Below are 57,040 nucleotides of genomic sequence, written 5' to 3' on the forward strand. Positions count from 1 at the left end.
CCCAGCGGGTTGAAGCCGGCCGAGAGCGGGTTGATGTTGGTGTCGTCGAGCAGGATGTTCGGCGTGGTGTAGCTGAAGTTGATGCCCACACCGAGTGACCAGGGGAAGCCGATCTGGTAGCCGAGCTCCAGGGTGCCCGCGAAGTCGGCGGCGCCGGGGCCTTCGACGTGGTACTTGGCGCGACCGGAGTGGAACCACTCCCGGGTCAGGCGGTTGCGGTCCAGGGGGAACACGCCGTTGAGGAATGTGTCCCACTGCTGGACTGTCAGGGTGCGATCCTGGCCGTCGACCAGGCTCAGCTCATTGTCCAGACCTGCGTGCGCGGTACCGGTGCTCACGAACAGAGTGGCGAAGGCACCAGCCATCGCCACCACCAACGCGGTCAGCACCCGACTCAATGCCTTCATCTTGTCTTCCTGTCTCCGGTCGTAGTTGGCTCGTGACGGTAGGTCGCGAGCGGGTCTCAATTAGGATTCGGTGAGATCTCCCTCAGAGTTACAGCACCGTACACCTCTGCTGTCCCTTCTGCACCACGTACGGTGGATTTTGTGCGGCTGCTCCTCATCGCAGATACCCACGTCCCCAAACGCGCCCGTGATCTCCCCGTTCCGGTCTGGGATGCGGTGGATCAAGCAGACGTCGTCGTGCATGCCGGCGACTGGGTGGAGCCCGCTTTGCTCGACACCTTGAGCGCGCGCGCCCGCCTGCTCGTGGGGTGCTGGGGCAACAACGACGGCGCGGAATTGCGGCGGCGTCTCCCGGAGCGTGCGGACGTGACGCTGGAGGGGTTGCGGTTCACTGTCGTGCACGAGACCGGAGCCGCGACCGGCCGGGAGGCCCGGATGGCCAAGGCCTATGCGGACACCGATGTGCTGGTGTTCGGCCACAGCCACATTCCGTGGGACACGACGACGAAAACCGGTCTGCGCCTGCTGAATCCGGGATCGCCGACCGACCGGCGCCGCCAGCCGTTCTGTACCTACATGACGGCCGACGTGGTGGGCGGCGTGCTCTCCGGCGTCACTCTGCACGAGCTCTGACATCCCACCGCTGGCCCCGGGCAGGCGCACGTGACATCGCGGTCATCGGCGCTGCCGCGCGATAGGGCGTCTCCGTTCACATAGGTACATGAGTAGGTCGGTTTTCAAACTTGTATTGACAAGTCTGGTGATGTGGCCCACAGTGTCCGTATGGGAAATCAGCAGAGCTACGACGTCGTCGTCGTCGGCGCCGGCATCGTGGGCCTGGCGCACGCGTATCACGCCCACGAACGCGGCCTGAGCGTCGCTGTTGTCGATCACGCCGAGGGCGTGGTCGGCGCATCGGTGCAGAACTTCGGCCACGCCTGCATCACTGCGCAGTCCGGTGTTGCGCTGGACTATGCGCGGCAGGGCCGCAGCCACTGGCTCGACCTGTCCCGGAAGGCCGGTTTCTGGTCGGCGCAGGCCGGCACCTACTGTGTGGCGCGCCACGAAGACGAGTTGGCGGTGATGCACGAATTCGCCCCAACCCGCGCCGCGGACGAGGTCATGCTGCTCGATCGCGAGCAGATCCTGCGCCGCATCCCGGTGGCCAAAGCGGGCGTGACCGGCGGCATGTACTTGCCCAACGACCTGCAGGTCGACCCGCGCACGGCAGCCCCTTCGATCGCCCGGTGGCTCGCCGGCCAGGGCGTCGACTTCTATTGGCGCACGGCGGCAACAGGTTTCGATCACGGCGTCGTGATGACGTCGCGCGGCCCGATCGCCGCCGGTACCACGTTCATCACCGTCAACTACGACATCGACCGGCTCTTCCCCGGACTCGCCGAGCGCGATGGACTGCTGCGGTGCCGGCTGCACATGCTGCGCGCCCGCCTGCCGCTCGCCTCCGCTCTGCCCGCGCCGCTGTTCACCGGCTGGTCGTTGTTGCGCTACTCCGGATTCGAGAATCTGCCCAGCACTCAGGCTGTTGCCGACCGGTTGCGTTCCGAGTACCCCGGCTACATCGCCATCGACCTGCACCAGATGTACACCCCGCAGCCCGACGGGTCGCTGCTGATCGGTGACACCCACTACCGCGATGTGTCCGCCCCGGCATTCCAGTCCGAGGAGGGTTTCACCGCACTGGTCGACGAAGCTCGAAAACTGTTCGGCGTCAACGATATCGACATCAGCGAACGCTGGCAGGGCGTGTACTGCTCGGCCCCCTGTCAGGAATTTCTCATCGAGGAGCCCATCGAGGGTACCCACGTCGTGACCGTCACCACCGGCATCGGCATGACCACCAGCATGGGCCTCGCGCACAGCAGCGTCGAGAACGCATTCGTCCGCGACACTGCCGTCGCAACCGCCTGATTGAACCTAAACCGAAGGGAAACATCATGACCTCCAACACAAGTCAGCCGATCAGCCTCGTCGTCTTCGACATGGCAGGCACCACGGTCGAAGACACCGGCCTGGTCCAGCAGTCGTTCATGGCCGCCGACAGCCATGCCGGACTGTCGAAGACCGACGCCGACCGCGAGGAGATGCTGCGCTACGTCTCCGACACCATGGGCCAGTCCAAGATCGTGGTGTTCCGACACCTCGCGCGCGGCAACGAAGAACAGGCTCAAGCCGCGAACAAGGAGTTCGAACGCTGCTACGCGCAGCTGGTGGCCGAGGGCAACTGCAGCCCGATCCCAGGAGCCGAAGAGGTCATCAGCTCACTGCGGTCCCGTGGCATCAAGACCGCGCTCACAACGGGATTCGCCCGCGAGACCCAGTCGGCCATCATCGACACGCTCGGCTGGCAGAACCTCGCCGACGTCGTCCTGTGCCCGGAGCCCGGCGTGCGTGGCCGGCCGTACCCCGATATGCCGCTGACCGCGCTGATGCGCACCGAAACCGACTCGGTGTCTTCGATGATCGTCCTCGGTGACACCTCGTCCGACGTCATCAGCGGCCTGCGCGCCGGTGCGCGGGCTTCGATCGGTGTGCTGACCGGTGCGCATGACACCGCCCAGCTGTCGGCCGCCGGTGCCACCCACATCCTCGGCAGCGTCGCCGAACTCCCCACCCTGGTGGCTTCCCTCAGCTGACACCCAACCACCTTCCTGCGGCGGCCGGTTCGAGGCCGAGCCTCCCGGCCGCCGCGTCACCGCTCTGACGTTCTCGCTCGAGAAACCAGTCACTGGCATCTGATTCGGCCCTTTGGCGCTCTGCCCCGGCCCCGCCAGTTCACCGTCTGCTCACGCCCACCAGAGGTGCATTGTCATGTCCCACGTCACCACATCCAGGCCCCCGAACATCGCCCCGCTCTACAAGCGCTGGCGTATCCAGATCTTCGCCGTCACGTGGATCGCATACGCCGGCTTCTACTTCACCCGCCAAGCATTTTCGGTCGCCAAGCTCGGCATCCTCGAAGATCCGATCCTGAGCACCACCCTGACCAAGAGCACGCTGGCCAACCTCGACGCCGCCTATCTGACCGCCTACGCGGCCGGGCAATTCGTCTGGGGTCAGGTCTCCGACCGGTTCGGCCCGCGCGTGGTACTCCTTGGCGGACTGGCCATCTCGGCCATCGCGACTGTCTTCATGGGCCTGCTGCCGGCTCTCGTCTTCCTCCTGCCGTTGATGATCGTGCAGGGGCTCGCCCAGTCGACCGGCTGGTCCGGCACCCTCAAGAACATGGCCCAGTTCTTCTCCATCGGGGAACGCGGCAAGATCCTCGGCGTCTGGAGCACCAACTACGCGTTCGGCGGCCTGGTCGCCGCACCGTTCCTGGGCTGGGTCGCCTACGACGTGTTCGGTAGCTGGCGGGCCGCGTTCTTCGGTGGCGCCGTGGTTGTGGCCGCAGTTTTCGTGCTGATGCTGCTGTTCCAGCGCAACGACCCCGCGGATGTGGGACTGCCGCCCATCGAGGAGTACCGGGCGGCCGCGGACGCTGAAGAAGGTGTCGAGCTCGACGACTCGCCCGAGGCAGAAGCCGTTGCCGAGCCCACCCCGTCGTGGCGTGAATCCCTGGTTGCCGTGCTCCGCGACCCCATGGTGAGAACCCTTGGTATGTCGTACTTCCTGCTGAAGCCGGCCCGCTACGCGATCCTGCTGTGGGGTCCGGTGATCGTCGCCGAACAGCTGGCCGACGGCGACAAGTTCCAAGCCGTCACGGTCCCGATCGCGTTCGGCGTCGCGGGCGTCATCGCCCCAATCATGTTCGGCCGGATGTCGGACCGCATGTTCAAGGCCCGCCGCGTACCGGTGTCCGTCATCAGCCTGGCGATCCTGGTGGTGGTGCTCGCGCTGTTCGCACCGCTGACCGCGACCGGCAATGTGTGGATCATGGTGGCGGTGCTGAGCGTGATCGGGCTGAGCGTCTACGGTGCGGACGCCATGATCTCGTGCGTCGCGGCAGTCGATTTCGGAACGTCCAAGCATGCCGGGACCGCCGCCGGGCTGATCAACTGCTGCGGGTCGGTCGGAGCGATCCTCGGCGGCCTGCTGCCCGGATACCTCAGCACCTCGATGCTGTTCTACGGGTTCGCCGGGGCGGCGTTCATCGCGATGCTGCTGCTGCTCCCGCACTGGAACCGGATGCCCGCCGCCGACTAGCGGCACCGAAACCGAGGCCGTGGCTGCGAATCTGAGGGGTTCTGCTGCCACGGCTTCGGCGTATGTCTACATCCGCGGGTCGATGGTCTTGGCGTTGACGATGCTGAACGCGACCAGTTCGGGGCGGTAGCGGTCGTCGGCATATTCGAACACCCGGCCGTTCTGGTCCCGTGAGGTGCGGCGCTCACGCAGCAGCGGACTGCCTGCACCGATGCCGAGGTTCTCCGCGTCGACATCGGAAGCCGCGACCGCGTCGAGGATGTGCTCCATCGAATCGAAGTAGACGCCGCGGCCGGCCAGATAATCGGTCATCGAGCCGGAGTCGGTGTCGAAATCGAACAGCAGCGAGCCCACGGAGTCGATGAAGGTGCTGCGCTCGATCATCGCCGGCTCGCCGTCGAGCAGCCGGACGCGCAGCACGTCGACCACGAAGTCGGTCGGGGCCAGATCCAACGCGACCTGGGCCGGTTCGGAAGCGCGTCGCCGCGCGACCTCGACAGTGCGGCTGCCCGGGGTACGGCCGTTGCGCTGCGCCCACTGGGTGAACGGGGTGAACGTGTCGAGGGTCTGGGTGGCGTCGTGGCTGCGTACCACTGCGGGCTTCCCTTGCGAAAGCCTGATCAGCCCTTCGTTTTTCAATGTCGCCAAGGCTTGGCGTACCGGACCGCGGGACACCCCGAACTCGGTGCACAGCGCGCTCTCGGTGGGCAGGGACTCACCGATCAGGTAGTCGCGCCGGATGATCCGCTGGCGCAGCTCGCTCGCGACATGGGTGTGGCGGGGCAGCGAATCGGAAGAAGCCATCGAGGCCACCCTCTCTGACAGTTGTCAAGACAAGCATGCCAATAGTAATCAGCAAGTTCACATGCCCGGCACGGCCACGGATGGCAGGCTCGTCGACATGGAGCAGAAGCCGCCCACCACCGTCATCGAATCCGCGCACAAGGCCAGCTTCGACCGCCTGCCTTTCCACGACACCCGAGATTTCGCCGACGCCGACCGCGGGTTCATCGCGGCCCTGCAACCCTGCGTCGTCACGGCCGCCGACGGTCGGGTGGTGTGGGACAACGACTCCTACGGGTTCCTCGACGCCGACGCACCGGACACCGTGCATCCCAGCCTGTGGCGGCAAAGCCAATTGTGCGTCAAACAGGGGCTCTACGAGGTGGTCGAAGGCATCTACCAGATCCGCGGGTTGGACCTGTCGAACATCAGCTTCGTCGAGGGCGACACCGGCGTCATCGTCATCGACCCACTCATCTCCACCGAGACCGCCGCGGCCGCGCTCGCGCTGTACCGGGCCCACCGCGGAAATCGTCCGGTCAGCGCGGTCATATACACCCACAGCCACGTCGACCATTTCGGCGGCGTGCTCGGCGTGACGACCCAGGCCGACGTCGACGCAGGCAAGGTGGCGATCATCGCCCCCGAGCATTTCACCGAGCACGCCGTGCAGGAGAACGTCTACGCCGGAACCGCAATGGCGCGCCGCGCGGCCTACATGTACGGCCTGGCGCTGGCCCGCGGACCCCAGGGCCAGGTCGGGTGTGGCCTTGGCCAAGCCGGATCGACCGGCGAGGTGGCGCTCATCGTGCCGACCGTCGACATCGCCGAAACCGGCGAAACCCACACCATCGACGGGATCGAGATCGAGTTCCAGATGGCGCCCGGCACCGAGGCGCCCGCCGAGATGCACTTCTACTTCCCGAAGTTCCGGGCGTTGTGCATGGCCGAGAACGCCACGCACAACCTGCACAACCTTTTGACGCTGCGCGGCGCGCTGGTCCGCGACCCGCACGGTTGGTCCGGCTACCTGACCGAGGCCATCGACACGTTCGCCGACCGCACCGACGTGGTGTTCGCGTCGCATCACTGGCCGACCTGGGGCCGTGACAACATCGTGGAATTCCTGTCGCTGCAGCGTGATCTCTACGCCTACCTGCACGACCAGACCCTGCGGCTGCTCAACCAGGGCTACACCGGCATCGAGATCGCCGAGCAGTTCCAGATGCCGCCCGCGCTGGAGGCGGCATGGAACACGCACGGCTACTACGGTTCGGTGAACCACAACGTCAAAGCGGTCTACCAGCGCTACATGGGCTGGTTCGACGGCAACCCGGGCCGCTTGTGGCCGCATCCGCCGGAGGCCCTCGCGCCACGCTACGTCGAAGCCATCGGCGGCATCGACCGGGTCGTCGAGCTGGCCCGGACGTCCTTCGACGCCGGCGATTACCGTTGGGCGGCAACATTGCTGGACCACGCCATCTTCACCGACGAGCATCACGCCGGGGCCCGCGAACTGTACGCCGACACCCTCGAACAACTGGCGTACGGCGCGGAGAACGCCACCTGGCGCAACTTCTTCCTGTCCGGTGCCACCGAACTGCGCGACGGAAAATTCGGCACACCGACCCAGACCGCGTCGCCGACGATGTTGGCGCAGCTGACACCCGAGCAGATGTTCGACACCTTCGCGATCAACGTCAACGGCCCCCGCGCCTGGGACCTCGACATCGCCGTCGACATCACGTTCACCGACACGGCGGACAACTACCGGCTCACGCTCCGCAACGGAGTTCTGGTCCACCGCAAGGTGACTGCCGACTCCGCGACGGCCCAGGCCACCGTCACATTGGCGAACAAGTTGCGGCTCTTGACCTTTGCGGCCGGAGACTCGGCATCGCCGGGGCTGGAGATCACCGGCGATGCCACTGCGCTGTCGTCACTCATCGCGGTGCTGGACCGGCCCGACCCCGACTTCGACATCATCACGCCCTAGGGCAGACCACCGTCGGCACGCAGGATCGAGCCGGTGGTGAAACTGGCCGCATCCGACATCAAAAACAGTGCGGCCCCGACAATTTCGCGGGGATCGCCGGCGCGCTGCAGGGCCAGATGCCCGAACGGCTCGCCGGCCATGTCCCATGCCTTGCTGACGTCGGTCAGGAACGGTCCTGCCATCAGGGTGTTGACGCGCACCGTGGGTCCATAGGCTTTCGCCAGTCCCTCGGTCAGGGCGTTGAGCCCGGCCTTGGCCGCGGCGTACGGAAGCATGTACTGGTCCGGACGCAGCGATCCGGACGAGCTGACGTTGATGATCGAGCCGCCACCGGCGGCGACCATGCGCTCACCGACCAACGCCGACAACCGGAACGGGCCCTTGAGGTTGAGGTTGACCACCGCGTCGAACAGCTTCTCCGTCACCGAGGACAGTGACTCGTACAGCGGTGACATGCCGGCATTGTTGACCAGCACGTCGAGCCTGCCGAACCGGTCGTAGACCGCGTCGACGAGGCCGTCGAGCTCATCCCACCTGCCGACGTGGACCTGGTAGGGAAACACGCTGCGGCCCGTCTCGGCGGTGATCTCCTCTGCGGTGGCCACACAGGACTGCAGATTGCGGCTGGCGATCACCACGTCGGCACCGCAGCGGGCCGCGCCGAACGCGATCTCGCGGCCCAGGCCGCGGCTGCCACCCGTGACGAGCACCACCCGATCGGTGAGGTCGAACAGTTCGTCGGCATATCCCATGCGGCCATATGGTGTCACGGTGCAACTGCTTCTGGTCCGTCATGCGCTGCCTTTGCGCAGCGAGCCTGGTCAAGGGTCCGATCCGCATCTGTCGGAGGCCGGTGTCGAGCAGGCCAACCGGCTGCCCGCGGCGCTGGCCCGCTTCCCGATTTCCCGGCTGGTGAGCAGCCCGCAGCTACGTGCGGTGCAGACCGCCGAGCCGGTCGCCGCAGCGCTCGGCCTGACGGTCGACGTCGATGATCGGCTCGCCGAGTACGACCGGGAGCTGTCGCACTACGTGCCGATCGAAGAGATCGCCAAGGAGAACCCGGAGGAACTGGCCAGGCTGGCCAGCGGGCATCTTCCGAGCAGCGTCGACGAGGAAGCCTTCTCCGCGCGCATCGCTGCCGCCGTCGCGGACCTGGTGGCCGCAGGTGATCACGACCAGACCGTGGCCGTGTTCAGCCACGGCGGGGTGATCAACGTGCTGCTGCACCAGATCCTGGGCACCGAGCGGTTGCTGTCCTTCCATGTCGACTACGCGTCGGTGACGCGGCTGTTGTCGTCGCGCAGCGGCAAGCTGGCGGTGGCGTCGGTCAACGGAACCGAACACGTATGGGATCTCCTCCCTAGAAATGTGCGGTGGTAAACAATTCCCGTGACATCTCTGGAAGGTCTCGACCTGGATGCCCTGGATCGCCACCTGCGTGCCGAGGGCATCGCCCGCACCGGTGAGCTGCGCGCCGAGCTGATCGCCGGCGGCCGGTCCAATCTCACCTTTCTGATCGCCGACGACGAGTCGAAATGGGTGCTGCGGCGGCCGCCGCTGCACGGGTTGACCCCGTCGGCGCACGACATGGCGCGCGAATACCGGGTGGTCGCCGCATTGGCCGACACGGCCGTGCCGGTGGCCCGCGCGGTGACGATGAGCAACGACGATTCGGTGCTCGGCGCGCCGTTCCAGATGGTCGAGCATGTCGAGGGACTCGTCGTGCGCAGCGCAACCGAGCTGGCCGCGCTCGGCGACGAAGCAGTGGTCAGCGGCAGCGTCGACGCCCTGATCCGGGTTCTGGCCGAACTGCACGCCGTGGATCCGGATGCGGTCGGGCTCGGCGATTTCGGCAAGCCCGCGGGTTATCTGGAACGCCAGGTGCGGCGGTGGGGTTCGCAGTGGGACCTGGTCCGGCTGCCCGACGATCCGCGCGATGCCGACGTCAAGCGGCTGCATCAAGCGTTGGCGGATTCGATTCCGGCGCAGAGCCGCAACTCGATCGTGCACGGCGATTACCGCATCGACAACACCATCCTGGATGCCCATGACCCGACGAATGTCCTCGCGGTACTGGACTGGGAGCTTTCGACGCTGGGCGACCCGTTGTCGGACGCGGCGCTGATGTGCGTGTACCGCGATCCCATGTTCAATCTGATCCTGAGCATGGAAGCCGCGTGGAGCTCGCCGCAGATGCCGTCAGCCGACGAGCTGGCGAACCGCTATTCGGTGCAGTCCGGCCAGGACCTGGCGCACTGGGACTTCTACATGGCGCTGGCCTATTTCAAGGCGGCGATCATCGCGGCGGGTATCGACTTCCGCCACCGCCAGGGCTCGGCAGCGGAAGGCAGCTCGAGTGTCGGCGCGGCCGTGGCCCCGGCGATCGCGTCGGGGCTCGCCGCACTGCGCTGATCCTCAGCTGCGCAGCGCAGCCTTCAGATTCTTTTTCGCGGTACGGCGCAGCTGGAAGATCCGGGCGGTGCCCGCGGCCACCGTCAGCAGGCCGCCGCCGACCGCGGCGCCGAGGATGGCCACGCCCTTGGGCAGCGACCACCGCCACCCGAGGAAGGCCAGATCCACCGGATCGGTGTTCTGCGCGATAAAAATCAGCAGGACGATGAGTATCAGGAAACCCACGATCAGCGCCGACCAGAGCGCGCCGGCCCGGGTGAACTTGGGGGCCGTCGGTGGTTGCGCTTTGGACGCCGCAGGCGGTTGTGACGTGGGCACATCCGGTGCCGGCTTGTCCGCGGACGGCTTCGGGGCCGTAGGCGCGGGCTTCGGTTCCGGCTGATCGGGCGATGCAGGCAGATCGCTGGTCATGTTTGTATCTTTGCCCGGATCGGCGGCAAAGCAAACAACCGGACGGTAAAGACCGGCAGCATGTCGGCCCTGCGGTTAGGGTCAGGAAAGCCGGCCGAGGTCATCGGATTCGGCTGCAGCCGTCGGAAGGACGTTCGCATGCAGCATCGGACCCTGGCAGTGCTCGCCGTTCTGCTCGCGCTGATGGTGTCGGTGTTCACGGCGTGCGGCAGCGCGAATCCGCTGGGCGGCGGACAGATATCCGGTGATCTCAAGTCGATCGTGGTCGGTTCGGCGGATTTCCCGGAATCGAAGATCATCGCCGAGATCTACGCCCAGGCACTGGAAGCCAACGGCTTTCAGGTCGGCAGGCAGTTCGGTATCGGCAGCCGGGAAACGTATGTGCCTGCGGTACAGGATCACTCGATCGATCTGATCCCGGAGTACACCGGCAACCTGCTGCAGTACTTCGACAAGAACACCACCGCCACCACATCCGACGCGGTGTTGATCGGTCTGCTCAAGGCCCTGCCCGGGGATCTGTCGATCCTGTACCCGTCGCCCGCGGAGGACAAGGACACCCTGGCCGTCACCGCCGAGACCGCGGCACGCTGGAACCTCAAGACCATCGCCGACCTGGCCGCCCATTCGGCTGAGGTGAAAGTGGGTGCCCCGTCGGAGTTTCAGACGCGGCAGACCGGGCTGGTGGGGCTGAAGGAGAAATACGGATTGGACGTCGCGCCCGCCAATTTCGTCGCGATCAGTGACGGCGGCGGCCCTGCCACCGTGCAGGCCCTGACCAACGGATCCATCACGGCCGCCAATATCTTCAGCACGTCACCTGCCATCGGCGAACACCACCTGGTGGTCCTCGAAGACCCGAAGAACACGTTCCTGGCCGCCAATGTCGTACCGCTGGTGGCCTCGCAGAAGATGTCCGATGAGCTCAAGACCGTGCTCGACGCCGTATCGGCGAAGCTCACCACCGAAGCGCTCATCGCGCTGAACACCGCCGTCGAGGGCAACAAGGGCGTCGATCCCGACGAAGCGGCGGGAAAGTGGATCAGGGACAACGGATTCGACAAGCCGGTGAAGGGCAGGTGAAAAAGTGATCACGTTCACCAACGTCACCAAGAAATATCCGGACGGCACGGTGGCTGTCGATGACCTCACCCTCGATGTTCCCGAGGGCACGCTGGCCGCGTTCGTCGGGCCATCGGGCTGCGGAAAGACCACCTCGATGCGGATGATCAACCGCATGATCGAGCCCACGTCAGGCACTCTCACCGTCAACGGTGAGGATGTCACGAAGGTCGATCCGGTGAAACTGCGCCTCGGCATCGGCTATGTGATCCAGAGCGCGGGGCTGATGCCGCATCAGCGGGTCGTCGACAATGTGGCCACCGTGCCCGTGCTCAAGGGCGAATCCCGCCGCGCCGCACGCAAAGCCGCCCTCGGGGTGCTCGAAAGGGTGGGTCTGGATCCCAAGCTCGCCAACCGCTACCCGGCCCAGCTGTCCGGTGGCCAGCAGCAGCGTGTCGGAGTCGCCAGGGCGCTTGCCGCGGACCCGCCCATCCTGCTGATGGACGAGCCGTTCAGTGCCGTCGACCCTGTGGTGCGCGAGGAGTTGCAGTCCGAAATCCTGCGGTTGCAAAGCGAATTGCGCAAGACCATCGTCTTCGTCACGCACGACATCGACGAGGCGGTCAAGCTCGGCGACAAGGTGGCGGTGTTCGGCCGCGGCGGGGTGCTGCAGCAATACGCCGACCCAGCGTTCGTATTGTCCAATCCCGCCAACGAATTGGTGTCGGGATTCGTCGGCGCCGACAGGGGCTACCGCGGGCTGCAGTTCTTCAAGGCGACCGGGCTGCCACTGCACGATATCCGCCAAGTCGCCGAGGCCGATATCGACGCGCTGCAACTGGCCCCGGGCGAGTGGGCGTTGGTGCTGCGGGCCGACGGTAAGCCGTTCGCCTGGATCAACGCCGAGGGTGTCGAGGTGCACCGCAAGGGAAGCACGCTGTATGACAGCAGCGTCGGCGGCGGCTCGTTCTTCCGGCCCGACGGCAGCCTGCGGCTCGCGCTCGACGCTGCGCTGTCCTCGCCGTCGGGGCTCGGGGTGGCCGTCGACGACGACGGTCGCCTGCTCGGCGGTATCCAGGCCGACGACGTGTTGGAGGCCCTCAAGACGCAGCGCCGCGTGCCGAAGGTCGGGTAGCGCTGTGATGTACCTCTTGACCCATCTCGACAAGGCGTGGGCGCTCACCGTGATCCACCTGCGCCTGTCGCTGGTGCCGATCGTGCTCGGGTTGTTGATCGCGGTGCCGTTGGGCGCGCTCGTGCAGCGGACCACCACGGTGCGACGGTTCATCACCGTCGTCGCCAGCATCATCTTCACCATTCCGTCGCTGGCGCTGTTCGTGGTGCTGCCGCTGATCATCCCCACCCGCATCCTCGACGAAGCCAATGTCATTGTGGCGCTGACTCTTTACACCACCGCGCTGTTGGTGCGGGCGGTGCCCGAGGCGCTCGATGCCGTCCCGGCGGCGGTGCTGGACGCGGCAACCGCGGTCGGCTACCGCCCCTGGGTCAGGGTCGTCAAAGTCGAACTGCCACTGGCGATCCCAGTTCTCATCGCGAGTCTTCGGGTCGTCGCGGTGACCAACATCTCGATGGTGTCGGTGGGCTCGGTGATCGGTATCGGCGGGCTGGGCACGTGGTTCACCGAGGGGTATCAAGCCAACAAGAGCAGCCAGATCGTCGCCGGGATCATCGCGATCTTCGTGCTGGCCGTCGTCATCGACACCCTGATCATGTTGCTGGGCAAGGCCATCACGCCCTGGAACCGCCGAGCCCGCACCGCCGGCGCCAAGGCGGCCGCATGAACTTCCTGCAGCAGGCGCTGACCTTCATCTTCACCGCGGCAAACTGGAGCGGACCCGCGGGGCTCACCGCCCGCATCGTCGAACACCTGCAGTACACCGCCATCGCGGTGGTGTTCTCGGTGCTCGTCGCGGTTCCGATCGGTCTGCTGATCGGGCACACCGGCCGCGGCACCTTCCTGGTGGTCACCGGGGTGAACGCCCTGCGCGCCCTGCCGACCCTCGGCGTGCTGCTGCTCGGCGTGCTGCTGTGGGGGCTCGGTCTGGTGCCGCCGACGGTGGCCCTGATGCTGCTGGGCATACCGCCGCTGCTGGCGGGGACCTACTCAGGAATCGCCAATGTCGATCCCGCCGTGGTGGATGCCGCGCGGTCGATGGGCATGACGGAACGCCGGGTGCTGTTGCGGGTCGAGGTGCCCAACGCGATGCCGCTGATCCTGGGCGGGCTGCGCACCGCGACGCTTCAGGTCGTCGCGACGGCCACGGTCGCGGCCTACGCCAGTCTCGGCGGGCTGGGCCGGTACCTCATCGACGGGATCAAGGTGCGGCAGTTCCACATCGCCCTTGTGGGTGCGCTCATGGTCACCGCGCTGGCGTTGATCCTCGATGCGGCGCTGGCGTTTGCCGTGTGGTTGTCGGTGCCCGGTACCGGCCGGATGCGTCGCTGGGGCGGCGGCGCGGGGGAGATGCCTCAGCCATTGCTCGACGACGAGGTGGCGCTCGAATCGCGATCCACAGCACCGCGCGGGAGTTCGGGACTCGCCCACGAAGGCGGTAGTCCGTCGCATACGGTAGAAGGGTGAGTGAAGCCGAACGCACAGACGAGCAGTCCGTCGAGCCGGCATCCGCCTGGCCGGCCGTGCTGACGTGGCGAGCACACGACGTACCCCGGATGGAGTGGGTGCGGGTGCAGCTGACGGGCAAACGCATCAAGGCCAATGGGCGAATAGTGGCTGCTGCCACCGCGTCTCACCCCGCGTTCGCGGCGTCATACGATCTGGTGACCGACGAGACGGGTGCGACGAAGCGACTCTCCCTCACCGTCACCCTCGCAGAACGCGAGCGCCAGCTCTCCATCGCACGCGACGAAGAGAACATGTGGCTGGTCCAGGACCACAACCAGACCAAGCGGTCGAGCTATGACGGCGCACTCGACGTCGATGTGATCTTCAGCCCATTCTTCAACGCGCTGCCGATCCGGCGCACCGGCCTGCATCTGACGAACGAGTCGGTGACGCTGCCGGTGGTCTATGTCCGGCTGCCCGAGCTGTCGGTGGAATCCGCGAACATCACCTACACCGGCACGCCGACGGGCATCGAACTGCTCTCGCCGGTGTCCGAGACCACCATCACCGTCGACTCGGACGGATTCATCATCGACTACCCAGGACTGGCAGAGCGGATCTGATCACGCCGCCTGCACGGCCCGCTGCGGCCAGTTCGTCGCGCCAGTTCTCGGCGCCGACGACGGTGGTGACGATTTCCGGTCGGCTGAAACTGTCGTAGCGCATCCGGGCCGCATGGCCGCTCTCGACGAGGTCGGCCAGCGAGCCCGTGGCGGCCAGGCTGTCGCGGGCCTGCGTGAGCACCTTGATGCCGTGCTCGAGGGCAGGCAGCAGCTGTCCGGCATTCGCCTCGCACATGGCCCGCACCAGATCCGGTGCGGTGGCCGCGACGCGGGTGCCGTCCCGGAACGAGCCTGCGGCCAGTGCGAAGGCGAGCGGTATTTCACCGGCGTTGAGCGCCAGTGTTTCGGCGAACAGATGCGGCAGGTGTGAGATGGCAGCGGCCGCCGCGTCGTGCTCCTCGGAGCAAGCCGGGACCACCACCGCGTGACAGTCCAGCGCCAGCCTGCTGACCTGCGCCCACACCTCGGCGTCGACGTGGCTGTCGACGCTGACCACCCAGGGCGCGCCGACGAACAACGCCGCGTTACCCGCCGCCCATCCGGAGTGCGCAGTGCCTGCCATGGGATGCCCGCCGACGAACCGGTCCAACAAACCGAACTTCTGAACCTGCTGCAGCACAGCACCTTTGACGCTGATCACATCGGTCAGTGGGCACTCCGGTGCGTTGTCTCGGACGTGGGCCAGCATGATCGGCAACGCAGGCATGGGCACCGCGAGCACGATCAGGGCGTTGCTCTTGGCGGCGCGGTGCAGGGTCGCGTCGAGATTCTCGCTGGCGTCATATCCGTCGAACCGGGCCTCCTGGACCACGTCGACCGAGCGGTTGTAGCCGAACACCTCGCGGCCCGCGGCCGCAGCCGCCCGCATCAGCGAGCCGCCGATAAGTCCGAGTCCCACCACGCATACGGGTGTGTTTGTCACCTACCCAGATTGGCACACCCTCAGGCAGAGGTGGACGGTGATGCCTGGTCAAAATCGCTGGTCGGCGACTACCGTAGGCGCACATGGGAGCACAGCGCGCGCCGGCGGACCTGCCAGACGGGTTCGGCGTGGCCGTCGTCCGTGAGGAGGGCAAATGGAGGTGTGCGCCGATGCGTTCGGCCTCACTGAACAGTCTGTCCGCCGCAGAGACTGAATTGCGGGAACTGCGCAGCTCGGGGTGTGTTTTCGGGCTGCTGGACATCGACGACGAGTTCTTCGTCATCGTGCGTCCGGCGCCCGCGGGTACGCGCCTGCTGCTCTCGGACGCCACTGCTGCGCTCGACTACGACATCGCCGCTGAGGTGCTCGAGACGCTCGACGCCGACATCGACCCCGACGATCTCGACGACGCCGACCCCTTCGAAGAGGGCGACCTCGGCCTCCTCTCGGACGTCGGGCTGCCCGAGGCGGTGCTGGGCGTGATCCTCGACGAAACCGATCTGTACGCCGACGAGCAGCTCGGCCGTATCGCCAGGGAGATGGGCTTCGCCGACGAGTTGTCGGCGGTGCTCGACCGACTCAATCGGTGAGTTCGTCTGACGAGACCCTGATCCGTGCCGCGCTGGACGCTGCCCGGATGGCCGGTCCTCGCGACGTGCCGATCGGCGCGGTCGTCGTCGCGGCCGACGGTACCGAGCTGGCCCGCGCCGCCAACATCCGCGAGGCCACCGGCGACCCGACGGGGCACGCCGAAATCGTGGCGATGCGCGCGGCCGCGCAGGTACTCGGCGATGGTTGGCGGCTGGAGGGCGCCACGCTGGCCGTGACCGTCGAGCCCTGCACGATGTGCGCGGGCGCCTTGGTGCTGGCCCGGGTGGCGCGGCTGGTGTTCGGGGCGTGGGAACCCAAGACCGGGGCCGTCGGCTCGCTGTGGGACGTGGTGCGCGACCGGCGGCTCAACCACCGCCCGGAGGTGGTCGGCGGCGTGTTGGCCGACGAGTGCGCGGCGCTGCTGGAAGGCTTCTTCTCGGCTCAGCGGTGATGGCAGTGCCGAACGTGAACACGATCGCGAAGTTTCGGCCGATCTTCGCCATCTTGTTCACGCTCGTGAGCGGATTAGGGCCATCGGCCGGCGTTCGGTAAGCTGCCACACGGTGGCGTGTCCGAGCGGCCTAAGGAGCACGCCTCGAAAGCGTGTGACGGGTAACCCCCGTCCGAGGGTTCAAATCCCTCCGCCACCGCCATAGACCCCGCGCCTGCCGTTGCAGGCGGCGGGGTTTTTGTCTTGGGCCGGCAAGTAGGCCGATACTATTGCGCTCCAACAGCATTCACGCGGGTCTGCACGGAGATATGGTGCGCGGCATGGCTGAACAGACTGATGTCGTCATCATCGGCGCCGGGGCGGCCGGACTGACCGCCGCCAAGACTCTCGTGGACGCCGGGCGCGACGTGGTGGTGTTGGAGGCGCGCGACCGGGTCGGCGGCAGGCTGCTGACCGAGCAGCGCGACGGCCGGTACGTCGAGATGGGCGGACAGTGGCTGGCGCCTTATCAGGATGCGGCGCTCGCGATGGCCAAAGAGCTGGGCATCGAGGAGTTCGTCCGGCCCAGGGGCGGCGCCGATGTGTACGTCGGCACCGATGGGCGACGTCAGACGCACGCACATGAGCAGCTGCCGCTGGACGCCGAAGGTGTCGCCGCGGTGGACCGGATCTTCGAGGCCCTCGACCGGATCACCACCGAGGTGGACCCCGACGATCCCTGGAAACACCCGCAGGCCGCCGAGCTGGACGGCACCACGTTCGACGCCTGGCTGCGGGCGCAGAGCGGCCACCCGGAGGCGATCGCCGCGATCGGCAAGATCGTGGCCGCGTTCATGACCAAGGACACCGTGCAGTTCTCGGTGCTGGGGGCGGCGTGGCTGGCGGCCACCAGCGGCGGGGTCGGCCACCTCGCCGATGCCGACGAGGTGCTGAACAGCCGGCTGGTCGGCGGGCTCAGCCAGATCCCGCTGCGGCTCGCCGAACGGCTGGGCACCCGGGTGCGGCTCGACAGCGCGGTGCGCGCCGTGCGCTGGACGGACGATTCGGTGGTGGTCGAGACGGCCGACGGCGCCGTGGCGGCCCGCGCCGCGATCCTCGCTGTGCCACCGAACCTGTTGTCGGGCATCCGTTTCGATCCTCCGCTGCCCTCCTGGCGGATGACGATGGACGAGAACTTCACCCAGGGCCTGGTGATCAAGGTGCAGGCCTTCTATGCGCGGCCGTTCTGGCGCGACGAGGGCTTGTCCGGCACCGGGTTCGGCCCGGAGCTCACCGTGCACGAGGTGTACGACAACACGCTGCCCGACGGCGGCGAAGGCGTGCTCATCGGGTTCATCGTCGCGTCGGCCGCCGACCGGGTCGCCCGCCTCGACGCCGAGGGCAGGCGGGCGGCGGTCCTGGAGTCCTTCGCGGCCTACTTCGGCCCGCAAGCGCTCGACCCGATCGACTTCGCGGAAAGCAGCTGGCACGCCGACCCGTGGACGCGCGGCGCCTATTCGCCCACCTTCGGTCCTGGCGGGCTGGTGCGCTTCGGGCCGGACATGCGCCGGCCGATCGGCCCGCTCAGTTTCGCCAGCTCGGACATCGCGGGCATCGGGTTGATGCACGTCGACGGCGCCATCCGATCCGGTCGGCGGGCCGCCGACGAGGTGCTCGCGCGGCTCGGGAATGCGTGAGCGATGTCTGACTCCTTCTTCGAGGTGACCTGGACCGATCCGGTCACGCAGGCCAAGGGCTACTTGGTGATCGACCGGCTGGTGCGCGGCATCAGCAGCGGCGGGCTGCGGATGCGGGCCGGCTGCACGCTCTCCGAGGTCCGTGGCCTGGCCCAGGGCATGACCCTCAAAGAGGCCATGCACTACGAGGACGGCGCCCGCTATGTTCCGCTGGGCGGGGCCAAGGGCGGCATCGATTTCGACCCGTACAGCCCGGACGCCGAGCAGGTGCTGTTCCGGTACCTGGCTGCCATGAAGCCGTTGATCGCGCAGCGCTGGACCATGGGCGAGGATTTCGGGGTCCGCCAGGATGCGGTGGATCGCGGTATCGCGGCCATCGGTCTGAGCAGTTCGATCGAGGCCGCCTACCAGGTGATCGACGACAAGGCCGCCGCCGACGCCCGGATGAAGACGGCGTTCGGCAGTGTGGTCGACGGGGTCAAGCTCGATGAGCTGGTGGGCGGCTACGGCGTCGCGCAGGCCGCGTTGGCGGCGATGGCCCGGCTGGGTCTGCCTGCTGCTGAAACCCGCGCTGTCGTACAGGGTTTCGGCTCGATGGGCGGAGCGACAGCCCGCTACCTGGCGCAGGCGGGCGCGCACATCGTCGGCCTCGTCGACGTCCATGGCGTGGTGGCCAATCCGTCGGGCCTGGACGTCGAGCGCCTGCTGCTCACCCGCGACGCCACCGGCGGTATCGACCGCAGCCAGCTGCGTGACGGCGACACCCAGCTACCGGGCGACCACTGGCTCAGCGTGTCCACCGACGTGCTGGTGCCCGCCGCGATGTCCTATTGCATCGACGACTCGAATCAGGCCGACGTGCAGGCCACGCTCATCGTCGAGGCGGCCAACATGCCGGTGCTGCCCGACGCGGAGGCCACCCTGGCGGCCCGGGGTGTGACCGTGTCGCCGGACTTCGTCGCCAATTCGGCCACCAATGCGTGGTGGTGGTGGGTGTTCTTCGGCGACATCGACGGCAGCCCCGAGCAGTCGTTCGCCAAGATCGCCGACCGCATGAAGACGTTGAGCGACAACATGTTCGACTATGCCGAGGCCAACGGCGTGACACCGCGCGAAGCCGCTCTCGCGGTGGCAGCGCAGCGCCTGGCCTTGATCGACGAGCGGTTCCCGATCCTCTAGTCGGGAGCCGTCACGCGATGGCGGCCGCCCGGTCGAACACGATCTCGCCGCCCACGATCGTCATGTCGATGGTGGCGTCGCGGATGGCCTCGGGTGGCCCGGCGAAGATGTTGTCGGAGACCACTGCGAAATCGGCGTACTTGCCGGGGGTGATGGACCCGCGGTTGTCTTCGCAGAAGTTCGCGTAGGCGCTGCCCATGGTGTACGCGTACACCGCCTCGTCCAGGGTGATGCTCTGCTCGGGCACCCAGGCCGGGGTGTCGCCGCGGCCCCGCCGCGTCACCGCGGTGTAGAGGTGCGAGAGCGGGTCCATCTCGGCGACGGTCCAGTCGCTGGAGAACGCGAGCACCGCGCCGGCCTGCTGCAGGCTGCGGAACGCCCACGCGTGCTCGGAGCGTTCAGGGCCGATCGCCTCCGCCCAGTCTTTACCCGGCCCGGCCACGTCCGGGGCGCCGTGGCGGGGCTGCATGCAGGCCACCACACCCAGCTCGGCAAACCGGGCCACGTCATCGGGGTGCAGGCACTCGACGTGCACGATCTGATGTCGGGCGTCGCGAGCGCCGTTGGCGGCGCGGGCCGCCGCGACCCCGTCGAGCACCGTGCGGATGCCGCGATCGCCGGTGGCGTGCACGAACGCCTGGAAGCCCGCCGCGTCGAGCCCGGTGAGCACCTCGGCGAACTCCGTCGGCTCGTAGTAGGTGGCGCCGCGGTTGCCGGGCTCGTTGTAATAGGGCTCCAGCAGGGCGGCGGTGTGCGGCTCGACGACGTCGTCGATGTAGAGCTTGAGCGGACCGAGCCGGAACTGGTCGTCCTGGTGCTGCTCGATCGCCGCGGCGAAGTCGGCAAGGTCCGACGCCGGGGTGCCGCGCGGATGGAACAGCCCGGCGATCACCCGGGACTTCAGGCGGCCCTCGGTGCGGGCCCGAGTGAACAGGCCGATGTCGTCGAGCGAGTTCTGTGGTTCGACGACGGTCGTCAGCCCATTGGCGATGGCCATGTCGAGGCTGGACAGCAGCCGGCCATAGCGTCGGTCCTCGGACGCCCACGGCAGGAATTCGGCCATCGCGCGCTGACCGTCGCGGGCCAGCCCCTTGACCGCGAAGTTGGTGAGGAATCCGGTGGGCTCACCGGTCACCGGCTCGAGTTTGGCGGTGCCGAACGGCAGCTCGGTGTGATCGCGCGTGATGCCAAGGAACCGCAGCGCCGCTGTGTTGAGCCAGGCGGTGTGCACGTCGTAGGTCAGCACGAACGCAGGCTTGTCCCCGGTGATGGCGTCGAGGTCGGCGGCGGTGGGCATCTGGCCCGCGGGGAACGCGCTGTAGTCGAGGCTTTCGCCCTCGATCCACGATGCATCGGGGTTGGCCTCGATCCATGCGGTCAGCCTGCGGTAGACCTCGTCGAGCGTCGCCGCACCGGCCAACTGCGCGCTCGCGACATCCGAGCCGAGCCGAAGGTGGTTGTGCGCGTCGACGAATCCGGGCAGCAGCAGCCGGCCGCCGAGGTCGACGATCTGGGTGTCGGGCCCGGCCAGGGCAGCGATCGTGGCGTCGTCGCCGACGGCGGTGATGCGGTCACCGGTGACGGCGACGGCCGAGGCGGTCGGCTGGTCGGGGTCGACGGTGTGGACGACCGCATTGCGGTAAATGACGTCGGTCATGGTTCCTTCCAGTTCTGTTCGGCGTGCTACTCGGCGACCACGCGGAAGCCGGTCACGGCTCGGTCGACGGCGCCGCGGACGTAGCCGCCATGAGCGGTTGTGCCGCGGAAGAAGTCGATGAGCTCGGCGGTGATCACTTCGCCCGGCAGCACATTGGGGATCCCCGGCGGGTAGGCGGCCAGGGTGTCGGCGCTGACGCGCCCGATGGCCGCGTCGACTCCGACCACCTCGACCGGGGAGAAGAAGGCCTGGCGCACTGTCATCCGGCTCTCGCCGGGTGGCGGAACCTTGAGTGCGGAGTGGTCCTCGCCGCCGCCGTTCTCTTCCGGCAGCGCGTGCAGGGCGTTGACGATGCGGTCCACGTCCGGTGCAGACCCGGCACCGATGACCATCACGATCGCCGCCCCGGTCGCCACCTCGACGTGGATCCTGTGCTCGTTGATCAACACCTTGCTGGCCCGCACGCCGCTGATACCGCCGGCCGAGGTGTCGATGGCTACGCGCAGCGGATCCACCGCGACCACGTCGGGGAATTGCAGGAAGTCATCGCTGGCGACCCGGAAGCGGCCATGGGCGCGGATGCGCGCGCGGATCTCGTCGGCGACCGCAACCGAGTCGCCGATCCGGGCCTGCCCGGTGGCCAGCTGCCTGCGGGCCAGGTCGAGAGACGCGAGCAGGATGCCGCTGGTCGAGGTCGACTGCACGGTGTGCAGGCCGCGGACCACCATGGGCTCCAGCTGCTTGGCGTACGGCCCGACGCCCAGGTGCAGCATCGCCGATTGGGTGAGGCTGCCGCCGAGCTTGTGGGTGCTCGAGCACACCAGGTCGGCGCCTTTGGAGAGGGCATTGGCGGGCAGCGCGGGGTGGAAGCCGAAGTGGGCGCCCCAGGCCTCGTCGACGATGAGCGGGACCCCGTGGTCGTGGGCGACCTCGGCGAGTGCGGCCACGTCACTGACCGAGCCGAAGTAGCTCGGAGTGATGAGATGCGCGGCTGCGGCGTCGGGGTTCGCGTCGAGCGCGGCGGACAGGTCGGCCGCGGTGACGCCGTGCGCGATGCCCAGGTGGTCGTCGACCGACGGGTGGACGAAGGCCGAACGCAGGCCCGCCAGCACCAGGGCGTCGACCACGCTGGAGTGCACGCTGCGCTGCACCACCAGGGTCCGGCCGAGTTGGCGGGCGCACATCACCGCGAGGTGGTTGGCCTGGGATCCGCCGTTGGTCAGAAACCAGGTCCTCTCAGCGCCCCAGGCGTCGGCGGCCAGGCGTTGGGCCTGCGTGATGGGGGTGGGGTCGGGCGTGATGTCGACGCCTTCGATCAGCGGCGGTACGTCGAGCTCGAGGACTCGGTCGCCGAACCACTCCGCGAGCAGGGGATGGCGCTTCGGTTCGCCCATGTGGCCGGGCACGTGGACCCGGACCCAGTCGCCCTCGCCATAGGCGCGCATCGCGTCGGCGTACGGAGCGTGATCGTGGTCGATCGGTTCGGCGGAGCTCAATGGCCCTCCCATCACCCTGGGCCCGGATATTCGCCGGGCTTGACGAGTTTGGCAAAAGTCACCGTCCGAAGGACGCTTTAGCGTCCAATAAGTCCGTGCCACTTTACGTTTCGGCGTTCGAGCGACGCGGTGGTTGTGGGTGGCGGATGGACGGTCCGTGGGGTGTCATTCGTCAAACTCTTGTTAATAAGTTGAACATATTATAGCGTCATCCCATGTCAGAAGCATTTCGCCCGTCCAAACCAGCGGCGACGGCTCGATTCCGGGCGTCGAACCCCGAACATATGGACGCGCGCCGTGCGGCCATCGTCGCCGCTACTGCACGGGTGATCGTGACCAACGGGGTGGATTCCACCCGGCTGGCCGACGTGGCTGAGGAGGCCGGCGTCTCCGTCGGGCTGATCCAGCACTACTTCCGCACCAAGGACCGCCTCGTGCTGGAAACCTTCCGTTCGTCCGCCGAGCAGAGCCGGGACGGATGGCGCCGGTGCGTCACCGAGGACGACGAGCCACTCGTCCGGATCGCGCGCCTGGCGCGGTTCATCGTGACCGATGAGGATTTCGACATGGCCTGGGGCCTGTGGGTCGAGTTCTATGCGGCAAGTACGCGAAATCGCGAGCTACGCAAGCATGTTCACCGCATCATGAACGTGTGGCGGACATTGTTCACCGAGTGCATCAACGACGGGATCGCGCGCGGGGTGCTGCAGTCGAACGGCAATGTCGACGACGCCGTCACCCGGATCGTCGCTCTCACCGACGGTTTGGCCATCCAGACCCTGCTGGGCCTCTACGAGATGACGGTGCCTCTGATGGAATCGATGATCCTCGATGCCATCGCCGATCTGTTCAGTGTCGACCGGGCAGCCCTGGCGAAAGCCTCGCAATCGATGGCACATCCGCCGCTGCCGGCCTGATCATCACCGGCGCCAACCTATTTGGCGCGCGTCGGACGGGTATAGTCGCCGCAACTCCTCAGCCGGCGACAGCGGCTTCGCATCACGATGTGGGCATCAATTCCCACAATATCGCACCACTGTTACGTAACGGGCAGTCCACTGAACTGTGCAGTCGTAGCCTGGCCGCCGGGACGCTCGCTGACTCAGCCGGCGGCCAACCACGTCGCAGCAGCTAGTCAGACAACGGCGTCTTACTGAGGAGGACTCGTGGCATCTCTCACAGAACAGGCCCTGCGCCGCAAACCGGTGGGCATGATCAACGCCGAAACGGGTGCCGACACCGGTAAAAGCGAGCTCAAGCGAAGTATCGGGCTCTGGGGCCTATCGGCCATCGGCATCGGCGGCACCATCGGCACCGGCATCTTCTTCATCCTCAGCCAGGCGGTCCCCATCGCGGGCCCGGCCGTGCTGTGGTCGTTCGTGCTGTCCGCGGTCGTCGCAGGGTTGACCGCGATGTGCTATGCCGAACTGGCGGGCGCGGTCCCGGTGTCCGGCTCGTCGTATTCCTACGCCTATACGACGCTCGGTGAAGTGGTCGCCCTCGGTGTCGGCGCGTGCCTGTTGCTGGAATGGGGTGTGGCCGGTGCTGCCACCGCCGTCGGCTGGTCGCAGTACGTCAACCAGTTCCTGCTCAACGTCTTCCACTTCCAACTGCCCGCGGCGCTGTCCAACGCGCCCGAGGAGGGCGGCATCTGCAACGTGCCTGCCATCATCCTCATCCTGATGTGTGCGTTATTGCTGATCCGCGGCGTCAGTGAGTCGGCCAAGACCAACGCGATCATGGTCGCCATCAAGCTGGCCGTGCTGGTCATGTTCATCCTCATCGGCATCCAGGGTTTCAACTCGGCCAACATGCAACCGTTCGCGCCGCACGGCGTCGGCGGCGTCCTCACGGCGGCGAGCATCATCTTCTTCACCTTCGTGGGCCTCGACGGCGTGGCCGCCGCGGGTGAGGAAGCCAAGAACCCGCATCGCAACCTTCCGCTGGCCATCATGATCTCGCTCATCACCGTGACGGCGATGTACCTGCTGGTGGCCCTGGTCGCCCTCGGCGCCCAGTCGGCAGGCCAGTTCGACGGTCAGGAAGCAGGGCTGGCGAAGATCCTGGAGGACGTCACCGGGCAGTCCTGGCCGGGTACCGTGCTGGCCGCAGGCGCCATCATCTCGATCTTCAGCGTGACGCTCGTGTCGGTGTACGGGCAGACCCGCATCCTGTTCGCGATGTCGCGCGACGGCATGATCCCGCCGATCTTCCACCGGGTGAATCCGCGGACCCTGACCCCGGTGCCCAACACGATCATCGTCGCGATCGTCATCGCGATCCTCGCGGGCTTCATCCCCATCAACTTCCTCGCGGAGATGACCAGCGTCGGCACTCTGGCCGCGTTCGTGACGGTGTCCATCGGCGTCATCGTGCTGCGCCGCCGCGCGCCGGAACTGCCCCGTACGTTCAAGGTTCCGCTGTACCCGATCACGCCGATCCTCTCGGTGCTCGGTGCGCTGTGCATCATCGCGAGCCTGCGGCTGGTGACGATCTATGTCTTCGTGATCTGGGTGGGGCTGGCGTTGGTCTGGTACTTCGTCTACGCGCGCAGTCACTCACATCTCGGCAGGCACGAGCACGTCGGGCTGGACGCGGCGAAGGACGCGGCGAAGGAGGAGCCCCAGCCATGACCATCCTCGTCGGGTATCCGCTCAAGCGGCGGGCCAAGGCGGTGCTCAGTCTGGCGGGCATGCTGGCGCGAACCAGCGGCCAGGATCTGCTGGTGTGCGTGGTCATCCCGGCTCCGTGGACGCCGGGGTTGTCCCGGGCCGACCAGGGGTACCGCGCCTACATCGACGAATTGGTCGACACCGCCGTCGCCCAGGCCCGCGAGGACCTGGCCCGCGACGTATCGGCCCAATTCGTCACGGTCCACGCGAAGTCGGCCTCCGCCGGCTTGCTGGAGGCCGCCTCGCAGCACCAGGCCAGCGTGATCGTCACCGGATCGTCCGATTCCGGTCAGTTCGGTTACATCTCGTTGAGCAGTGTCGCCGACCGGTTGCTGCACAGTTCGCACCTACCGGTCGCGGTGGCTCCCCGTGGGTTCCGGGCCTCCGGCAAGAAGATCAGCCGGATCACGCTGGCCTTCACCGGCGGTGAACAGAGTTCGTTGCTGCTGGTTTCGGCGCGGGCGATGGCAGCGGAGTACGGGTGTGCGTTGCGATTGGCATCCTTCGCCGTTCACCTCTCGCCGCCCGAGACGGCGCGCTTCCGCGACGAGCACGGCGCCGTGCTGGCCGAGTGGACCGAAGACATCTACGCCGCGGCGGAGAAGGCGCTGTCGTCGGGCGGTCAGCCGCAGGCCTCCCGGCCGGAGATCGTGCTGGGGCACGGACGCGATTGGGATGAGGCCTTCGAGAGCATCGAATGGCAGCCCGGCGAGGTGCTCGTGATCGGATCGAGCGAGACAGGCCCGGTCGCACGGGTGTTCCTCGGATCGCGGGCCACCAAGATCGTCCGACACGCACCGGTACCGGTCATCGTGGTGCCGCGTGAGGCGGCCGAGGAGCTCGCCGAAGCGAAGGGTGGGAACTGATGGGCGCCCCTGAACAGCCGAACGCACCGTATCTCGATGCGGTGCTGGCGTATTCGTTCCGCGGTGCGGCCCGCTATCACACGCCCGGTCACAAGGGCGGGCCCGGCGCGGATCCTGCGCTGGTCAAGGCGATCGGCATCGACGCGCTCGCATCCGATGTGCCCCTGGGGCTCTGGGGTGTGGATATCGGGCCGCAGCCGTCACCGTACGTCGAGGCCGAGCGGCTCGCGGCGGAGGCGTTCGGTGCGGCGCGCTCGTTCTTCCTCACCAACGGCGCGACGCAGGGCAACCACACCCTGTGTCTGGCGCTGGCGCCCTTGGGTACTCGTATTGTGGCGCAACGCAATTCGCACGCCTCAATCGTCGACGGGTTGGTGCTCTCCGGTGGCATCCCCAGCTTCGTGGCACCCGAGTACGACGACGTGCTCGGCGTCGCGCACTGCGTGACGCCCGAGTCCCTGGCCGCAGCGCTGGACAACGCTCCCGACGCCAGAGCCGCGTTCATCGTGTCGCCGACGTACTTCGGCATGGCCGCAGACATCGCCGGCCTGGCCGAGGTGGCGCATTCGCGCGGCGTGCCGCTCATCGTCGACCAGTCGTGGGGCCCGCACTTCGGCTTCCATGACGGGCTGCCGCCGACAGCGTTGTCGCAGGGTGCCGACGCCATGCTGACCAGCACGCACAAGATTGCCGGCGCTCTGACCCAGGCCGCCATGCTGCACATCGCCGACACCGGGCGCGTGGACATCGGCGCGGTCGGCCGGGCGCTGCGGCTGCTGCGCTCGACGAGTCCGTCGTCGTTGTTGATGGCCTCGCTCGACGCGGCACGACGCCAACTCGTCATGCACGGTGAGCAGCTGCTGAGCGAAACCCTGGTGGCGATCCGGTTGGCCAGCGAGAAGCTCAAGAGCATCGACGGCATCGACCTGGTCGACGAGTCGATGGTCGGCCGGATGGGCGTGACGGGCTACGACCCGCTGCGCATCGTGCTCGATGTGCGGCACACCGGCCGCACCGGATACGAGATCGCCGACGCGTTGCGGCAGAGCTACGACGTGCATGTCGAGCTGCCGCTGCACGCGACCATCGTGCTGGTGATCGGCCTCGGCGAATCCACCGCGAACCTGCTGCGGGTGGCCGGCGACGTCGAAGAGGTGGTCAAGCGGCTCAAGGTGCCGGGCGACACCCCGTTGATCGTGCCGCCTGCCGCGTCGCTGGGCTACGAGGTTGCGATCCCGCCGCGCGAGGCGTTCCTCGGCGAGGCCGAGCAGGTGGCGGTGGAGGACGCCGCAGGGCGGATCTCGTGCGAGTCGATCGCCAGTTACCCGCCGGGAATCCCGGCGCTGCTGCCGGGCGAGCGCATCGACGCGGACATCATCACCTATCTGCGCGAGATCGCCGACGGTGGCGGAAAGTTGCACGGCGCAAGCGATCCCACGTTCCACACCATCAACGTGCTGGCCAAGGAGCCGTAGCGGGCCGGGGATTCGCTGGAACTGCATTGCCGCCGCGCGCCGAAGCGTTGAATGGTCGCATGGAGTTCATGTCGCCGACCGATTCGATGTTCCTCATCGCCGAGACGCGTGAGCACCCGTTCCATGTCGGTGGTCTGGCACTCTATGAGCCGCCGGCCGGCGCGAGCCCCGAATTCGTGCGCGAGTTGTACGAAGAGATGGTCGCGCACACCGACTTTCAGCCCGTGTTCCGCAAACATCCGGCCACCATCCTCGGCGCCATCGCCAACGTCGGCTGGACCTACGACAACGACGTCGACCTTGATTACCACCTTCGCCGATCGGCGCTGCCGTCGCCGGGCCGGGTGCGTGACCTGCTCGAACTGACGTCACGGTTGCACAGTGGCCTGCTGGACCGGCATCGCCCGCTGTGGGAGGCCCATCTGATCGAGGGGCTCGCCGACGGCCGGTTCGCGGTCTATACCAAGCTGCACCACTCGTTGATCGACGGTGTGTCGGCACTCAAGCTGATCATGCGCACCCTCTCTGAGGATCCCGCCGACACCGAGGTCCGGGTGCCGTGGGACCTGCCGCGCAAGAAGCGCCAGCACCAGAGCTCGTCGCTGTTGCGCACCGTGACCGATGCGGCGGGTGCCGCCGTCGGGATCGCGCCGTCGACGGTGAAACTCGCCCGGGCCGCGTTGCTCGAACAGCAGCTCACGTTGCCGTTCGCGGCGCCGAAGACGATGTTCAACGTCAAGATCGGCGGCGCGCGCCGGGTCGCGGCGCAGTCCTGGCCGCTGGAGCGGTTCAAGCGGATCAAAGAGGCCAGCGGCGTCACCGTCAACGACGTGGTGCTCGGCATGTGCGCAGGCGCGCTGCGGGCTTATCTGGTGGAGCAGGCCGCACTGCCCGACCGGCCGTTGATCGCGATGGTCCCGGTCAGCCTGCGTTCGGAAAACGAGGCCGATGCGGGTGGCAACCTGGTCGGGTCGATCCTGTGCAACCTCGCCACCGACAGCGATGACCCGGCCGAGCGGCTCACCACTATCAGTGAGTCGATGCGCGGCAACAAGCAGATCTTCTCCGAGCTGCCCCGGGTGCAGGCATTGGCGTTGTCCGCGTTGATGATCGCGCCGCTCGGGCTGGCCGCGGTGCCGGGCTTCGTCAAGGCGACCGCGCCGCCGTTCAACCTCGTCATCTCCAATGTTCCCGGCCCGCGGCAGCCGCTGTACTGGAAGGGGGCGCGGCTGGACGGCAATTATCCGCTGTCCATCGCGCTGGACGGCCAGGCCATGAACATCACCCTGGCCAACAACGGCGACAATCTCGACTTCGGTCTGGTCGGGTGCCGGCGCAGCGTGCCGCATCTGCAGCGGATGCTCAGCCACCTCGAGGACTCACTCAAGAGTCTGGAGGCCGCCACCGGCGCATGACACCAAAAACCCGTATTGGGTAGACCAAATACTGCCGTTCGCGCAAAATGGTTTCCGTGACGGATGGCGATGGTGTGACCCTGGGCCGGATGCGGATTCTCGATGCGAAACCGGTCAACCTCGACGGTTTCAGCGTCACCAACCCCGATCTGGGCTTGGCCGCGATGCGCAGCCCCAACGATCCGGAGCCGTCGCTGGTGGTCCGTGACGGTGAGGTCGTGGAGTTGGACGGCAAGGCCGCTGCTGACTTCGACGTGATCGACGAATTCATCGCCCGCTACGGGCTGGATCTCGCCGTGGCCGCCGAGGCGATGGCGTGTCCCGACGTCACGCTCGCGCGGATGGCCGTCGACCCCGGGGTGCCCCGCGCGGAGGTGGTCCGGCTGATCGGCGGCACCACCCCCGCCAAGCTGGCGCGGGTGATAGCGGTGATGACGCCCGTCGAGATGCAGATGGCGATGGCCAAGATGCGCGCTCGCCGCACGCCGAGCAACCAGGCGCACGTCACCAATCAACTCGACGACCCACTGTTGATCGCCGCCGATGCGGCCAGCGCGGTGGCCTACGGTTTCCGCGAGGTCGAGACGACGGTTCCGGTGCTCGGCGACGCGCCGTCGAATGCCGTTGCGCTGCTGATCGGTTCGCAGGTGGGGACACCCGGCGCGATGGCGCAGTGCTCCATCGAGGAAGCGCTGGAGCTGCGGCTGGGGCTGCGCGGGCTGACCAGCTACGCCGAGACCATCTCCATCTACGGCACCGAGCAGGTGTTCGTCGACGGCGACGACACCCCGTTCTCCAAGGCGATCCTCACGAGTGCTTACGCGTCGCGCGGGTTGAAGATGCGGGTGACGAGCGGTGGCGGTGCCGAGGTGCTCATGGGAGCGGCGGAGAAGTGCTCGATCCTCTATCTGGAATCGCGGTGCGTGTCGCTGGCCCGCGCGCTGGGCTCCCAAGGGGTGCAGAACGGCGGCATCGACGGGGTCGGGGTGGTGGCCTCGGTGCCTGAGGGCATGAAGGAGTTGCTTGCCGAGAACCTCATGGTGATGATGCGCGACCTGGAATCGTGTGCGGGCAACGACAACCTGATCTCCGAGTCCGACATCCGCCGCAGCGCCCACACGCTGCCGGTGCTGCTGGCCGGGGCAGACTTCATCTTCTCCGGGTTCGGTTCGATCCCGCGCTATGACAACGCGTTCGCACTGTCCAATTTCAACTCCGACGACATGGACGATTTCCTTGTCCTGCAACGTGACTGGGGTGCCGACGGCGGGCTGCGGACGGTGTCTGCCGAGCATCTGGCCCGGGTGCGACGCCGCGCGGCGCGCGCTGTGCAGGCGGTGTACCGCGATCTCGGTCTGGCCGACTTCGATGACAGCCACATCGATGAGGTGGTGGCCGCCAACGGATCCCGCGATCTGCCGCCGGGTGACCCGAAGGCCGTCGCCGAGGCGGCGGCCGCCATCGAGGCCAAGCAACTCACGGTGTTCGACGTGGTCGCGTCGCTGCACCGCACCGGCTTCGCCGAGGAAGCCGAGGCCATCATGCGGCTGACGCGAGAACGCCTGCAGGGCGACCAGTTACAGACCTCGGCGATCTTCGACGACCAGTTCCGGGTGCTGTCGAAGATCACCGACCCCAACGACTACGCGGGCCCGGGCACCGGGTACACCCTGAGCGAGGAGCGCCGTGCCGAGATCGACGACATCCGCCAGCAACGCAGCGCCGCAGAGTTGACCGCCGATCAGGCCGAACACGCCGGGCACATCGTCGTCACCGACGTCGAACCGGCGCGCCAAGGCCGTGACCCCCGTGAGGTGTGCATCGGCTTGTCCCCGGCGTTGGGTCGCAGTGTCTGGCTGACGCTGTGCGGGCTGACCATCGGTGAGGTGATCCGGCAGATCTCCGCGGGGCTCGAGGAAGAGGGATGCGTGCCGCGGTTCGTCCGCGTGCGCTCGACCATCGATGTCGGGCTGATCGGGCTGACGGCCGCCAAACTGTCCGGGTCGGGTATCGGAATCGGGTTGCAGGGCAAGGGGACTGCGCTGATCCACCGTCGTGATCTGGCGCCGCTGGCCAACCTGGAGCTGTTCAGCGTGGCGCCGCTGCTGACCGCCCGCAATTACCGTGAACTCGGCCGCAACGCGGCCCGGCACGCCAAAGGCATGGCCCCCATCCCTATCCTCACCGGGGGCACCGACGAGTCCATATCAGCGCGCTACCACGCACGCGCGGTGGCGCTCGTCGCGCTGGAGCGTGAGGCCAGTGAACCGGGCCAAGGCCCCGTGACGGTAAAGGTGACGCGAGCATGAGCGAGAAGTTCACCGTCGCCGCTGCCATCGACGGCAAGCTGGAGCTGTCGGATCTGCGAATGGACCCGGCCGTGCTGGACCATCAGGCCGCGGTTGCCGAGCAGGACGGCAACCCGCAGCTCGCCGAGAACTTCCGGCGCGCAGCCGAATTGGCCACCATCGACGATGAAGAGGTGATGGCGCTGTACGAGGCGCTGCGGCCATACCGGTCTACGGCCGCCGAACTCGATGCGTTGCAGGCCTCGCTGGCCGCGCGGGGCGCTGCGCGTTGCGCCGAACTGGTGCGCCAGGCCGCCGTGGTCTACGCCCGCCGGGGTCTGCTGCGGTGATCGTCGCGGGTATCGATATCGGCAACCACACCACCGAGATCGTGTTGGCCCGCGCCGAAGACGGCGTCGTGACGCCTGTCGGACACGGGCAGGCACCGACCCGGGGCCGCAAGGGATCCCGGGATTCGCTCGACGGGGCGGCGGCCCTGCTGCACCGGATCGAGGTCGACGCGGGGGCGTCTGCACAGGTGCTCGTGCTGTCGGCGATCCGCCCCGTGGACACCGACACCGCGCCGCTGCCACCCCCGTCGTCGCCGCGTTCGCCGGTGCGCAGCCTGCGCAAGCCGGACGCCAGCACGCCGGCCGGCAGCGGATTCGCCGTTGGCCGCCACGTCCCGCTGGCCGCGTTGTCCGGCCCTGCCACGGCGGACCAGGTCATCGTGTCCGTCGACGGTGACACCGATTTCGAGGTCGCAGCCGCCGCGATCACCGCGGCGCTCGCGGCCGGCTGGTCGGTGACCGGCGTGATCGCCGCCCAAGACGACGCGGTGCTGATCGGCAACCGCATCCCGATCGACATCCCGGTCGTCGACGAGGTCGACGTCGCCGGCCTTGCGCCAGGAGCGTTGGTCGCCGTGGAGGTGGTGCCGGAGGGGCGGGCCTATCGAGCGCTCGCCGATCCGATCGCGCTGTGCGCAGCCCTGGAACTCGAGCATGAGCAACTGCCCGACATCGCCGAATTCACCCGCGAACTCGCCGACGCCCCCGCGATCGCGGTCACCCGACGCACCGCGCCGCCCGAACCGCCCGCCGTCGACGACGACTACGTCGAATTCACCGTCGACGGCACACCTGTCCGCTACTCGCCCGCGCAGGCCCACAGCATCCTGCGGCGTGACCCGCCCGGAGATCCGCTGCGGATCCGGCTGCGCTCGATCCCCACCGCCGATCACGAAATCACCGTCGACGACGCCTTTTTCACCGATCTTTCGGCGTTGGACAATGGCGCGTGGCTGCGCCGCGGGGTCGCCGACGCCCGCGGGACGGTTGTGGCACTGCTGGCCGCCGATCACGTCGCCGACGCGGCCGCCACCCTGCAGGAGCTGACGGGGCGCCCGGCGTACACCATCGCCAGCGAGCCGGAAGCCGCGGCGCGCGGGGCACGGACGACGCCCGGGCTGCCGCCGGACTCGGTGGTGTGCGATATCGGCGGCGGCACCATCGATCTGGTCGGCGTCGACCGGACCGTCACCGCGGCAGGCGCGGGGGAGACCATAACCGTCGCCGTGGCCCGGATGCTCAACATTCCGCGGGCCCTGGCCGAGCGGGTGAAGCGCACCCCGGCTCTGCGCGTCGAGGGGCCGCATGTCGCGCACGAAGAAGACGGCAGGCGGGTGTTCCTCGACAACCCGGCTCCCGCCGATGCCATCGGGCGGTTGTGCACCCGCGGCAGTGCCGGTCTGGTGCCGTTCTCGAACAAGCTGGCGGCCGAGGAGTGGCGCAGCCTGCGCCTGGCGATCAAGCAGGAGACGGTCGCCGCGAACATCGCACGCTGCCTCACCGCATTCGAAAAACCGCCGACGGCACTGGTTTTGGCCGGCGGCGGTGCACTCGATGACGAATTGTTGCGGACTGTGGGCGAATCCCTGCGCGCGGTACCGGTGGTGGTGGGCCGAGCCAATATCGACGGGATACACGGTCCGCGGTTCGCGGTGGCGTCAGGTCTGGTGCATCTGTACGCCACCGCGTCGCGAGGCTGACGGGCATCTTCAGAACGGCAGATCCACGTTGTTGGTGGTGGTGTTGGCCTCGTCGTGGTTGGAATCGATGTAGCCCAACCGGTACGGGACGTCGGGGCTGGTGCCGTAGGGGACCAGCGGGCTGGCACCGCTGGCGGTGTTCGTGGTCTGGGTGTCGGCGGCAGCGATGGGGGCCAGAGCGACAGTTCCGCCGATCGCGGCGGCGGCCAGGGCGGCGGCGGCGAACTTCATCGGGTTCTTCATGATGCTCTCCTGAGTGCTGGTGGTTCGCCTGTGTTGGCGATGACTAAATCCTGTCTCTCCAGCACGTCGGTGTCGTCGCTGCTGACACCCAACCCGGGGTGCCGAATACCGCCATTCCTGCGGTAGTGCTAGCCGGTATTGGCCAGCGCCGGGCGCAGGAATTCGCCGGTGAGTGTGACGGCCGGGGCCGACGAATCGCCACCGACGATCAGCGTCGCGAAGGCGATATCGCCGACGATGCCGGCGAACCAACCGTGCGAGTGGGTGTTGTCGCCGAACTCAGCCGTGCCGGTCTTGCCGCCGAGGTCGGGGATGTCGCGGAGTTCGGCCGCGGTGCCGTCGGTCACCGTCTGGCGCATCATCGCACGCAGCGCGTCAACCACGTTGGGCGACAACGGAACCGATGGCTTGTCGGCCGTGGTCTTCTCGCCGTCGACGAGGGTCGGCATGATCGTCGAACCATGCGCCAGGCTGGCCTCGGCGACTGCGAGCCCGAACGGGCTGACCGTCACGGTGCCCTGCCCGATGCCGTTTTCGACGCGCTGCGCGGCGGTGTCGGCGTTGGGCACCTTCCCGGTGACCGTCGTGAGGCCGGGCACTGTGAAGTCCACACCGATGCCGAAATCACGTGCGGTGTTGGTCAGCGCGTCGGCGGGCAGCTTGTCGGCCAGCGCGGCCATGCTCGTGTTGCAGGAGTGTGCGAACGCCGAACTCAACGGCACCGTCCCCAGATCGAAGTTGTCCTCGTTGGGGATCGTGCGGTTCTCGATGGTGACCTGCCCCGGACAGGCGACCGGGGTCTGCGGTGTCACGAGATTGGCTTTGAGGGCGGCCGCGGTGGTGATCGTCTTGAATGTCGAACCAGGCGGGTAGAGACCGGAAAACACGATCGCCCCTTGCGGATCGGCGGCCGCGTTCTGCGCCGCGGCCAGGATGCCGCCCGTCGAAGTCGACATTGCGATCAGCACGGCGGGGCGGGATTCGCGCGTGACGGCCTGCTGGGCGAGCAACTGCAGCCGCATGTCGAGCGAGGTCTTCACCGGGTCGGTCGGGGCTGGCGGAGTGGAGATCAAGCGTTGTGCCGGAGCGCCTTTGGCGTCGACAAGATAGACCGACCACCCTGCGGACCGGGTGATGCGGTCGTGCCAGATCTGCTCAAGGCCACCGATCGCGGGGGAGTCCAGTTCCCGGTTGGCCGTGAGCAACTGGCCCTGTTCGACGACCGTGACGCCGGGGATCGGCGTGAGCTGATCGCGGACCTTGCCGAGATCGTCTTCGCGCAACTTGATGACGGTGACGCGGTCGTCCTGGGTTCCGTTGAGTTGTGCGGCAATGGAATCCGGTGTGGTGGTGGGGTCGAACTGGTTGAGCAGGCCTGCCAGGGCGGCGGCCGATTCCGGATGGGCGCGGTCCAGGTTGATGACTCCGACCGTCTGCCACGTCATCAACGGCTGACCGGTCCGGTCGAGCACGGCTGTCTGCAGCTCACTGTCCTGGCTGTACTGAAGGCTCAGGCCGTCTTTCAGGTCGGGATGCAGCACGGTGGGGGACCAGGTGATGCGCCAGTTGTCGCCGGACTTGGCGGCCGAACCCGTGGCGCCGTAGGCGAAGTCGTGACCCTCGCCCCAGGACCACTGGTACTTCAGCGTGAAACCGTTCTCCTGGCCGTCGGTGGGAGACGAGCCGACGGCCAGCTTGGCCTGATCGCCCATGCCGTTGAACATCGCGGTGATGGTCTTTTCCGCCGTTGCCGGATCACTGGTCTGTTCGGCGGCAGCGTGCGCATCCTTGCGCTGCAGGGCATCTGCGAACGAGGCGAAGACGTCGGCAGGTTTGGGTGCCGACGAGCAACTGACGATGCCCAGCAGCAGAGCGAGCACTGCGAGCACGATCGGGATGCGACCGCTCATGCCGGCACCATCGCGCGGACCTGCTCGGCCAGGGCCGCGCCGAGGTCATGGTTGTTGGACTCGGTGAAGTGAATACCGTCGACCCCGTCGGTGCTGATCACAGAGCCTGCGTCGAAGAACGGGATCTTCATGAACGACGCGAGAGCGCTGTAGACGTTGGCGAGCTCGGCCGACTTGCGTTGTCCACCTTCGAAGATCAGCTGGAACCACGGGTGCGGCATGGGCGCGAGCGGCGGCGGTGCGACCACCAGCACCTGCGGAGCGGGATAGCTCGTGCCCACTCCACCGGCGCTGGTCAACACCTGCGTCGCCAGCACCGACATGCCCAGCGCGATGTCCAGCGGCTCGCGCCGGAAGTAGGCCTTGGTGTCGTTGGTGCCCAGCATGATGATCACCAGGTCCAGCGGTAGGTGCGCCGCCAGGCAGGACGGCAGATACGCGGCGCCGTTGAGACGCGGGTCGGTCGGATCGTCGAGGTTGGTGGTGCGGGCGCTGAGCCCCTCTTCGATCACCTCGTAGTCCGCGCCGAGCCGGTCGGCCAACACGCCGGTCCAGCGGACGTGGCGGGCGAAGCGCTCCGTGGGTGCGCCGTCCGCGACGGGTACCCAGCCCCAGGTCAGTGAGTCACCGAAACACAGAATTCGCTTGGTCGCCATGGGCCAAGCACATCACATCCCACCGGGTTCGAGTGTGAGCCCGGGCCGCTCGGCACGCCGATCAGCGGCCGGGCCCACACACGTGCACCGTAGTCAGGGGCAGGTGATCTCCACTTCGTAGGGCTTGGTGATGGCTCCTGCCGTCGGGTTGGCCATGTCCATCCCGGTGGCGTTGCCCTTGATCGTGTAGGTGTTTCCGTCCTTGGTGGCATCGGCGCTGCCGCCGGGCACCCCGGGCGTGTAGCCGAGCGACACCCCGTCGATGTTGCCCAGCGCCAGGGCGGTGACCGTCGGCGGATCACCGGGCGTGAGAGTGGCGCTCACGCCCGTCGGCGCCTGCCCGATGGTGAGGCTGACGGTGTTCGCGACCGTCGCGCACACCACCGAACCCTGGACCTGATGGTCCTTACCGTCGATGGTGACCTTGGCGGTGCCCGTCCCGGTGCTGGCGGTAACGTTGCCTCCCGGAGCCGACACGGTGGCGGTCTGCGTAGCCGTCGCCGCCGAACCACCCGATTCCGATTTCTTCTCGCTCGACGAACAGCCCGACAAACCGGCGATGATGACCGCCGCGCCCCCGACGGCTACTACGAACCCACGTTTCACCACTGTTCTCCTCCAGGTATGCGGCCCGTCGACGATGGCGGACCATACCTGTGCAGTATGGAGTGACGTGTCGGCGGCGGCGAGGGATTGGACGAATTGTCGGGCCCGGCAGCGGAAACGGCCGTAAGTTCAGCACCATGCAGACCTTGCGCACGCCCGATGAGCGGTTTCGCGATCTCCCTGAATTCCCGTATGTACCAAGCTATTCCGAGATCTCAGACGATGACGGGGGCGTGTTGCGGGTGGCGTGGATCGATGAGGGTCCGCCCGACGCCGACCCCGTGCTGTTGTTGCATGGGGAACCATCCTGGTCATTTCTGTACCGTCGGATGATCCCGGTCCTCACCGCTGCCGGGCGCCGGGTGATCTGCCCCGACCTGGTGGGCTTCGGCCGTTCGGACAAACCGGCCCGCATCGAGGATCACAGCTACGCCCGGCATGTGGAGTGGATGCGGGCGCTGGCGTTCGACGTGCTGGACCTGAGCCCGGCAACGCTGGTGGGGCAGGACTGGGGCGGCCTGATCGGGTTGCGGCTGGCCGCCGAGCATCCGGATCGGTTCGCGCGCATCGTCGTTGCCAACACCGGTTTGCCGACGGGCGACATCCCGATGCCCGAGATCTGGTGGCAGTTCCGCACCGCGATCCAGAATGTGCCGACCATCGACGTGGGCCGGTTCGTCGCGTCCGGGTGTCGTCGCCCGGTCGGTGATGCGGTCCGCGCCGCCTACGACGCCCCGTTCCCCGACGACACCTACTGTGCCGGGCCGCGCGCGATGCCGGGGCTCGTGCCCACCACACCCGACGATCCAGCCGCGGCCGCCAACCGATCAGCGTGGAAAGTGCTGGCGGCCAGTGAAACCCCGATGCTCGTCGCGTTCAGTGACAGTGATCCGATCACGGGTGCGATGGCAGGGATCTTCCGCCGCGAGATGCGTGGTGCCCAGGGCATCGAGCACCCCGTCATCGCCAACGCCGGCCATTTCCTGCGAGAGGATGCGGGCGAGGAGCTCGCCGCGGCGATCGTCGACTTCCTCGGGGACAAGGTCCCTTTTTCGGCAGAGTTGAGGTTGGAGTCAGCGTGGGGCCGCAGGCGCCGCAACCAGGCTGGAACTGAGCCCGGCACCGATGCCGAGCGCCACGGCGAAGGTCCCGGAACCGGTTGCCGACACCTGCCTCAGGGGCAGGTGACCGCGATGTCGAACGGTGTGTCGACCGGAGGCTCGTTGCTCGCGGAGTTGGAGCCCATGCCGCTGCCGGTCACGGTGTAGTTCTTGCCGTCGCGGGTCGCGACCACGGGCGTGCCGGACACGCCTCCGACGTAGGCCAGTGCCGGTCCATCAGAACCGATTTCGCCGATGCTCACCGACTTCACCGTCGGCGCGTCACCGTCGGTGAGCTCGATGGTGGTGTGCAGGTGACCCTCGATGTTGATAGTGGTCTGCCCGTCCTTGGTCTCGCACCCGACGCCGGTGAACGGTCCGGCGTCGTTGGTGCCGAAGGTCACCCGGGCCTGATTGGGCTGCACGGGCGACACCGGAGGCAGTGTCGAAGTCGACGGCTCCTCGCTCGACGCCTTCGGGCCGGGCGCCTGGGAGCCGCCCGGCGAACTCGAATTCTGCGATGAACACCCGACGATCCCTACCAGCAACGTCGCGGCTCCGGCGGCGATGACGAATCCGTGCTTCACGACAAACGAGTATGGTCGCGTCCGCCCCCATGACGGAAATCGGGCGGGCATCCGGTTGAATACCTGCTGTGGGCGAGCCGTACTTCACCGTCGAAGCCGAACTGCCCGGCCGGCTGGGTCGGGTGGGGGTGATCCACACCCCGCACGGGGACATCCACACCCCGGCGTTCATCGCCGTCGGCACCGCGGCCACCGTCAAATCGGTGCTGCCCGAGACCATGAAACAGCTTGGTGCACAGGCTATCCTGGCCAACGCCTACCATCTGTACCTGCAGCCCGGCCCGGAGATCGTCGCCGAGGCCGGCGGGCTCGGCGCCTTCATGAACTGGCCCGGCCCCACGTTCACCGACAGCGGGGGCTTTCAGGTGATGTCGCTGGGAGTGGGGTTCAAGAAGGTGCTGGCGATGGACACGTCGCGGCTGCAGACCGACGACATCATCGCCAAAGGCAAGGAACGGCTCGCGGTGGTCGACGAGGACGGTGTGACGTTCCGGTCGCATCTGGACGGCTCGAAGCACCGGTTCACCCCTGAGGTCTCGATCGGTATCCAGCACCAGCTCGGCGCCGACATCATCTTCGCGTTCGACGAGCTGACCACGCTCGTCAACACCCGTGGCTACCAGGAACGTTCGGTGCAGCGCACGCATGAGTGGGCGGTGCGGTGCCTGGCCGAACATCAACGGCTGCAGTCCTCGACGCCCGAGCGGCCGCGGCAGGCGCTGTTCGGCGTGGTCCAGGGTGCGCAGTACGAGGACCTGCGCAGGCAAGCCGCCAGTGGGCTGGCCGGGATCCGCACCACGGACGGGCACGGCTTCGACGGCTACGGCATCGGCGGAGCGCTGGAGAAGCAAAACCTGGCGACCATCGTCGGCTGGGTCAGCAGCGAGCTGCCCGCCGACAAGCCGCGGCACCTGCTGGGCATCAGCGAACCCGACGACCTGTTCGACGCGGTCGCGGCCGGGGCGGACACCTTCGACTGCGTGTCGCCGTCGCGGGTGGCGCGCAACGCGGCGGTGTACTCGGCGACCGGGCGGTTCAACATCACCGGCGCGCGGTACAAGCGGGACTTCACCCCGATCGACGCGGAATGCGACTGCTACACCTGCGCCAACTACTCGCGCGCGTATATCCGGCACCTGTTCAAGGCCAAGGAGATGCTGTCGGCGACGCTGTGCACGATCCACAACGAGCGGTTCGTGATCCGGCTGGTCGACCAGATCCGGGCGGCGATCGTCGCCGGTGAGTTCGACGAGCTGCGCGCGCACGTCTTGGGGCGGTACTACGGGGCGCCCGTGCGTTGACCTGCCGCTTCTTCAACGCGTGCACAATAAGTAGATGACGACCGCTGCCGAAGATCAGTCGCTACTGCTGCAGCTGCTCGACCCGGCCAACCGGGCCGACCCGTACCCGTCGTATCGGCGGATCCGCGAGCGCGGCCCGTTGCAGCTACCCGAGTCCAATGTCGCGGTGTTCTCCACCTTCGCCGAGTGTGACGCGGTGCTTCGGCATCCCGCGTCGTGCAGTGATCGGATGAAATCCACTGTGGCGCAACGTCATATGGCTCAACGCGGAGTCCAGGACCGCGGCGCGACCAGCTTCCTGTTCCTTGACGCGCCCGACCACACGCGGCTGCGCGGCCTGGTCAGCAAGGCGTTCGTGCCCAAGGTGGTCAACGCGCTCGAACCCGACATCCGGGCCCTGGTGGACGGGCTGCTGGACCGGGCCGCCGACGGCTCCTTCGATGCCATCGCCGACCTGGCCTACCCGCTGCCGGTCGCGGTGATCTGCCGGCTGCTGGGTGTGCCGATCGAGGACGAGCCCAAGTTCCGTGATGCGTCGGCCCTGCTGGCTCAGGCCCTCGATCCGTTCCTGGCGATGACGGGCGAGGCGTCCGAGCTGTTCGACCAGCAGATGGCTGCCGGTCGATGGCTCGCGGACTACCTTCGCGACCTGATCGCGCAGCGTCGGCGCCGGTCAGGCGACGACCTGATGTCGGCGCTGATCCAGGTGGAGGAATCCGGTGATCAACTCACCGAGGACGAGATCATCGCCACCTGCGATCTGCTGCTCATCGCCGGCCACGAGACCACCGTCAACCTGATCGCCAACGCGATCCTGGCGATGCTGCGGCACCTGCAGCAGTGGGCGGCCCTCGGCAACGACGCCGGGCGGGTGTCGAGCGTGATCGAAGAGACCATGCGCTACGACCCGCCCGTGCAGCTGGTATCGCGAATCGCCGGTGAGGACATGGCAATCGGCGACGTCGAGGTCCCCAAAGGCGACACCATGCTGCTGCTGGTGGCCGCGGCACACCGCGACCCGACCGTGTTCGACCGCGCCGACGAATTCGACCCCGATCGTGGGGCCATCCGCCATCTCGGGTTCGGCAGGGGGCCACACTTCTGCCTGGGTGCGCCGCTGGCCCGGCTGGAGGCCTCGGTGGCGTTGTCGGCGATCACCGCGCGGTTTCCGCAGGCTCGCCTGGCAGCTGACCCGGTGTACAAGCCGAACCTCACCTTGCGCGGGATGTCTTCCCTGTTCGTCGCTCCCTGATCTCGCCGAGCGTGCGGGTCTGCTCCCAGCCACGCCGTGTTTCGCCGGCAGTTCGCGCACGGTCGGCGCCGGTGAGCAGTATCGCGACTACGATCGCCCCGGCGGTGACGGCTGCGGTTGCCGGCCAGCCCAGCCACCCGACGGCCGTGGCTCCGAAAGCGGTGCCCAGGCTGCCGCCCACGAAGTACACCACCATGTAAGCGCTGTTGAACCGTGCCGGCGCGGCGGGGTCGATGGCCAGAACCGTGCTCTGATTGGCCACTTGGGCGGCGAACAACCCGGCGTCGAAGACAGCGAGACCGACGAGCGTGGCCACCGGATGCGAAAGGCACACAGCCAGCGCGGCTGCGCCGGTCGCGGCGACGCCCAGACCAACCCTCATGACTCGTCGTGCGCCGACACGGTCAGTCCACACACCTGCTATGCGGGTGGCGACAATGCCCAGTAGACCGGCAAGGGCGTATAGGCCGATCCGTTCGGGTGAATAGGAGTACGGCGGCTGCGCCAGCGCGACCGCGAGGCCGGCCCACACCGCGCAGAACGCGAAGAACCACAGCGCTCCCCGCACCGCAGCGATGCGCAACGTCGGGTATCGCAGGTACAGGCCGGGCATTCCGCGGAGCGTCTCGAGGTATCCGTCCGTGGCCGAACCCGCTGCGGAGGGCACGGCCCGTAAGGCGACGAGTGCGGCGACGACGCATGCGCCTGCGAATGCGAGCAAGCCGCCCCGCCATCCCGCCACTTCCGTCAGCCATCCGCCGGCGATTCGGCCACCGATGATCCCGGCCGAGATACCTGCCGTCACAATTCCCAGCGCGGTTGCCCGACCGCCTTCGGGGACAAACCGCGCGGTTGCCGAGCTCAACTGCGCGCCGACGGTCGAACAAGCACCGATCACACCGATGGTGAGTGCCAGCATCCACAGCGTGCCCGCGGCGGCGTTGGCTGCCAAGGCCACGGCCAGCGCGGAGAACTGTGAGGCGAGAACGTGATTCGGTGGAAATCGGTCGACCAGCGGTACCAGCATCGCCAGCCCCATCAGGTAGCCGACGGGACCGCACGCCAGTGCGATACCGACTTGGGCAACCGAGATGCCAAGACTGTCAGCAACATCGGATACCGCCGGTTGGAGCGGGTAGCTGGTGGCAGTGCCGAGGGCGGCGGCAACTGCCATGAACCACACGGTGATTCGGCGCATTTCTGGCTGCGGTGTCATGCCCGTGACGTTATGGGCGCCCACGTCGAGGTGCTGGCGGAAATCCGACCACGCAGTGCGGTGCGGCCATCGAGCGAGCCTGTGCTGCGGCCAAGGTGGTGCGCCTGGCACCGCCCCCGGCTACAGCGGGTTGAGGATCCGCTGCAGGAACTGGCGCGTGCGGTCCTCTTTCGGGTCGCCGATCACCGCCGCGGGCGGCCCCTGTTCCAGGATCACGCCGCCGTCGGTGAACAGCACCTGATCGGAAACCTGCCGGGCGAACTGGATTTCGTGGGTGACGATGACCAGGGTCCAGCCTTCGACGGCGAGATCGCGGATGACTGAGAGCACTTCGCCCACCAGCTCGGGATCCAGCGCCGAAGTCGGCTCGTCGAACAGCACGACCTTGGGCTTGAGCGCCAGTGCGCGGGCGATGCCGACGCGCTGCTGCTGGCCGCCGGAGAGTTGATACGGGTACTGGTCGCGCTTGTCGGCCAGACCCACCTGGCTGAGCAGCTCGGCTGCCTCGGCCTCCACCTCGTCGCGGGGCCGTTTCTGTGCGACCAACGGACCCTCGGTGATGTTCTGCAGCACGGTCTTGTGCGGAAAGAGGTTGTGCGACTGGAAGACGAAACCGCTCTGCGCCCGGTATTTGCGCAGCTGGTCCTTGGGCACCGGGTTGGCGAAGTCCAGTTCGACGTCGCCGACCTTGATGACGCCCGCGTCCGGCACGTCGAGCGCATTGAGCGCGCGCAGCAGCGTGGTCTTGCCCGATCCTGACGGGCCGATGACGGTCGTCGCGCTGCCGCGGGGCACCGTGAACGACAGTCCTTTGAGGACTTCGTTGTCGCCGAACGCTTTTCGGACGCCTTCGGCAGTGATCCGATTCTCGGTCATCGCGCCACGTACCTTTCCAGTCGGTGTTCCAGGCGACTCTGGCCGAACGACAGCACCAGGCAGATCACCCAGTAGTACACCGCCGCCGTGCCGTACAGGGCGAAGAATTCGAATGTCGGTGCGGCGATGATCTGAGCCTGCCTCAGCAGCTCGGTGACCAGGATGGTCGAGGCCAGAGACGTGTCTTTGACCAGCGAGATCAACGTGTTCGACAGCGGCGGCACCGCGACCCGCGCCGCCTGCGGCAGGATGATGCGCCGCAGCGTGCCGGCATAGCTCAGACCGATGGTCTCGGCTGCCTCCCACTGTCCCTTGGGGATGCTCTGGATCGCCGAGCGGATGATCTCCGCCGCGTAGCCACCGACGTTGAGGGAGAACGCGATCACCGCGGCCGGGAACGGGTCGATCTTCACCCCGAACTCCGGTAGCGCGAAGAACACGATGAACAACTGCACGAGCAGCGGCGTTCCACGGATGATCGAGATGTAGAACCGAGCGACGTTGCTGAGCACCACATTCGACGACAGCCGGGCCAACGCCACCGCCAGGGCGATCACCAATCCGATGGCGAAGCTGATGACGGTCAGCGGAATCGTCTTGGTGATGGCCGCTTTCGCCAACGGCCACAGATTGTCGGCGATGAGCTGCCAGGTTGACCGCGGCGCCTTCGGTCCCTCGCCGGCCTGCGGTCCTCCGGATGCGTTGGCCTTGAGGTACTTCTGCGAGATCGAGGCCAGGGTCCCGTCGGCACGCAGCTCGTCGAGCGCCTTGTTCAGCTCGGGCAGCAGGCCGCTGTTCTTGCGGGCGGCGAAGCCCTGCTCGCTTTTCTCGCCCACGGTGCCTGCGATGCGGACCGATTTGTCGTTGGTTTCGGCCAGGTACGCATAGACCGCGATGCTGTCGTTGACCACGACGTCGACGCGGCCCTGGTTGAGCAACGCGATGGCCTGCGTGAAACCTTCGACCGTCTCGACCCGCGCGCCGGCCTTGCGGGCCACGTCCGACCAGTTGCTGGTGGCGTTCTCGGCAGCCACCTTGCCTTTGAGGTCGGCCAGCGAGTTGATCGAATGGTTGTCGGCGCGCGTGACGATGACGCCTTCACCGACCGAATACGGTTCGGACAGGTCGTACTTCGCCTGGCGCTCGGGGGTGATGGTGACCTCGTTGCCCACCACGTCGAATCGGTTGGCCTCCAACGCGGCAAAGATCGAATCCCAGGGGGTCTCCACGAATTCGACGCGGACCCCGAGCTTTTCGGCCACCGCACGGGCCACGTCGACGTCGTAGCCGGTGAGTTGGCCGGTGGTCGGATCGTGGTAACTGAACGGGCTGTACACGCCTTCGGTGCCGACGCGCAGCACCCCGGCGGACTTCACCGGGTCGGTGGTGTTGTTCGCGGACGGTCCGCACGCCGCGGTCAGCAGCGCGAGGATCAGCAGCAGCCCGAGCAGCGGCATTCGAAGGTAGCGCACTGCCGGAAGCTAACAGGAATCGGCGCCGTGCCGAAGGGTTCTGCTCAGTTGGCTTGGTATATCCACGGATGTCGCGGCAGCGCTGCCGGGTCGAACTCGGCCAGCATGCCCTGCACGGTGGTGGCCGTATATCCCAGCGACGCGCTGATTTCTGCCAGGGCCCGGTCGACGCCGATCTCGCCGAGGGTCACCGCGCCGTCGCGTTTGGCCAGCCGGGCACCGTCCTCGTTGAGTACCAGCGGCACGTGGGCATACGTCGGTTCGGGGTAGCCCAGCAGCCGGGCCAGGTAGGCCTGCCGTGGCGCGGAACTCAGCAGATCGTCACCGCGCACCACCTGGTCGATGCCGCTCGCGGCGTCATCGACCACCACGGAGAGGTTGTAGGCGGTGACCCCGTCGCCGCGGCGTACGACGAAATCGTCGACGATGCCGGTGTAGGAGCCGTGCACGAGGTCGGTGACGGTTCCGACGAACGTGTCGGTGCGCAGCCGCAAGGCCGGTGGACGGCCGGTTTCGGCGCGCCGGGCTTGGCGTTCGGCATCGGTCAGGTCCCGGCAGGTGCCCGGGTAGGCACCCTGCGGCGCGTGCGGGGCCTGCGGCGCTTGGGCAATATCCCTTCTGCTGCAATAACATTCGTAGAGTCGGCCGTCGTCGCGCAGCGCATCGATGACCGCGTCGTACCGCTCGCGGTGTCCCGTCTGCCATTCGACTGGGCCGTCCCACGTCAATCCGATGGCCGCCAGATCGTCGACCTGGCGGTGTCCGATCTCGCTGAACGTGCGGTCGTCGAGATCCTCGACCCGCAGCAGGAACCGGCGTCCCGTCGACCGCGCGAACAACCACGCCAGCACGGCGGTACGCAGATTGCCGATGTGCAGATCGGCCGACGGGCTCGGTGCAAACCGTCCGGCGGGGTCGAGGCTCACGCCCGCAATCTAGCTAACGGCGCTCCCACGGCGGCGCTTCGCCCATCTTCTTGTAGTACTTCGCCAGGTGGCTCTTCACGCGGTCGACGTCGTCCTTCGGGATGTCGATACCGCCCCGTGCGCCGTCCATGATCCCGCCGGCGGCCATCACACCCCGCGGGACGGCTTCGAGCTTGCCGCCGACCACGTCGGCGATCAGCAGCTTGTAGGCCGTGAAGTTATTCTTGGCGTCCTTGTCGTACCAGACGTGCGCGTCGCGGTATTTCGCGTTGGGTTCGTCCTGCGCGTCGGCCCACTTGCGGACTCGTTTGTCGGCGGCGTCGCCGTCCCATTCGCGGTCCCGGTCGGCGAGCGGCAGATCCTGAAATGCTGTCACAGACATGCAGGTGGCATGCCCGATGACCGCGGGCCGTAAACGGGGTCGCTAGCGTCGGAGCATGACTGAGCGACGCATCAGCGGTGGGACAGTCCGAGTCGAGGAACACGACGGCGTCGTGCGGGCCCGCGGCATCCCATACGGCCGCGCGACACGGTTCCAGCCCGCGCAGCCGGCGTCATGGTCACGGGTGCACGACGCCACACGACGGGGCGCGGCGTGCCCGCAGCCGCCGTCACGGCTCGCGTGGGTGACAGGGTCGGTGCTCGACGGGCTGTCGACGAGCGAAGACTGCCTGGTCGTCACCGTCACCGCACCCGCGGACGCCGACGGTCTGCCGGTCATGGTGTGGTTCCACGGCGGCGCATATGTCTCGGGCAGCGGCGAATCACCCAAGTACGACGCAGGCAGGCTGGTCCGTGACGGCGACGTGGTCGTGGTCAACGTCAGCTACCGGCTGGGCATCTTCGGCTACCTCGCACCGGCCGGGGCGCAGGCCGAGGACAACCTCGGCCTGCGCGACCAGATCCTGGCGTTGCGGTGGGTACGCGACAACATCGCGGTGTTCGGTGGCGACCCGGCCAACGTGACGGCGTTCGGCCAGTCGGCAGGCGGGGATTCTGTGTGGTCGCTGATGCTGGCCCGCGAGGCGGAAGGACTGTTCCACCGGGCCATTGTGCAGAGCGCCCCGTTGGGGCTCCGCACGCGAGGAGGACAAGATTGGCTCCGCACGCGAGGAGGACAAGATTGGCTCCGCGGGGATCGCGATGCCCTGGCCCAGGCCATGGCGGAAGCCATGGCCACGGCGCTGGGCGGGGCCAGCCCCGCTGCCGCGACAATTGAGCAGCTGCTGGCGGCCGAAGCCGAGGCGATCACCGCGGCCCAAGCGTTCGGCCAGCTCAGCGGTATGCCGTTCGCGCCGCTCCTCGGTCGTCGGCCCCTGCCCGACGCGGCCGACGTGCCCGGTCGCCTGGCCGACGCCGCCGGGCGTGTCGAGCTGCTCGTCGGCTACACGCGCGACGATGCGGCGCCGTTCGTGACGACCTTCGGCCAAGCCATCGACGTCGCCTCGACCGAGGCATTGACCAAATTGTTTTTCGCTGCACCCGCCGAGCAGCTCGCCGAAACCTGGACGCGGCACGGCGGCCGCGCCGCGTCCTACCGCTTCGACTGGGCTCCCGCGCACGCCCCGGTCGGCGCGTGCCACTGCATGGAGTTGCCCTTCTTGTTCGGGTCGACGCAGGTTTGGGCCGACGCGGAGATGCTGGGCCCGGACCGGGTGATCGACGAGGCGTTGGGACGTGAACTACGGACCCGCTGGGCCCAGTTCGCGCATCGCGGCGTCGAATCCCTCCCCGCCGGGCCGCTGGTGTTCGGTTAGCTTGGGCGCACCCTCCGCGATTGTGAATCCTCTGCGAGATTCAGCGCCCTTTTTCGCACCAGCTTCACGCTCGCGGCGCGCGCAACCCCGGCACGATGTCGCTCAGCTGGAACGTCACCGGCTGATCCAGCTGCGCGTACGTGCATGACCGTGGATCCCGGTCGGGCCGCCACCGGTTGAACTGCGCAGTGTGCCGGAACCGTCGTCCTTCCATGTGGTCGTAACGCACCTCGACGACACGCTCGGGTCGCAGCGGCACGAACGACAGATCCTTGCCCGCGTTCCAGCGTGAACCCCCGTAGCGGCGCAGTGCCTCGGCGTCCACATGCGCGGCCCAGTTCCATGGGTGGCCCTCGAAATCGGTGACCAGAGGCTGCAATTCGTTGAACAGCTCACGGCGTTTGGCCATCGGGAAAGCCCCGATGACGCCGACAGACGCCAGCGAGCCGTCGTCGTCATACAGGCCGAGCAGCAGCGAGCCGATCGCGTCGGGTCCCGACTTGTGCAGGCGGTAGCCCGCCACCACACAGTCAGCGGTGCGCTGGTGCTTGACCTTGAACATCACCCGTTTGTCCGGTTGGTAGGCGAGGTCAAGTGGTTTGGCCACCACGCCGTCCAGCCCGGCGCCCTCGAACTCGGCGAACCACCGTTGCGCGGTCGGCAGGTCGGTGGTCGCCGGGGTCAGGTGGATCGACGGTCCGCATTCGGCCAGGGCGTCGACCAGGGCGGCGCGCCGATCGGTGAACGGGCGCCCGGTGTAGTCCTCATCGCCGAGGGCGAGCAGATCGAAGGCGATGAACACAGCCGGGGTCTGCTCGGCCAGCAGACGCACCCGGCTCGCGGCCGGGTGCAACCGCAGTTGCAACGCTTCGAAGTCCAGACCGTTGCCGGTGGGCAGGACGATCTCCCCGTCGATCACACACCGCCGAGGCAGTTCGGCTGTCGCGGCTGCGACCAGTTCCGGGAAATACCGCGTGAGCGGGCGTTCGTTGCGGCTACCCCACTCGACCTCGTCCCCGTCGCGGAAGCAGATCGACCGGAAGCCGTCCCACTTCGGTTCGTACGACATGCCTGCGGGGATCTCGGCCAGCGATTTCGAGAGCATCGGGGAGACCGGAGGCATGACGGGCAGCTGCATTGCTTCATTGTCGATGACATTGCCCGGGTTCCCGGGTCTACGTGAGTATGGAACCTGTGGACCTACCTGTGATGCCGCCGCTTGAACCCATGTTGGCCAAGGCTCAGGTGAAAGTTCCCGATGACCCCGAGGTCTGGTCGTACGAACCGAAGTGGGACGGCTTCCGGGCGCTGGTCTTTCGTGACGGCGACGACGTGACGCTGCAGTCCCGTAGCGGCAAGGACCTCGGCCGGTACTTTCCCGAGCTGCTCGACGCGCTGCGCGACGAGCTCGTCGACCGGTGTGTGCTCGACGGCGAAGTGGTCGTGCCGCGCGAGATCAGTGCGGACACGAGGAGCAATACGGCAGCCAGTCGCATCCGGCTCGATTGGGAGTCGTTGTCGCAGCGCATCCACCCCGCCGAATCCCGGATCCGCATGCTCGCCGAGCAGACGCCCGCGCACTTCATCGGTTTCGACGCGCTCGCGACGAGTGAGAAGTCATTGCTCGACGAGTCGTTCCGGATCCGGCGCGAAGCCCTCATCGATGCCGTCACCGAAAAACAGTGGTGTCACGTCACCCGCACCACCGAGGATCCCGCCGTGGGTACCGAATGGCTCAAGACCTTCGAGGGTGCCGGGCTCGACGGTGTGATCGCCAAGCGGCTCGACGGGCTCTACCTGCCCGGCAAGCGGGAGATGGTCAAGGTCAAACATCACCGCGACGCCGACTGCGTGGCCATCGGCTATCGCATCCACAAGAGCGGCGAAGGCGTCGGGTCGATCCTGCTGGGCTTGTACGGCGACGACGGCGAGCTCCAAATGGTCGGTGGCGCAGCGTCGTTCACCGCCAAAGACCGGCTGAAGCTGCTGGCCGACCTGGAACCGCTGCGCGAGGGCGACGAAGTGCGGGAAGGTGATCCGAGCCGGTGGAACTCGGCGGCGGACAAGCGCTGGATTCCGGTGCGCCCCGAACGGGTATGTGAGGTGGCGTATGACCAGATGGAGGGAAACACCATGCACGCACAGAGGTTTCGGCACGCGGTGAAATTCCTCCGGTGGCGGCCTGACCGGGAACCGGCCAGCTGCACGTTCGACCAGCTCGACGTGCCGCTCAGTTACGACCTTTACGACGTCCTGGAGAAGAGCGGGGCGAGCGAAGCGACGGGGGGATAATTGAGATGGCAACGGCCGCAACCGAACTCGACGTCGACGGCATCAAGGTCCGGTTCACCAACCCGGACAAGGTGTACTTCCCGAAGCTGGGCAAGGACGGCACCAAGGGCAAGCTGATGGATTACTACCTGTCCGTCGCGGACCGCATGGTGGCCCTGCTCAAAGACCGCCCCACGCATCTGCAGCGGTTTCCCGACGGCATCGAGGGCGAGGAGATCTATCAGAAGCGGGTGCCGCAGAAGCATCCCGACTATCTGCAGACGTGCCGCGTCACCTTCCCGTCCGGCCGCACCGCCGACGCTCTGAAGGTCACGCATCCGGCCGCCATCGCCTGGGCCGCCCAGATGGGCACCGTGACACTGCATCCGTGGCAGGTGCGCTGCCCCGACACCGAGCATCCCGACGAGCTGCGCATCGACCTGGACCCGCAACCGGGCACCGGCTTCAAAGAAGCCAGGACCATCGCGTGCGATGTGCTCAAGCCGCTGCTCGACGAGCTCGGCCTGGTCGGCTACCCGAAGACTTCGGGCGGCCGTGGTGTGCACGTGTTCCTGCGGATCAAGACCGACTGGGATTTCATCGAAGTGCGCCGGGCCGGGATCGCGTTGGCGCGGGAAGTGGAACGTCGCGCACCCGATGCGGTGACCACGTCGTGGTGGAAGGAAGAGCGGGGCGAGCGGTTGTTCATCGACTACAACCAGAACGCCCGCGACCGCACCTTCGCGTCGGCGTACTCGGCCCGCAAGACCCCGATCGCGACGGTGTCCACACCGCTGAGCTGGGCCGAGCTGCGCGACGCCGACCCCGATGACTACACCATCGCGACTGTGCCGGATTTCCTTGCCGGACGCGATGATCCGTGGGCCGGGATCGACGACGACAAGCAATCCCTGCAACCTTTGCTGGATATGGTCGCCGCCGACGAGGAGCGTGGCCTCGGGGATCTGCCATACCCGCCGAGTTACCCGAAGATGCCGGGCGAGCCGCCGCGGGTGCAGCCGAGCAAGAAGGTGGCCGCGCACTGGGACGAGGACGGCAACCGCCGCGAGTAGATTGGGCGGCCTACCTCGTGAGCATCAAGTCGAGGAACCGCTCCTGGCGGTCGGAGTCGGTCAGCTGTGCCGTCGAGTCGACGAGATGCAGCATGCCGATGCCCGCGGCGAAGGTGGACTCGGCGCGCAGTTGCGCCTCCTCGGCGCTGAACCCGTAATCCTGGTACGCCTTGCCCACTGCGTGCAGCACCCGCACGTCAGCGGCCCGCACGTTGGCCGCGGCCACCTCGTCGGAGCGTGCCCACTCCCGCATGGCGCGCTCCAACGTCCAGTGCTGTGGGCTCAGAAGCGCTGACATCATCTTCGACAACCGCTCGCGCGGCGGCAGGTTCTCCAGCTGGGCCAGCGAGCGGCGGTCGTTCTCCAGGAACGTGTTCCAGGACGCCACCAGCGCCGAGCGGTAGCCGTCCATATCGGTGAAGTGCCAGTAGAAGCTGCCGCGTGTCGCTCCGACCTGTTGGCAGAGGCGCTCGATCTTCAGCGCCCGCATCCCGTCGGCGGCCAGCAGGGCGTAGCCGGCCTGCAGCCAGTCGTCGGCGGTCAAGGTGCCGGGTGTGCCCTTGCGTGCACCTGCCATGGCAATCAGGTTATGCCGCGCGAGTCAAGATCGGCAGAATCGCTCCCGCCGATCGCGGATTGCCAGCAAGGTGGGCGGTATGACGCGTGAAGATCTGCTCCGCCCCGGCGATGGCCTGCCCCGCGGGGTCTCCGGAGCCGCCGATCCCCGGTTCGCCACCGCGGTACGGGTCTTCTCCGAACTGTTCCCGGGCAAGCGATTCGGCGGTGGCGCGCTGTGCGTGCACATCGACGGCGAACCGGTCGTCGACGTGTGGACCGGATGGGCCGACCGCGCGGGCGAGCAGTTGTGGACCGCTGACACCGGCGCGATGGTGTTCTCAGCGACCAAGGGCGTGGCGACGACGGTGATCCACCGGCTGGCCGATCGCGGTCTGATCGACTACGACATGCCGATGGCCGAGTACTGGCCGGCGTTCGGAGCCAAAGGCAAGCAGGACATCACAGTTCGCGATGTCCTGCGCCACCGCTCCGGGCTGTCGCACCTGCGCGGTGTACGCAAGGAGGAACTGCTCGACCACGAACTCATGGAGGCCCGGTTGGCCGACGCGCGGGCCGATCATCTGCGGGGCCGGTCGGCGTACCACGCGTTGACCTATGGCTGGCTGCTGTCGGGGCTGGCGCGGGCGGTGACCGGGAAAGGGATGCGGGAACTGATCCGCAGCGAGGTGGCCGCGCCGCTGGACACCGACGGGCTGCACCTCGGCAGGCCTCCGGCCGACGCCGCCACCCAGCCTGCGCAGATCCTGGTGCCGCAGAGTTCGCGCGGGGTTCCGTTGCTGGGCACCCTCGCCCCGCGGGTGGCGGGTATCCGGTTCTCCGGCCCGCTCGGAGCGATGTATTTTCCGGGCGTGCTGTCGCTGGTGCAGGGCGACACCCCGTTCCTCGACGGTGAGGTGCCCGGCGCCAACGGGGTTGTCACCGCGCGGGCGTTGTCGGCCATGTACGGCGCATTGGCCAACAGTGGCGCGATACACGGCCGTCAGTACCTCTCGACCGAACTGGTGCGCGACCTGGCCGGCAAGCCGAGCCTGTGGCCTGACCTCAACGTCGGTGTCCCGATGGCCTTCCACCTCGGGTATCACGGATCGCCGATTCCCGGTCTGCTGCACGGGTACGGGCACATCGGTCTGGGTGGCACCCTGGGCTGGGCCGACCCGGAGACGGCCAGCTCGTTCGGCTATGTGCACAACCGGCTATTGACGCCGATGGTGCTCGACATGGCGGCGTTCGCCGCGCTGGCCCGTCCCATGCGGGTGGCGATCGAGGCAGCCCGGCACGCCGGGCCGATGATCGTGCCGGCTCAGGGCTCGGCCTTTCCTCAACCGCGGCGGCGCAGGGCCGTGACTCCTCGATAGTTCGTGACGGGCTGGTGCAGCCCGTACGGCACCGCGGAGACGAGGGTGACCGGAATCTGGTCACCGCTGGGAACCGAGTAGCAGCGGCGCTCGCCCGGGCGGGCCCCGAGGATCGCGGTGCCCAGCGGGGATTGCACCGAATACACTTCCAGCTCACCGTATTCCGCGCCACGCACGCCGAGCAGGAACTCCTCGGTGTCGCCGTCGTCGTAGCGCACCGTCAACACCATGCCGGGTTCCGCGATACCGTCGTCCGGCGGATCCTCCCCGACGACGCAGTTGAGCAGCAGGTCGTGGATGTGCTGGATGCGGGCCTGGCGGGCGCGCTGGACGGCGACGCTGTTCTCATCGGAATCGGTGGCTGCCTCGGTCGCGATCAGCTCGCGTAGCGTGGCCAGCTCATGCTGCAGGCGGTCGTGGGCCTGCGGTGACATCCAAACACGTTGGCTGGTAGTCATTTTGGTTCCTCCTGGTGGTGAAGCCTGTTTGTCGTCAGGGGCGGGACAGGGCACCGCCCCTGACGACGCGGTGGCCCACGGTGGGGCCGCGACGTGCTGAATTCCTAACGGAGCGGGTTGAATTCGCGGAGCGCTTCGGGTTGCTTGCCGGTGGTGATGTACTCGGCCAGCAGCCGGCCGGTGACGGGACCGTGGGCCAGGCCCCACATGCCGTGGCCGCCTGCGACGAAGAGTCCATGCGCCACTTCGCCGATCAGGGGACGGCCGTCCGGGGTGACCGGGCGACCGCCGACCCACACGTCGGTGCGTTCGCCCCAGCGCACGCCGTCGAGAAGCGGCGCGGCCGATGCGACGATGGCCTCCACCCGGGCGGGCTGCAGTGGATCGTCGGGGGAGCGGAACTCCATCGTCCCGGCGACGCGCAGCGCACCCTGGTACGGCGTACACGCCACCCGGACGTCGGGAAGGTACATGGGGCCCGGCACCGGGCGGTCCACCGGCACGGTGAACGAGTAGCCGCGGCCGGCCCGCACCGGGGTCCGGACCCGGCGGCCGGCGAGCCGGGACAGCCACGCGCCGGTGGCGATCACCGCGGCATCGGTGGTCAGGTCGGTGTCGCGGAGCTTGACCCTGACGCGGCTGCCCGCGGGCTGCACGTCCATGACCTCGGCGATGCGGATGGTTCCGCCGCGCGCGACCACGGATTCGGCAAGCGCATGCACGAATCGGCCGGGGTCCACGTAGCGCTGGCCTTCGACGCTGATGCCCGTGGTGATCGCCGGCGACGCGAGCGGCACGTTCTCCCGCAGCGTCTGCCCGGAGAGCCGATTGATGGTCACGGTCTGACCGACGGAGGCGAGCCCGCGCAACTCGGCCAGCAGGTGCTCGGCCTGATGCGGTGACTCGAACAGTGCGGTGATGGGCCCGTCCGTCGTCGGCGCGTCCACGCCGTTGGCAGTCAGGACGTCGTAGGCCTCGATGCACTCCGCGTTGAACGGCACGTTCGCGCGGGCGACCCGGCTCCACGAGGAACGTCGGCAGTTGGCGGCGAAGCGCAGCAGGAACGACCACAGCCGCGGATCGGCCGTCAGCGGGATGTGCAGCGGCGCGGTCGGGTTGGCCAGCGAGCGCAGCCCGTAGCGGAGCACACCCGGATCGTTGAGCGGGATGGTCAGCGTCGGCGACACCCAACCGGCGTTGCCCCAGGACGCGCCTGCGGCCACCCCGGTGCGGTCCACCACCGTCACGTCGACACCGCGCTCCTGCAGGAACCAGGCAGTCGACAGGCCGACGATGCCGGCACCCACGACGACGGCGGACCGCGGACCGCCGTCAATCCGTTCGACGCCGACCATATACGCCACCTCCGTGATCGAGATTCACTGACATCACCCATGGTGAGGTCGGCGACCACGGCACTGTTTGCCCGATTTCGACAATCGGACTAGGGCGGATTGTCGGCTTCCGACAGGCTGTCGGTGACGGCTAATTCGATCATCATCGCCAGCCGCTTGCGTGCGTCGTCGAGGCCGAGATTGGTCACCTCGGCCATCTTGCGCAGGCGGTACCGCACGGTGTTTTCGTGCACGTCGAGCCGCTGACCGGCATTGGCCAGATCGCCTTGGGCCTCCAGCCACGCCCGCAGGGTGTCGGTGTACCGGGTGGCGTGCGTGCGGTCGTGCTCGCGCAGCTCGGCGACCGGACCGCGCTGCGGCACGCGTCCCGACTGCGCGGCCACCCGCAGCCGTTGCAAAAGGATGTCGTCCCAGGCTTCGTCGTAGACCGGAGCAGCCCCGGTGCGCCGCACCTCGTGCAAGGCCAGGCACTCCTCGGCCTCGCGCCGGGCCGACGCCAGCTCCGCCGCGGTTGCCGGTCCGCTGACTCCGGCCAGCAGCGTCAGCTGCGCGGGCAGCGCCGTCCGCAGCGCCTTCAGCCACCGTCCCGCGGCCTCGGCGTCGGCGCCGGGCAGCACGGTGTAGACGGTGTTGCCGGCCAGTGCGCTGCGGCCCGGCCGGGACCACCCGAAGCCCGTGGTGGCCCGCTCGAACGCCAGCAGCAGCGCCGCGTGCCGGTCGTCGGCGGTGTGCGCCCGCAGGGCGATCACCCGCAGCGGGGTCTGCGGCAACGCGAGCCTGCTCACCACCGTCGTCGCGTCGGCAGCGCCCTCGAGCAGCCGCAGCACCAACTCGGACTCCACCTGTCGTTCCAGATCAGCGCTGGCTCGCGAGCGCAGCAGATGCATGGCCACCAGCCGCGCGCCGTGCGCCAGCGCGATGCGCCGGTCTTCGGGCAGCGGCTCGGCGCAGGTCACCCACACCGAGCCAAGCAGTTCGCGCCCGGCCCGCGCCGCCACCACCATGCGTCCGGTCAGCCCGTAATCGGGATCGCCCGCGACGAACATCGGATCGTCGGATTCGGCGAGATGACGGAACACCCCACGGGCTTCGAACACGGCCCGCAGCCGCTGCGGAGCTTCGCGGCTCAGGATCGCCTCTGCGCGCGCCGGATCGGCGTGCTGCTGCATCCGGGAGTACGCCAGTACCGTCGAACGCCTGCCCTCGATGGTCACCGAACCGCCGACCGCGTCGGCCAGGCTGTCGGCGAGCGCGAACAAGTCGGTCGGCCCGCGCCCGGATTCGGTTTCGCGGCCCTCCAGAACCAGGCCGTACACCACAGCGGCCAGCTCACTCCAGGACACCTGGGGGTCGACGACCATCACCGCCATGTCCTCGGGCTCAGCCGAGATCGGCTCACCGGAGTCGCGGACCAAAACCACCACCGCCCGGGCCGCGGTGGCCCAGGCGATGGCTTCGGCGGAATCGGCGGCGCCGACGGCGATCAGGACGTCGCCGACCACATAGCCGGGCTCGTGGATCACGACGCTGCGCAGCTCGGTCGATCGCGGAGTGGAGCAGTGCCGCAGGTGGACTCCGTAGCCGCCCAGTACGTTGATCAGCCGGTCGAGGGTGATCAACTTACGGCCCGGCGGCCAGCGTCGCCTTGCCGTTGCGCGGAGTCCCGGAGGCGTCCTGCCAGGTCAGGTCGATGACGTCGCCCGGGTAATGCCGGTCGAGCACCAGCGTCAGGGTTCGTGCCGAATCCAGTGGGGTGCCGTCGATGCTGGTCAGCAGGTCGCCAGGGACCAGGCCTGCGCCGTCCGCGGGGCCGCCGCGCATGACGTCCTGGATGATGACGCCGCCGCCCTGGCGGGGTGCGCTGCGCACGCCGACGCCGAGCATCGTCGGGGCGCCGATGTGTACCGAGCCTGACGGGGTGCGCGAGCGGATCTGCCCGGCGACGGCCATCGCGTCGTTGATCGGGATCGCGAAGCCCTTGCCGCCGGGACCCATCCGGAAGTTCACCGACGCCGCCGTCGTCATACCGACCACCTGGCCCGCGCCGTTGATGACCGGCCCGCCCGAGTCCCCGGCCCGCACGGGTGCGGCGAACTCGAACAAGCCGGTGATCTCGTCGCTGCTACCGGTCAGCTCGTCTTCGGCGTTGACGGTGCGCCCGAACGCCGTGACGGTGCCGACCTCCTGCGTCAGCGGGGCGTTGCTGCCCTGAGCATTGCCCAGCGCCACCACCGGATCGCCCGGTGCCAGGGCGTTGGAATCGCCGATCGTCGCGGTCGGCAGACCGTCCGCACCGCGCAGCTGTAGAACCGCCACATCGTGTTCGCGGTCGTACCCGATGAGGTCGGCGGGGTAGGACCGGCCGTTGACCGTGGCGCTGACCGCGTTGGCGCCCTGCACGACGTGATAGTTGGTCAGCACCTCACCGTTCGGTGACAGCACGATGCCGGTGCCGATGCCGTACGCCTGCTGGTAATCGACCCTGGTGTCGACCCGTGCCACTGCCGGTTGCACCACGGAGACTGCGGAGAGTGGATCGCCCGGCGCGGCGGTTGCCGGTGCCAGCGGTGCCACCAACACCAAGGCGGCGAGGACCGCCAGGATTATCGATGTGGCACGGTGTGACCGCAGTTTGCCCATGTATCCATCTTCGCCCGCGTAAGCGACGCTGTCGACGCGCGGGGGCTCAGTCTTCGACGGCGACGTTGTCGCGGGAACGCCGGCGCAGCCGCGAGATACCGCCCTTGTTGGCCGGTCGCCGGTTGCGCAACTTGCCCTTCTGACCTGCAGCGTCGTCGTCGGCTGCGGTTTCTTCCGATGACTCGGTGGGCTCGTCAGCTGAGTCATCGCCCGGCTCCCGCTCGACG

54 protein-coding genes, 1 tRNA gene and 1 pseudogene (1 of these 56 cut by a window edge) are annotated in these 57,040 nt (G+C 67.7%); 32 read left to right on the plus strand and 24 right to left on the minus strand.

What is annotated here, in order from left to right; translation table 11 throughout:
- On the minus strand, positions 1-407 hold a 407-nt coding region (locus A5784_RS10610; protein ID WP_197514691.1), incomplete at its 3' end, for an MspA family porin.
- Positions 408-548: 141 nt separating this feature from the next.
- On the opposite strand from A5784_RS10610, the gene A5784_RS10615 reads away from it, so the two are divergent.
- The 4 genes from A5784_RS10615 to A5784_RS10630 all read left to right on the plus strand — a co-directional run bounded on the left by A5784_RS10615 (position 549) and on the right by A5784_RS10630 (position 4,571).
- Positions 549-1,040, plus strand: a complete 492-nt coding sequence (locus A5784_RS10615) for a metallophosphoesterase family protein (RefSeq protein ID WP_064944916.1) — start codon at positions 549-551, stop codon at positions 1,038-1,040.
- Between the two features lie 150 nt (positions 1,041-1,190).
- Complete coding sequence (locus A5784_RS10620) at positions 1,191-2,336, plus strand: TIGR03364 family FAD-dependent oxidoreductase (protein WP_064944872.1); 1,146 nt, start codon at positions 1,191-1,193, stop codon at positions 2,334-2,336.
- 26 nt (positions 2,337-2,362) lie between these two features.
- On the plus strand, positions 2,363-3,061 hold the full coding sequence (locus tag A5784_RS10625; protein WP_064944873.1) for a phosphonatase-like hydrolase: 699 nt from the start codon (positions 2,363-2,365) through the stop codon (positions 3,059-3,061).
- A gap of 175 nt (positions 3,062-3,236) precedes the next feature.
- Positions 3,237-4,571 (plus strand): MFS transporter, encoded by a 1,335-nt coding sequence (locus tag A5784_RS10630; protein WP_064944874.1) that lies wholly within the window; start codon positions 3,237-3,239, stop codon positions 4,569-4,571.
- 66 nt (positions 4,572-4,637) lie between these two features.
- Here A5784_RS10630 and A5784_RS10635 read toward each other — a convergent pair whose 3' ends face one another.
- Positions 4,638-5,375 (minus strand): GntR family transcriptional regulator, encoded by a 738-nt coding sequence (locus A5784_RS10635; protein ID WP_064944917.1) that lies wholly within the window; start codon positions 5,373-5,375, stop codon positions 4,638-4,640.
- Positions 5,376-5,436: 61 nt separating this feature from the next.
- On the opposite strand from A5784_RS10635, the gene A5784_RS10640 reads away from it, so the two are divergent.
- A complete protein-coding gene (locus A5784_RS10640) occupies positions 5,437-7,350 on the plus strand; it encodes an alkyl/aryl-sulfatase (RefSeq protein ID WP_197514692.1) in 1,914 nt (637 codons plus the stop codon).
- Here A5784_RS10640 and A5784_RS10645 read toward each other — a convergent pair.
- Entirely contained in the window at positions 7,347-8,102 is a 756-nt protein-coding gene (locus A5784_RS10645; protein ID WP_064944876.1) for an SDR family NAD(P)-dependent oxidoreductase, read from the minus strand. The two genes, A5784_RS10640 and A5784_RS10645, sit on opposite strands and share 4 nt — an antisense overlap.
- Before the next feature lie 19 nt (positions 8,103-8,121).
- On the opposite strand from A5784_RS10645, the gene A5784_RS10650 reads away from it, so the two are divergent.
- Together A5784_RS10650 and A5784_RS10655 are read left to right on the plus strand one after the other, a co-directional pair.
- Positions 8,122-8,730 carry a histidine phosphatase family protein gene (locus tag A5784_RS10650; RefSeq protein ID WP_064944918.1) on the plus strand — a complete coding sequence of 203 codons (609 nt, stop codon included), beginning with the start codon at positions 8,122-8,124 and terminating at the stop codon, positions 8,728-8,730.
- Positions 8,731-8,739: 9 nt separating this feature from the next.
- On the plus strand, positions 8,740-9,762 hold the full coding sequence (locus A5784_RS10655; protein WP_064944877.1) for a phosphotransferase family protein: 1,023 nt from the start codon (positions 8,740-8,742) through the stop codon (positions 9,760-9,762).
- Between the two features lie 3 nt (positions 9,763-9,765).
- Here A5784_RS10655 and A5784_RS10660 read toward each other — a convergent pair whose 3' ends face one another.
- Positions 9,766-10,173 carry a LapA family protein gene (locus A5784_RS10660; protein WP_064944878.1) on the minus strand — a complete coding sequence of 136 codons (408 nt, stop codon included), beginning with the start codon at positions 10,171-10,173 and terminating at the stop codon, positions 9,766-9,768.
- Between the two features lie 138 nt (positions 10,174-10,311).
- Here A5784_RS10660 and A5784_RS10665 point away from each other — a divergent pair, with 138 nt between their 5' ends.
- Genes A5784_RS10665 through A5784_RS10685 form a run of 5 tightly spaced genes read left to right on the plus strand, consistent with a single transcriptional unit; the run spans position 10,312 to position 14,442 of the window.
- Entirely contained in the window at positions 10,312-11,256 is a 945-nt protein-coding gene (locus tag A5784_RS10665) for an ABC transporter substrate-binding protein (protein ID WP_197514693.1), read from the plus strand.
- 4 nt (positions 11,257-11,260) lie between these two features.
- Complete coding sequence (locus tag A5784_RS10670; RefSeq protein WP_064944880.1) at positions 11,261-12,370, plus strand: ABC transporter ATP-binding protein; 1,110 nt, start codon at positions 11,261-11,263, stop codon at positions 12,368-12,370.
- Positions 12,371-12,374: 4 nt separating this feature from the next.
- On the plus strand, positions 12,375-13,037 hold the full coding sequence (locus tag A5784_RS10675) for an ABC transporter permease (RefSeq protein ID WP_064944881.1): 663 nt from the start codon (positions 12,375-12,377) through the stop codon (positions 13,035-13,037).
- Positions 13,034-13,837 carry an ABC transporter permease gene (locus A5784_RS10680; RefSeq protein WP_064944882.1) on the plus strand — a complete coding sequence of 268 codons (804 nt, stop codon included), beginning with the start codon at positions 13,034-13,036 and terminating at the stop codon, positions 13,835-13,837. Before A5784_RS10675 ends, A5784_RS10680 begins: the two co-directional genes overlap by 4 nt.
- On the plus strand, positions 13,834-14,442 hold the full coding sequence (locus tag A5784_RS10685) for a putative glycolipid-binding domain-containing protein (RefSeq protein WP_064944883.1): 609 nt from the start codon (positions 13,834-13,836) through the stop codon (positions 14,440-14,442). Before A5784_RS10680 ends, A5784_RS10685 begins: the two co-directional genes overlap by 4 nt.
- Here the strand turns inward: A5784_RS10685 and A5784_RS10690 are convergent.
- The gene (locus A5784_RS10690; RefSeq protein WP_082944754.1) at positions 14,408-15,364 is read right to left on the minus strand and encodes a prephenate dehydrogenase; all 957 of its coding nucleotides are present in this window, start codon (positions 15,362-15,364) and stop codon (positions 14,408-14,410) included. The two genes, A5784_RS10685 and A5784_RS10690, sit on opposite strands and share 35 nt — an antisense overlap.
- 83 nt (positions 15,365-15,447) lie before the next feature.
- Here A5784_RS10690 and A5784_RS10695 point away from each other — a divergent pair, with 83 nt between their 5' ends.
- The 5 genes from A5784_RS10695 (at position 15,448) to A5784_RS10715 (ending at position 19,261) form a co-directional block, all read left to right on the plus strand.
- Complete coding sequence (locus A5784_RS10695) at positions 15,448-15,954, plus strand: tRNA adenosine deaminase-associated protein (RefSeq protein WP_064944884.1); 507 nt, start codon at positions 15,448-15,450, stop codon at positions 15,952-15,954.
- Positions 15,951-16,406 (plus strand): nucleoside deaminase, encoded by a 456-nt coding sequence (locus A5784_RS10700; RefSeq protein ID WP_082944755.1) that lies wholly within the window; start codon positions 15,951-15,953, stop codon positions 16,404-16,406. The genes A5784_RS10695 and A5784_RS10700 overlap by 4 nt, the downstream gene beginning before the upstream one ends.
- 111 nt (positions 16,407-16,517) lie before the next feature.
- A tRNA-Ser gene (locus tag A5784_RS10705) sits at positions 16,518-16,608 on the plus strand.
- A 118-nt stretch (positions 16,609-16,726) separates the two neighbouring features.
- Positions 16,727-18,082, plus strand: coding sequence for a flavin monoamine oxidase family protein (locus A5784_RS10710; protein ID WP_064944921.1), 1,356 nt, complete (start codon positions 16,727-16,729; stop codon positions 18,080-18,082).
- 3 nt (positions 18,083-18,085) lie between these two features.
- Positions 18,086-19,261, plus strand: a complete 1,176-nt coding sequence (locus A5784_RS10715) for a Glu/Leu/Phe/Val dehydrogenase dimerization domain-containing protein (protein ID WP_064944885.1) — start codon at positions 18,086-18,088, stop codon at positions 19,259-19,261.
- Positions 19,262-19,271: 10 nt separating this feature from the next.
- Here A5784_RS10715 and A5784_RS10720 read toward each other — a convergent pair whose 3' ends face one another.
- Positions 19,272-20,918, minus strand: coding sequence for an amidohydrolase (locus A5784_RS10720; RefSeq protein WP_064944886.1), 1,647 nt, complete (start codon positions 20,916-20,918; stop codon positions 19,272-19,274).
- 26 nt (positions 20,919-20,944) lie between these two features.
- A complete protein-coding gene (locus A5784_RS10725) occupies positions 20,945-22,414 on the minus strand; it encodes an aminotransferase class I/II-fold pyridoxal phosphate-dependent enzyme (protein ID WP_197514694.1) in 1,470 nt (489 codons plus the stop codon).
- A gap of 215 nt (positions 22,415-22,629) precedes the next feature.
- On the opposite strand from A5784_RS10725, the gene A5784_RS10730 reads away from it, so the two are divergent.
- The 8 genes from A5784_RS10730 (at position 22,630) to A5784_RS10765 (ending at position 33,180) form a co-directional block, all read left to right on the plus strand.
- A complete protein-coding gene (locus A5784_RS10730; RefSeq protein ID WP_082944756.1) occupies positions 22,630-23,331 on the plus strand; it encodes a TetR/AcrR family transcriptional regulator in 702 nt (233 codons plus the stop codon).
- 294 nt (positions 23,332-23,625) lie between these two features.
- Entirely contained in the window at positions 23,626-25,047 is a 1,422-nt protein-coding gene (locus tag A5784_RS10735) for an amino acid permease (protein ID WP_156750496.1), read from the plus strand.
- Positions 25,044-25,952: a universal stress protein gene (locus A5784_RS10740; protein WP_064944890.1), complete on the plus strand. Its 909-nt coding sequence runs from the start codon at positions 25,044-25,046 to the stop codon at positions 25,950-25,952. Before A5784_RS10735 ends, A5784_RS10740 begins: the two co-directional genes overlap by 4 nt.
- Positions 25,952-27,427, plus strand: coding sequence for an aminotransferase class I/II-fold pyridoxal phosphate-dependent enzyme (locus A5784_RS10745; protein WP_064944891.1), 1,476 nt, complete (start codon positions 25,952-25,954; stop codon positions 27,425-27,427). Before A5784_RS10740 ends, A5784_RS10745 begins: the two co-directional genes overlap by 1 nt.
- Before the next feature lie 59 nt (positions 27,428-27,486).
- Entirely contained in the window at positions 27,487-28,842 is a 1,356-nt protein-coding gene (locus A5784_RS10750) for a WS/DGAT/MGAT family O-acyltransferase (protein WP_064944892.1), read from the plus strand.
- A gap of 89 nt (positions 28,843-28,931) precedes the next feature.
- Positions 28,932-31,151, plus strand: coding sequence for a propanediol/glycerol family dehydratase large subunit (locus A5784_RS10755; RefSeq protein ID WP_064944922.1), 2,220 nt, complete (start codon positions 28,932-28,934; stop codon positions 31,149-31,151).
- Positions 31,148-31,480 carry a diol dehydratase small subunit gene (locus A5784_RS10760; RefSeq protein ID WP_064944893.1) on the plus strand — a complete coding sequence of 111 codons (333 nt, stop codon included), beginning with the start codon at positions 31,148-31,150 and terminating at the stop codon, positions 31,478-31,480. Before A5784_RS10755 ends, A5784_RS10760 begins: the two co-directional genes overlap by 4 nt.
- Positions 31,480-33,180, plus strand: a complete 1,701-nt coding sequence (locus tag A5784_RS10765; RefSeq protein ID WP_064944923.1) for a diol dehydratase reactivase ATPase-like domain-containing protein — start codon at positions 31,480-31,482, stop codon at positions 33,178-33,180. Before A5784_RS10760 ends, A5784_RS10765 begins: the two co-directional genes overlap by 1 nt.
- A gap of 9 nt (positions 33,181-33,189) precedes the next feature.
- On the opposite strand, the gene A5784_RS10770 is transcribed toward A5784_RS10765, so the two are convergent.
- The 4 genes from A5784_RS10770 to A5784_RS10785 form a co-directional block, all read right to left on the minus strand.
- Positions 33,190-33,423: a hypothetical protein gene (locus A5784_RS10770; protein WP_064944894.1), complete on the minus strand. Its 234-nt coding sequence runs from the start codon at positions 33,421-33,423 to the stop codon at positions 33,190-33,192.
- 128 nt (positions 33,424-33,551) lie between these two features.
- Entirely contained in the window at positions 33,552-35,333 is a 1,782-nt protein-coding gene (locus A5784_RS10775; protein WP_064944895.1) for a penicillin-binding transpeptidase domain-containing protein, read from the minus strand.
- Positions 35,330-35,989 carry an SGNH/GDSL hydrolase family protein gene (locus A5784_RS10780; RefSeq protein WP_064944896.1) on the minus strand — a complete coding sequence of 220 codons (660 nt, stop codon included), beginning with the start codon at positions 35,987-35,989 and terminating at the stop codon, positions 35,330-35,332. The genes A5784_RS10775 and A5784_RS10780 overlap by 4 nt, the downstream gene beginning before the upstream one ends.
- A 93-nt stretch (positions 35,990-36,082) precedes the next feature.
- A complete protein-coding gene (locus tag A5784_RS10785; protein WP_064944924.1) occupies positions 36,083-36,595 on the minus strand; it encodes a lipoprotein LpqH in 513 nt (170 codons plus the stop codon).
- Positions 36,596-36,732: 137 nt separating this feature from the next.
- On the opposite strand from A5784_RS10785, the pseudogene A5784_RS10790 reads away from it, so the two are divergent.
- Positions 36,733-37,629: pseudogene (locus tag A5784_RS10790) on the plus strand (haloalkane dehalogenase); the annotation flags it as partial.
- A gap of 140 nt (positions 37,630-37,769) precedes the next feature.
- Here the strand turns inward: A5784_RS10790 and A5784_RS37475 are convergent.
- Positions 37,770-38,282: a lipoprotein LpqH gene (locus A5784_RS37475; protein WP_156750494.1), complete on the minus strand. Its 513-nt coding sequence runs from the start codon at positions 38,280-38,282 to the stop codon at positions 37,770-37,772.
- Positions 38,283-38,350: 68 nt separating this feature from the next.
- Between A5784_RS37475 and tgt the strand changes: the two genes are divergently transcribed.
- Together tgt and A5784_RS10800 are read left to right on the plus strand one after the other, a co-directional pair.
- Positions 38,351-39,583: a tRNA guanosine(34) transglycosylase Tgt gene (gene tgt / locus A5784_RS10795; protein WP_064944897.1), complete on the plus strand. Its 1,233-nt coding sequence runs from the start codon at positions 38,351-38,353 to the stop codon at positions 39,581-39,583.
- 34 nt (positions 39,584-39,617) lie between these two features.
- Complete coding sequence (locus A5784_RS10800; protein ID WP_064944898.1) at positions 39,618-40,835, plus strand: cytochrome P450; 1,218 nt, start codon at positions 39,618-39,620, stop codon at positions 40,833-40,835.
- Here A5784_RS10800 and A5784_RS10805 read toward each other — a convergent pair.
- The 5 genes from A5784_RS10805 to A5784_RS10825 form a co-directional block, all read right to left on the minus strand.
- Complete coding sequence (locus tag A5784_RS10805) at positions 40,795-42,051, minus strand: MFS transporter (RefSeq protein WP_232006005.1); 1,257 nt, start codon at positions 42,049-42,051, stop codon at positions 40,795-40,797. The two genes, A5784_RS10800 and A5784_RS10805, sit on opposite strands and share 41 nt — an antisense overlap.
- A gap of 120 nt (positions 42,052-42,171) precedes the next feature.
- Positions 42,172-42,927 carry an amino acid ABC transporter ATP-binding protein gene (locus A5784_RS10810; protein ID WP_064944899.1) on the minus strand — a complete coding sequence of 252 codons (756 nt, stop codon included), beginning with the start codon at positions 42,925-42,927 and terminating at the stop codon, positions 42,172-42,174.
- Positions 42,924-44,384: an ABC transporter permease subunit gene (locus A5784_RS37480; protein ID WP_082944758.1), complete on the minus strand. Its 1,461-nt coding sequence runs from the start codon at positions 44,382-44,384 to the stop codon at positions 42,924-42,926. The genes A5784_RS10810 and A5784_RS37480 overlap by 4 nt, the downstream gene beginning before the upstream one ends.
- A gap of 59 nt (positions 44,385-44,443) precedes the next feature.
- Positions 44,444-45,325 (minus strand): tRNA glutamyl-Q(34) synthetase GluQRS, encoded by an 882-nt coding sequence (gluQRS, locus tag A5784_RS10820; RefSeq protein WP_064944900.1) that lies wholly within the window; start codon positions 45,323-45,325, stop codon positions 44,444-44,446.
- A gap of 13 nt (positions 45,326-45,338) precedes the next feature.
- The gene (locus A5784_RS10825) at positions 45,339-45,707 is read right to left on the minus strand and encodes a hypothetical protein (RefSeq protein WP_064944901.1); all 369 of its coding nucleotides are present in this window, start codon (positions 45,705-45,707) and stop codon (positions 45,339-45,341) included.
- A 55-nt stretch (positions 45,708-45,762) separates the two neighbouring features.
- Between A5784_RS10825 and A5784_RS10830 the strand changes: the two genes are divergently transcribed.
- Positions 45,763-47,082: a carboxylesterase family protein gene (locus tag A5784_RS10830; protein WP_064944902.1), complete on the plus strand. Its 1,320-nt coding sequence runs from the start codon at positions 45,763-45,765 to the stop codon at positions 47,080-47,082.
- Positions 47,083-47,146: 64 nt separating this feature from the next.
- Here A5784_RS10830 and A5784_RS10835 read toward each other — a convergent pair whose 3' ends face one another.
- Positions 47,147-48,220: an ATP-dependent DNA ligase gene (locus A5784_RS10835; protein ID WP_064944903.1), complete on the minus strand. Its 1,074-nt coding sequence runs from the start codon at positions 48,218-48,220 to the stop codon at positions 47,147-47,149.
- A 47-nt stretch (positions 48,221-48,267) separates the two neighbouring features.
- Between A5784_RS10835 and A5784_RS10840 the strand changes: the two genes are divergently transcribed.
- Positions 48,268-49,374, plus strand: coding sequence for an ATP-dependent DNA ligase (locus A5784_RS10840; RefSeq protein ID WP_064944904.1), 1,107 nt, complete (start codon positions 48,268-48,270; stop codon positions 49,372-49,374).
- A 5-nt stretch (positions 49,375-49,379) separates the two neighbouring features.
- Positions 49,380-50,426: a non-homologous end-joining DNA ligase gene (gene ligD / locus A5784_RS10845; RefSeq protein ID WP_064944905.1), complete on the plus strand. Its 1,047-nt coding sequence runs from the start codon at positions 49,380-49,382 to the stop codon at positions 50,424-50,426.
- A 10-nt stretch (positions 50,427-50,436) separates the two neighbouring features.
- Here ligD and A5784_RS10850 read toward each other — a convergent pair whose 3' ends face one another.
- Positions 50,437-51,003 (minus strand): TetR/AcrR family transcriptional regulator, encoded by a 567-nt coding sequence (locus A5784_RS10850; RefSeq protein WP_064944906.1) that lies wholly within the window; start codon positions 51,001-51,003, stop codon positions 50,437-50,439.
- A gap of 79 nt (positions 51,004-51,082) precedes the next feature.
- On the opposite strand from A5784_RS10850, the gene lipL reads away from it, so the two are divergent.
- Positions 51,083-52,360 carry an esterase/beta-lactamase LipL gene (gene lipL, locus A5784_RS10855; RefSeq protein WP_064944907.1) on the plus strand — a complete coding sequence of 426 codons (1,278 nt, stop codon included), beginning with the start codon at positions 51,083-51,085 and terminating at the stop codon, positions 52,358-52,360.
- Here the strand turns inward: lipL and A5784_RS10860 are convergent.
- The 5 genes from A5784_RS10860 to lucA all read right to left on the minus strand — a co-directional run.
- Positions 52,324-52,818, minus strand: a complete 495-nt coding sequence (locus A5784_RS10860; RefSeq protein WP_064944908.1) for a GreA/GreB family elongation factor — start codon at positions 52,816-52,818, stop codon at positions 52,324-52,326. The two genes, lipL and A5784_RS10860, sit on opposite strands and share 37 nt — an antisense overlap.
- A 104-nt stretch (positions 52,819-52,922) precedes the next feature.
- On the minus strand, positions 52,923-54,173 hold the full coding sequence (locus A5784_RS10865) for an NAD(P)/FAD-dependent oxidoreductase (RefSeq protein ID WP_064944909.1): 1,251 nt from the start codon (positions 54,171-54,173) through the stop codon (positions 52,923-52,925).
- A gap of 89 nt (positions 54,174-54,262) precedes the next feature.
- Positions 54,263-55,792 carry a PucR family transcriptional regulator gene (locus A5784_RS10870; protein ID WP_064944910.1) on the minus strand — a complete coding sequence of 510 codons (1,530 nt, stop codon included), beginning with the start codon at positions 55,790-55,792 and terminating at the stop codon, positions 54,263-54,265.
- 1 nt (position 55,793) lies between these two features.
- A complete protein-coding gene (locus A5784_RS10875; RefSeq protein ID WP_064944911.1) occupies positions 55,794-56,813 on the minus strand; it encodes a S1C family serine protease in 1,020 nt (339 codons plus the stop codon).
- 46 nt (positions 56,814-56,859) lie between these two features.
- Positions 56,860-57,040 carry the end of a lipid uptake coordinator LucA gene (gene lucA, locus A5784_RS10880; RefSeq protein WP_064944912.1) on the minus strand. 674 nt of this gene lie beyond the right edge of the window, so only the last 181 of its 855 coding nucleotides appear in the window; the start codon falls outside the window, past its right edge; its stop codon occupies positions 56,860-56,862.

The sequence above is a fragment of the Mycobacterium sp. 852013-50091_SCH5140682 genome, assembly GCF_001665685.1.
Classification (GTDB): domain Bacteria; phylum Actinomycetota; class Actinomycetes; order Mycobacteriales; family Mycobacteriaceae; genus Mycobacterium.

Coding starts and splice junctions, on each gene's coding strand:
- A5784_RS10620 (WP_064944872.1), top strand. CDS start 1,191: ATGGGAAATCAGCAGAGCTACGACGTCGTCGTCGTCGGCGCCGGCATC.
- A5784_RS10625 (WP_064944873.1), top strand. CDS start 2,363: ATGACCTCCAACACAAGTCAGCCGATCAGCCTCGTCGTCTTCGACATG.
- A5784_RS10630 (WP_064944874.1), top strand. CDS start 3,237: ATGTCCCACGTCACCACATCCAGGCCCCCGAACATCGCCCCGCTCTAC.
- A5784_RS10635 (WP_064944917.1), bottom strand. CDS start 5,375: ATGGCTTCTTCCGATTCGCTGCCCCGCCACACCCATGTCGCGAGCGAG.
- A5784_RS10640 (WP_197514692.1), top strand. CDS start 5,437: ATGCCCGGCACGGCCACGGATGGCAGGCTCGTCGACATGGAGCAGAAG.
- A5784_RS10645 (WP_064944876.1), bottom strand. CDS start 8,102: ATGGGATATGCCGACGAACTGTTCGACCTCACCGATCGGGTGGTGCTC.
- A5784_RS10660 (WP_064944878.1), bottom strand. CDS start 10,173: ATGACCAGCGATCTGCCTGCATCGCCCGATCAGCCGGAACCGAAGCCC.
- A5784_RS10665 (WP_197514693.1), top strand. CDS start 10,312: ATGCAGCATCGGACCCTGGCAGTGCTCGCCGTTCTGCTCGCGCTGATG.
- A5784_RS10680 (WP_064944882.1), top strand. CDS start 13,034: ATGAACTTCCTGCAGCAGGCGCTGACCTTCATCTTCACCGCGGCAAAC.
- A5784_RS10695 (WP_064944884.1), top strand. CDS start 15,448: ATGGGAGCACAGCGCGCGCCGGCGGACCTGCCAGACGGGTTCGGCGTG.
- A5784_RS10710 (WP_064944921.1), top strand. CDS start 16,727: ATGGCTGAACAGACTGATGTCGTCATCATCGGCGCCGGGGCGGCCGGA.
- A5784_RS10715 (WP_064944885.1), top strand. CDS start 18,086: ATGTCTGACTCCTTCTTCGAGGTGACCTGGACCGATCCGGTCACGCAG.
- A5784_RS10720 (WP_064944886.1), bottom strand. CDS start 20,918: ATGACCGACGTCATTTACCGCAATGCGGTCGTCCACACCGTCGACCCC.
- A5784_RS10730 (WP_082944756.1), top strand. CDS start 22,630: ATGTCAGAAGCATTTCGCCCGTCCAAACCAGCGGCGACGGCTCGATTC.
- A5784_RS10735 (WP_156750496.1), top strand. CDS start 23,626: ATGATCAACGCCGAAACGGGTGCCGACACCGGTAAAAGCGAGCTCAAG.
- A5784_RS10740 (WP_064944890.1), top strand. CDS start 25,044: ATGACCATCCTCGTCGGGTATCCGCTCAAGCGGCGGGCCAAGGCGGTG.
- A5784_RS10745 (WP_064944891.1), top strand. CDS start 25,952: ATGGGCGCCCCTGAACAGCCGAACGCACCGTATCTCGATGCGGTGCTG.
- A5784_RS10750 (WP_064944892.1), top strand. CDS start 27,487: ATGGAGTTCATGTCGCCGACCGATTCGATGTTCCTCATCGCCGAGACG.
- A5784_RS10755 (WP_064944922.1), top strand. CDS start 28,932: ATGCGGATTCTCGATGCGAAACCGGTCAACCTCGACGGTTTCAGCGTC.
- A5784_RS10760 (WP_064944893.1), top strand. CDS start 31,148: ATGAGCGAGAAGTTCACCGTCGCCGCTGCCATCGACGGCAAGCTGGAG.
- A5784_RS10770 (WP_064944894.1), bottom strand. CDS start 33,423: ATGAAGAACCCGATGAAGTTCGCCGCCGCCGCCCTGGCCGCCGCCGCG.
- A5784_RS10775 (WP_064944895.1), bottom strand. CDS start 35,333: ATGAGCGGTCGCATCCCGATCGTGCTCGCAGTGCTCGCTCTGCTGCTG.
- A5784_RS10780 (WP_064944896.1), bottom strand. CDS start 35,989: ATGGCGACCAAGCGAATTCTGTGTTTCGGTGACTCACTGACCTGGGGC.
- A5784_RS10800 (WP_064944898.1), top strand. CDS start 39,618: ATGACGACCGCTGCCGAAGATCAGTCGCTACTGCTGCAGCTGCTCGAC.
- A5784_RS10805 (WP_232006005.1), bottom strand. CDS start 42,051: ATGACACCGCAGCCAGAAATGCGCCGAATCACCGTGTGGTTCATGGCA.
- A5784_RS10810 (WP_064944899.1), bottom strand. CDS start 42,927: ATGACCGAGAATCGGATCACTGCCGAAGGCGTCCGAAAAGCGTTCGGC.
- A5784_RS37480 (WP_082944758.1), bottom strand. CDS start 44,384: ATGCCGCTGCTCGGGCTGCTGCTGATCCTCGCGCTGCTGACCGCGGCG.
- A5784_RS10825 (WP_064944901.1), bottom strand. CDS start 45,707: ATGTCTGTGACAGCATTTCAGGATCTGCCGCTCGCCGACCGGGACCGC.
- A5784_RS10830 (WP_064944902.1), top strand. CDS start 45,763: ATGACTGAGCGACGCATCAGCGGTGGGACAGTCCGAGTCGAGGAACAC.
- A5784_RS10835 (WP_064944903.1), bottom strand. CDS start 48,220: ATGCAGCTGCCCGTCATGCCTCCGGTCTCCCCGATGCTCTCGAAATCG.
- A5784_RS10840 (WP_064944904.1), top strand. CDS start 48,268: ATGGAACCTGTGGACCTACCTGTGATGCCGCCGCTTGAACCCATGTTG.
- ligD (WP_064944905.1), top strand. CDS start 49,380: ATGGCAACGGCCGCAACCGAACTCGACGTCGACGGCATCAAGGTCCGG.
- A5784_RS10850 (WP_064944906.1), bottom strand. CDS start 51,003: ATGGCAGGTGCACGCAAGGGCACACCCGGCACCTTGACCGCCGACGAC.
- lipL (WP_064944907.1), top strand. CDS start 51,083: ATGACGCGTGAAGATCTGCTCCGCCCCGGCGATGGCCTGCCCCGCGGG.
- A5784_RS10860 (WP_064944908.1), bottom strand. CDS start 52,818: ATGACTACCAGCCAACGTGTTTGGATGTCACCGCAGGCCCACGACCGC.
- A5784_RS10865 (WP_064944909.1), bottom strand. CDS start 54,173: ATGGTCGGCGTCGAACGGATTGACGGCGGTCCGCGGTCCGCCGTCGTC.
- A5784_RS10875 (WP_064944911.1), bottom strand. CDS start 56,813: ATGGGCAAACTGCGGTCACACCGTGCCACATCGATAATCCTGGCGGTC.